The organism is Vreelandella songnenensis, from assembly GCF_003002925.1.
In the GTDB taxonomy this organism is placed as follows: domain Bacteria; phylum Pseudomonadota; class Gammaproteobacteria; order Pseudomonadales; family Halomonadaceae; genus Vreelandella; species Vreelandella songnenensis.
Genome location: NZ_PVTK01000002.1, coordinates 288,358 through 346,028 on the forward strand (window position 1 = coordinate 288,358; position 57,671 = coordinate 346,028).

Annotated in this window: 52 protein-coding genes, 1 tRNA gene, 1 other RNA gene and 1 pseudogene (2 of these 55 only partly in view); 29 read left to right on the top strand and 26 right to left on the bottom strand. The window is 56.6% G+C overall.

Going from position 1 to position 57,671, the window contains the following annotated elements:
• Positions 1–674: the 5' portion of a Na+/H+ antiporter family protein gene (locus tag B0H98_RS05890; RefSeq protein ID WP_106374132.1), read on the bottom strand. 673 nt of this gene lie to the left of the window's left edge; only the first 674 of its 1,347 coding nucleotides appear in the window; the start codon lies at positions 672–674; its stop codon lies off the left edge, out of view.
• Between the two features lie 322 nt (positions 675–996).
• Between B0H98_RS05890 and B0H98_RS05895 the strand changes: the two genes are divergently transcribed.
• From B0H98_RS05895 to B0H98_RS17310, 3 genes and pseudogenes are all read left to right on the top strand, one after another.
• On the top strand, positions 997–1,446 hold the full coding sequence (locus B0H98_RS05895) for a potassium channel family protein (RefSeq protein WP_106374133.1): 450 nt from the start codon (positions 997–999) through the stop codon (positions 1,444–1,446).
• 22 nt (positions 1,447–1,468) lie between these two features.
• Positions 1,469–2,476: pseudogene (locus B0H98_RS17305) on the top strand (cation:proton antiporter domain-containing protein); the annotation flags it as partial.
• A gap of 138 nt (positions 2,477–2,614) precedes the next feature.
• Entirely contained in the window at positions 2,615–3,022 is a 408-nt protein-coding gene (locus B0H98_RS17310) for an NAD-binding protein (protein ID WP_422822143.1), read from the top strand.
• On the opposite strand, the gene B0H98_RS05905 is transcribed toward B0H98_RS17310, so the two are convergent.
• Genes B0H98_RS05905 through B0H98_RS05915 form a run of 3 tightly spaced genes read right to left on the bottom strand, consistent with a single transcriptional unit; the run spans position 3,007 to position 5,707 of the window.
• Positions 3,007–3,939, bottom strand: coding sequence for a metal ABC transporter permease (locus B0H98_RS05905; RefSeq protein ID WP_106374135.1), 933 nt, complete (start codon positions 3,937–3,939; stop codon positions 3,007–3,009). The two genes, B0H98_RS17310 and B0H98_RS05905, sit on opposite strands and share 16 nt — an antisense overlap.
• 17 nt (positions 3,940–3,956) lie before the next feature.
• Positions 3,957–4,784 carry a metal ABC transporter ATP-binding protein gene (locus tag B0H98_RS05910; RefSeq protein WP_244182976.1) on the bottom strand — a complete coding sequence of 276 codons (828 nt, stop codon included), beginning with the start codon at positions 4,782–4,784 and terminating at the stop codon, positions 3,957–3,959.
• 5 nt (positions 4,785–4,789) lie between these two features.
• A complete protein-coding gene (locus B0H98_RS05915; RefSeq protein WP_106374136.1) occupies positions 4,790–5,707 on the bottom strand; it encodes a metal ABC transporter substrate-binding protein in 918 nt (305 codons plus the stop codon).
• Between the two features lie 149 nt (positions 5,708–5,856).
• Here B0H98_RS05915 and mntR point away from each other — a divergent pair, with 149 nt between their 5' ends.
• A complete protein-coding gene (gene mntR / locus B0H98_RS05920; RefSeq protein ID WP_106374137.1) occupies positions 5,857–6,345 on the top strand; it encodes a manganese-binding transcriptional regulator MntR in 489 nt (162 codons plus the stop codon).
• Between the two features lie 37 nt (positions 6,346–6,382).
• Here mntR and B0H98_RS05925 read toward each other — a convergent pair whose 3' ends face one another.
• The 11 genes from B0H98_RS05925 to B0H98_RS05975 form a co-directional block, all read right to left on the bottom strand.
• Complete coding sequence (locus tag B0H98_RS05925; RefSeq protein ID WP_106374138.1) at positions 6,383–7,078, bottom strand: RES family NAD+ phosphorylase; 696 nt, start codon at positions 7,076–7,078, stop codon at positions 6,383–6,385.
• Entirely contained in the window at positions 7,072–7,470 is a 399-nt protein-coding gene (locus tag B0H98_RS05930; protein WP_106374139.1) for an antitoxin Xre-like helix-turn-helix domain-containing protein, read from the bottom strand. The genes B0H98_RS05925 and B0H98_RS05930 overlap by 7 nt, the downstream gene beginning before the upstream one ends.
• 173 nt (positions 7,471–7,643) lie before the next feature.
• Positions 7,644–8,933, bottom strand: a complete 1,290-nt coding sequence (locus tag B0H98_RS05935) for a TRAP transporter large permease (protein ID WP_106374140.1) — start codon at positions 8,931–8,933, stop codon at positions 7,644–7,646.
• The gene (locus tag B0H98_RS05940; protein WP_106374141.1) at positions 8,930–9,436 is read right to left on the bottom strand and encodes a TRAP transporter small permease; all 507 of its coding nucleotides are present in this window, start codon (positions 9,434–9,436) and stop codon (positions 8,930–8,932) included. The genes B0H98_RS05935 and B0H98_RS05940 overlap by 4 nt, the downstream gene beginning before the upstream one ends.
• Positions 9,437–9,502: 66 nt before the next feature.
• Positions 9,503–10,489, bottom strand: coding sequence for a TRAP transporter substrate-binding protein (locus B0H98_RS05945; protein WP_244182977.1), 987 nt, complete (start codon positions 10,487–10,489; stop codon positions 9,503–9,505).
• Between the two features lie 44 nt (positions 10,490–10,533).
• Positions 10,534–11,112, bottom strand: a complete 579-nt coding sequence (locus B0H98_RS05950) for a peroxidase-related enzyme (protein WP_106374143.1) — start codon at positions 11,110–11,112, stop codon at positions 10,534–10,536.
• Positions 11,109–11,603 (bottom strand): CMD domain-containing protein, encoded by a 495-nt coding sequence (locus B0H98_RS05955; protein WP_106374144.1) that lies wholly within the window; start codon positions 11,601–11,603, stop codon positions 11,109–11,111. Before B0H98_RS05955 ends, B0H98_RS05950 begins: the two co-directional genes overlap by 4 nt.
• 31 nt (positions 11,604–11,634) lie before the next feature.
• Positions 11,635–13,104 (bottom strand): NAD(P)-binding domain-containing protein, encoded by a 1,470-nt coding sequence (locus B0H98_RS05960; protein WP_106374145.1) that lies wholly within the window; start codon positions 13,102–13,104, stop codon positions 11,635–11,637.
• The gene (locus B0H98_RS05965; RefSeq protein ID WP_106374146.1) at positions 13,104–14,807 is read right to left on the bottom strand and encodes an aminotransferase class V-fold PLP-dependent enzyme; all 1,704 of its coding nucleotides are present in this window, start codon (positions 14,805–14,807) and stop codon (positions 13,104–13,106) included. The genes B0H98_RS05960 and B0H98_RS05965 overlap by 1 nt, the downstream gene beginning before the upstream one ends.
• On the bottom strand, positions 14,737–15,204 hold the full coding sequence (locus B0H98_RS05970) for an Lrp/AsnC family transcriptional regulator (protein WP_208623583.1): 468 nt from the start codon (positions 15,202–15,204) through the stop codon (positions 14,737–14,739). Before B0H98_RS05970 ends, B0H98_RS05965 begins: the two co-directional genes overlap by 71 nt.
• A 229-nt stretch (positions 15,205–15,433) precedes the next feature.
• On the bottom strand, positions 15,434–15,868 hold the full coding sequence (locus B0H98_RS05975; protein ID WP_106374147.1) for a DUF488 domain-containing protein: 435 nt from the start codon (positions 15,866–15,868) through the stop codon (positions 15,434–15,436).
• 224 nt (positions 15,869–16,092) lie between these two features.
• Here B0H98_RS05975 and B0H98_RS05980 point away from each other — a divergent pair, with 224 nt between their 5' ends.
• Positions 16,093–16,539, top strand: a complete 447-nt coding sequence (locus B0H98_RS05980; RefSeq protein ID WP_106374148.1) for an Rrf2 family transcriptional regulator — start codon at positions 16,093–16,095, stop codon at positions 16,537–16,539.
• A gap of 146 nt (positions 16,540–16,685) precedes the next feature.
• Positions 16,686–17,429, top strand: coding sequence for a Crp/Fnr family transcriptional regulator (locus B0H98_RS05985; protein WP_106374149.1), 744 nt, complete (start codon positions 16,686–16,688; stop codon positions 17,427–17,429).
• 76 nt (positions 17,430–17,505) lie between these two features.
• Here B0H98_RS05985 and B0H98_RS05990 read toward each other — a convergent pair whose 3' ends face one another.
• A complete protein-coding gene (locus tag B0H98_RS05990) occupies positions 17,506–17,982 on the bottom strand; it encodes a LabA-like NYN domain-containing protein (protein WP_106374247.1) in 477 nt (158 codons plus the stop codon).
• Positions 17,983–19,180: 1,198 nt separating this feature from the next.
• On the opposite strand from B0H98_RS05990, the gene B0H98_RS05995 reads away from it, so the two are divergent.
• The 7 genes from B0H98_RS05995 (at position 19,181) to B0H98_RS06025 (ending at position 29,703) form a co-directional block, all read left to right on the top strand.
• Positions 19,181–20,527 carry a UDP-glucose dehydrogenase family protein gene (locus B0H98_RS05995; protein ID WP_106374150.1) on the top strand — a complete coding sequence of 449 codons (1,347 nt, stop codon included), beginning with the start codon at positions 19,181–19,183 and terminating at the stop codon, positions 20,525–20,527.
• Between the two features lie 9 nt (positions 20,528–20,536).
• Entirely contained in the window at positions 20,537–22,339 is a 1,803-nt protein-coding gene (locus B0H98_RS06000; protein ID WP_106374151.1) for a glycosyltransferase, read from the top strand.
• 19 nt (positions 22,340–22,358) lie between these two features.
• A complete protein-coding gene (locus B0H98_RS06005; RefSeq protein ID WP_106374152.1) occupies positions 22,359–23,939 on the top strand; it encodes a PilZ domain-containing protein in 1,581 nt (526 codons plus the stop codon).
• Positions 23,929–24,813: a polysaccharide lyase gene (locus B0H98_RS06010; RefSeq protein WP_106374153.1), complete on the top strand. Its 885-nt coding sequence runs from the start codon at positions 23,929–23,931 to the stop codon at positions 24,811–24,813. Before B0H98_RS06005 ends, B0H98_RS06010 begins: the two co-directional genes overlap by 11 nt.
• A 35-nt stretch (positions 24,814–24,848) precedes the next feature.
• The gene (locus tag B0H98_RS06015; protein ID WP_106374154.1) at positions 24,849–26,108 is read left to right on the top strand and encodes an alginate lyase family protein; all 1,260 of its coding nucleotides are present in this window, start codon (positions 24,849–24,851) and stop codon (positions 26,106–26,108) included.
• 36 nt (positions 26,109–26,144) lie between these two features.
• Positions 26,145–28,799: a tetratricopeptide repeat protein gene (locus B0H98_RS06020; protein WP_106374155.1), complete on the top strand. Its 2,655-nt coding sequence runs from the start codon at positions 26,145–26,147 to the stop codon at positions 28,797–28,799.
• A 184-nt stretch (positions 28,800–28,983) separates the two neighbouring features.
• Entirely contained in the window at positions 28,984–29,703 is a 720-nt protein-coding gene (locus B0H98_RS06025) for a Crp/Fnr family transcriptional regulator (RefSeq protein ID WP_106374156.1), read from the top strand.
• Between the two features lie 103 nt (positions 29,704–29,806).
• Here the strand turns inward: B0H98_RS06025 and ffs are convergent.
• From ffs to B0H98_RS06040, 3 genes are all read right to left on the bottom strand, one after another.
• Positions 29,807–29,903, bottom strand: an RNA gene (ffs, locus tag B0H98_RS06030) — signal recognition particle sRNA small type.
• 52 nt (positions 29,904–29,955) lie between these two features.
• Positions 29,956–30,032: transfer RNA gene (locus B0H98_RS06035), tRNA-Met, on the bottom strand.
• A 92-nt stretch (positions 30,033–30,124) separates the two neighbouring features.
• On the bottom strand, positions 30,125–31,057 hold the full coding sequence (locus B0H98_RS06040; RefSeq protein ID WP_422822140.1) for a choline ABC transporter substrate-binding protein: 933 nt from the start codon (positions 31,055–31,057) through the stop codon (positions 30,125–30,127).
• 185 nt (positions 31,058–31,242) lie between these two features.
• Between B0H98_RS06040 and betI the strand changes: the two genes are divergently transcribed.
• The 11 genes from betI to B0H98_RS06095 all read left to right on the top strand — a co-directional run bounded on the left by betI (position 31,243) and on the right by B0H98_RS06095 (position 46,022).
• Positions 31,243–31,857: a transcriptional regulator BetI gene (betI, locus tag B0H98_RS06045; RefSeq protein ID WP_208623584.1), complete on the top strand. Its 615-nt coding sequence runs from the start codon at positions 31,243–31,245 to the stop codon at positions 31,855–31,857.
• A 12-nt stretch (positions 31,858–31,869) separates the two neighbouring features.
• Positions 31,870–33,336, top strand: a complete 1,467-nt coding sequence (gene betB / locus B0H98_RS06050) for a betaine-aldehyde dehydrogenase (RefSeq protein WP_106374159.1) — start codon at positions 31,870–31,872, stop codon at positions 33,334–33,336.
• 41 nt (positions 33,337–33,377) lie between these two features.
• Positions 33,378–35,051 carry a choline dehydrogenase gene (betA, locus tag B0H98_RS06055; RefSeq protein ID WP_106374160.1) on the top strand — a complete coding sequence of 558 codons (1,674 nt, stop codon included), beginning with the start codon at positions 33,378–33,380 and terminating at the stop codon, positions 35,049–35,051.
• A gap of 287 nt (positions 35,052–35,338) precedes the next feature.
• Positions 35,339–37,828 carry an acyl-CoA dehydrogenase gene (locus tag B0H98_RS06060; protein ID WP_106374161.1) on the top strand — a complete coding sequence of 830 codons (2,490 nt, stop codon included), beginning with the start codon at positions 35,339–35,341 and terminating at the stop codon, positions 37,826–37,828.
• Between the two features lie 240 nt (positions 37,829–38,068).
• Complete coding sequence (locus tag B0H98_RS06065; RefSeq protein ID WP_106374162.1) at positions 38,069–39,163, top strand: ABC transporter ATP-binding protein; 1,095 nt, start codon at positions 38,069–38,071, stop codon at positions 39,161–39,163.
• Entirely contained in the window at positions 39,156–40,256 is a 1,101-nt protein-coding gene (locus tag B0H98_RS06070) for an ABC transporter ATP-binding protein (protein ID WP_106374163.1), read from the top strand. The genes B0H98_RS06065 and B0H98_RS06070 overlap by 8 nt, the downstream gene beginning before the upstream one ends.
• A complete protein-coding gene (locus B0H98_RS06075; RefSeq protein ID WP_106374164.1) occupies positions 40,249–41,136 on the top strand; it encodes a carbohydrate ABC transporter permease in 888 nt (295 codons plus the stop codon). Before B0H98_RS06070 ends, B0H98_RS06075 begins: the two co-directional genes overlap by 8 nt.
• A 1-nt stretch (position 41,137) precedes the next feature.
• On the top strand, positions 41,138–42,034 hold the full coding sequence (locus tag B0H98_RS06080) for a carbohydrate ABC transporter permease (RefSeq protein ID WP_106374165.1): 897 nt from the start codon (positions 41,138–41,140) through the stop codon (positions 42,032–42,034).
• Positions 42,035–42,049: 15 nt separating this feature from the next.
• Complete coding sequence (locus B0H98_RS06085) at positions 42,050–42,322, top strand: DUF2160 domain-containing protein (RefSeq protein ID WP_106374248.1); 273 nt, start codon at positions 42,050–42,052, stop codon at positions 42,320–42,322.
• A gap of 69 nt (positions 42,323–42,391) precedes the next feature.
• The gene (locus B0H98_RS06090; protein ID WP_106374166.1) at positions 42,392–44,143 is read left to right on the top strand and encodes an ABC transporter substrate-binding protein; all 1,752 of its coding nucleotides are present in this window, start codon (positions 42,392–42,394) and stop codon (positions 44,141–44,143) included.
• A gap of 235 nt (positions 44,144–44,378) precedes the next feature.
• Positions 44,379–46,022, top strand: coding sequence for a glycerol-3-phosphate dehydrogenase/oxidase (locus tag B0H98_RS06095; protein WP_106374167.1), 1,644 nt, complete (start codon positions 44,379–44,381; stop codon positions 46,020–46,022).
• A gap of 50 nt (positions 46,023–46,072) precedes the next feature.
• On the opposite strand, the gene B0H98_RS06100 is transcribed toward B0H98_RS06095, so the two are convergent.
• From B0H98_RS06100 to B0H98_RS06115, 4 genes are all read right to left on the bottom strand, one after another.
• The gene (locus B0H98_RS06100; RefSeq protein WP_106374168.1) at positions 46,073–46,297 is read right to left on the bottom strand and encodes a hypothetical protein; all 225 of its coding nucleotides are present in this window, start codon (positions 46,295–46,297) and stop codon (positions 46,073–46,075) included.
• Positions 46,298–46,735: 438 nt separating this feature from the next.
• Complete coding sequence (gene glpK / locus B0H98_RS06105; protein WP_106374169.1) at positions 46,736–48,220, bottom strand: glycerol kinase GlpK; 1,485 nt, start codon at positions 48,218–48,220, stop codon at positions 46,736–46,738.
• Between the two features lie 105 nt (positions 48,221–48,325).
• Positions 48,326–49,084, bottom strand: a complete 759-nt coding sequence (locus B0H98_RS06110) for a DeoR/GlpR family transcriptional regulator (protein WP_106374170.1) — start codon at positions 49,082–49,084, stop codon at positions 48,326–48,328.
• Positions 49,085–49,200: 116 nt separating this feature from the next.
• On the bottom strand, positions 49,201–51,057 hold the full coding sequence (locus tag B0H98_RS06115; protein ID WP_106374171.1) for an SLC13 family permease: 1,857 nt from the start codon (positions 51,055–51,057) through the stop codon (positions 49,201–49,203).
• A gap of 281 nt (positions 51,058–51,338) precedes the next feature.
• On the opposite strand from B0H98_RS06115, the gene B0H98_RS06120 reads away from it, so the two are divergent.
• On the top strand, positions 51,339–51,983 hold the full coding sequence (locus B0H98_RS06120; RefSeq protein WP_106374172.1) for a TenA family protein: 645 nt from the start codon (positions 51,339–51,341) through the stop codon (positions 51,981–51,983).
• A gap of 90 nt (positions 51,984–52,073) precedes the next feature.
• Here B0H98_RS06120 and B0H98_RS06125 read toward each other — a convergent pair whose 3' ends face one another.
• A complete protein-coding gene (locus tag B0H98_RS06125) occupies positions 52,074–53,051 on the bottom strand; it encodes an NADPH:quinone reductase (protein ID WP_106374173.1) in 978 nt (325 codons plus the stop codon).
• Between the two features lie 174 nt (positions 53,052–53,225).
• On the opposite strand from B0H98_RS06125, the gene B0H98_RS06130 reads away from it, so the two are divergent.
• Together B0H98_RS06130 and nfo are read left to right on the top strand one after the other, a co-directional pair.
• Positions 53,226–53,996, top strand: a complete 771-nt coding sequence (locus B0H98_RS06130; protein WP_106374174.1) for a glycerophosphoryl diester phosphodiesterase — start codon at positions 53,226–53,228, stop codon at positions 53,994–53,996.
• A gap of 9 nt (positions 53,997–54,005) precedes the next feature.
• Positions 54,006–54,866 (top strand): deoxyribonuclease IV, encoded by an 861-nt coding sequence (gene nfo / locus B0H98_RS06135; RefSeq protein WP_106374175.1) that lies wholly within the window; start codon positions 54,006–54,008, stop codon positions 54,864–54,866.
• On the opposite strand, the gene B0H98_RS06140 is transcribed toward nfo, so the two are convergent.
• Positions 54,836–55,423 (bottom strand): helix-turn-helix domain-containing protein, encoded by a 588-nt coding sequence (locus B0H98_RS06140; RefSeq protein ID WP_106374176.1) that lies wholly within the window; start codon positions 55,421–55,423, stop codon positions 54,836–54,838. The two genes, nfo and B0H98_RS06140, sit on opposite strands and share 31 nt — an antisense overlap.
• A 146-nt stretch (positions 55,424–55,569) precedes the next feature.
• Here B0H98_RS06140 and B0H98_RS06145 point away from each other — a divergent pair, with 146 nt between their 5' ends.
• On the top strand, positions 55,570–56,763 hold the full coding sequence (locus B0H98_RS06145) for a benzoate/H(+) symporter BenE family transporter (RefSeq protein WP_106374177.1): 1,194 nt from the start codon (positions 55,570–55,572) through the stop codon (positions 56,761–56,763).
• A 72-nt stretch (positions 56,764–56,835) separates the two neighbouring features.
• Here the strand turns inward: B0H98_RS06145 and B0H98_RS06150 are convergent, their stop codons facing one another.
• Complete coding sequence (locus B0H98_RS06150) at positions 56,836–57,270, bottom strand: hypothetical protein (protein ID WP_106374178.1); 435 nt, start codon at positions 57,268–57,270, stop codon at positions 56,836–56,838.
• A gap of 221 nt (positions 57,271–57,491) precedes the next feature.
• On the opposite strand from B0H98_RS06150, the gene B0H98_RS06155 reads away from it, so the two are divergent.
• Positions 57,492–57,671, top strand: partial view of a proline--tRNA ligase gene (locus B0H98_RS06155; RefSeq protein WP_106374179.1) — the start only. It continues 1,539 nt past the right edge of the window; the window shows 180 of its 1,719 coding nt (coding positions 1–180); it begins with the start codon at positions 57,492–57,494; its stop codon lies off the right edge, out of view.

Consider the following 57,671-nt stretch of genomic DNA (forward strand, 5'->3'; position numbering starts at 1 on the left):
GCGTACTCGCGCCGCCCGCGATAGCTGAAAAACAGCGCCACGATAAGCCCCACCGCCATGCCACCTACCGGAATCGCCATGCCCATGGGCACCATGCTACGGGTAATCTCGAGCCCCAGCGGCTGGCCTGCGCTATTGAGGTTGGCCAGCAGAATATCGTTCAGAAAGATCGCTCCAAACCCGACAGGGAGCAGCATGTAGGGTGCCGTCAAGCCAAACGTCAGCGCGCAGGCCACCGCCCGGCGATCCAGCTGCAGCCGATTCATTACGGTCAGCAGTGGCGGAATCAACACGGGGATGAACGCAATATGCACCGGAATCGCGTTTTGTGAAGAAATGGCCACCAGCAGCACAGCGCCCAGCAGGAGCATCTTGACCCGCGCCTGATGCGTCTCGGTGGCTTCCTTTCCCAACAGGGTGATCAACCGGTTCGCCAGCATGTCCGGCAACCCGGAACGCGATATCGCCACGGCGAAAGCCCCAAGCGTTGCGTACGCCAGCGCTACTTGGGCACCGCCACCAACGCCGCTGTTGAAGGCATCCAGAGTCTGATCAAGCGACAACCCGCCTACCAGCCCACCCACCAGGGCACCTACCACCAGCGCAAAGACGACAGACACGCGTAAAAGTGACAGCACTACCATTACGAGCACTGCAAGAATGACTGCATTCATGAAGATCCCTAACTATTGAGAGGTCATTGACGGCGAAGGGGGCGGATTTTAACAGATTGAAAGTACAAACCTGAAATTACCCAGAAGCAGTGAGTCATATTGCTCTTCTACTGACAGCTTCTAAAAACGCGGAACGCATGCGATAGTGAATATGCATTCATGACATGCAAAAAATGATGCGCTGAAAACCAACGTACAAAAAAGACAGGTTGTCTCCCCACTTCCACAAGACTGAAGAAACCGAGCCAGCATGACGCTTATCTATCGTTAACCAGCTGATTCATGTCATTTATCAATATTTATGCAGTAAATAACCGCTAAGATGACTATTCCTTACCCCGAGCATATCGCCATGGTGGTAACGACTTTCTTCACCGTCGTCATTGCCGTCATGCTTCATTATGAAGCCTTGTGGCTCATATCACGTCAGATAGACAAGTCTCGTAGACCCCACCGTCAGCGCATTCTGGGCATGGCGTTTGGCGTTCTGATGACACACATTGTCGAAATCTGGCTGTTTGGAATCACTGGCTGGTGTCTTACTGATCAACTGGGCATAGGCGCCCTATACGGCTATGAGAGTTTCAATGTACTCGACTTCATCTTCTTTTCAGCGGTGACCTATACCACGGTAGGCTATGGCGATATCTATGCCGTAGGCCCTGTTCGCTTCTTGTACGGAACGCTGGCACTCACCGGTTTTGTGCTGATTACCTGGTCGGCATCGTTCACCTTTATAGAAATGCAAAAGCACTGGCGGGTCGGAAGATAACCAGCGCGACAAGGGAATTGGCATGTTTGAAGTGGTTATTCTATCGATAGCATTTATTTTCGGCATCGCAGCCCGCCAGCTTAGCCTACCGCCACTGGTCGGTTTTCTAGCCGCCGGGTTCGCACTCAATGCTATTGGTCCGGCTATCGGCCTCCCTGCCAATGCAGGGCCCCTGCTTGAACACCTGGCTCACCTGGGCGTATTGCTGCTGCTGTTTACCATTGGCCTGAAACTCAATATACGCAGCTTGGCAGAGCCGGTTGTGCTGGGCAGCGCCTTCATCCATCTGGCGATTACCTGCCTGCTGTTTACAGCGGGTTTTAGCATCTTTCTTTCACTGCCTCTTGATAAGGCAATACTTCTCTCTGTTGCCCTCTCCTTCTCGAGCACAGTGCTGGCCGCCAAGGTACTGGAGGGCAAGCGTGAACTGCGCGCTCTGCATGGTCGAATTGCGATTGGAATATTGATCATTCAGGACCTGGTAGCGCTGGCGGTGCTTAGTGCCTACAGCGGTATTTCGCCAAGTCCCTGGGCGCTGCTGGTTTTCCTGCTGCCACTGACAAGACCGCTTCTCTATTGGCTGATGAGCGCTGCCCAGCATGACGAGCTACTTGTGCTATTCGGTGCCGTGCTGGCTATCGCAGTAGGCGGCATGGGCTTCGAGGCGATAGGTTTGAGCTCAGAAGTCGGTGCCTTGGTCATGGGCCTGCTGCTTGCCAGGCATCCGCGCGCGCAAGAATTATCCAAGGCACTCTGGGGGCTCAAGGAAGTGCTGCTGATAAGCTTTTTCCTGCAGATCGGCATGGCAGGCCTGCCTGACAAGGAGGCGCTTGTGTTTGCGGTAGCGCTGGCGTTGCTGCTTCCATTGAAAGGTGCTCTGTTTTTCGGGCTACTTATCGCCTTTCGCATCCGCGCACGCAACGCTTTTCTGGGTGGATTGAGCCTGGCGGCCTATAGCGAGTTTGGTCTGATTGTAGCGGCCAGCATCTTACCGGATTGGCTGGTTCCGCTGGCCATTACCGTTGCCCTCTCTTTTGTGATCGCCGCGCCCCTTAACCGTATTGCCCACCGTCTTTTTGATCGCTGGGAGCCGGTTCTACTGAAGTTCGAGCGTCAGGCAAGTCACCTGGATGAGCAGCCTGTGGCATTGGGCGCTGCCGCTGTACTGGTGCTGGGCATGGGACGCACCGGCAATGCTGCCTACGACTTTTTCGCCGGCAAGGGATTGGCTGTTGCAGGGATTGATTCAGACCCCAACAAGACCGATGCCCAGAGGCAGGTATTCTATGGCGATATTGAAGACGTAGGCTTCTGGCACCACCTGGACATCTCAGACCTTGTCGCCGTGACGTTGGCAACTCCGGAGCTTGAAAGCAAGCTGATCGCTACCCGCGAATTGCGTAAGGCGGGCTTCAAGGGGCATATCATTGCCGGCATTCATTTCAATGATGAAGCCGCCCCGCTTCACGACGCCGGTGTCGATCAAACGTATCTGCTGATGGCCGGCGCCGGTATCGGGATTGCTGAAAAGACCTGGGAAAGCCTGCAGCAGACAACGCTTCAAATACGACGGTGACCGGTTCGGTGGCGTAACGAGCGCATGAGAACACCTTGCTTGGGAGAAAACAGCAGGGCCATGATAAAGAACCCGAACGCCACCAGCACAATGGCCCCGCCGGACGCCACGTTGAACACCACTGACAGCCAAAGGCCAATTACCGCCGAGCACACCCCGATAGAGACCGAGATCGACAGCATGATCTTGAAACGGTCAGTGAGCAGATGTGCGGTCGCCCCCGGTGTGATCAGCATGGCCACGACCAGAATGATACCGACGGTTTCCAGGCTGGCAACAATCGTCAAGGTCAGCAGAAGAATCAGACCGTAATGGATGATCTGAGTGTTGAAGCCGAGCGCCTGGGCCTGCTGGGGGTCGAAGGCGTAGAGCAGCAGCGGCCGGTAAGCCAGCCATACCGTAAGAATGGCGATGACGCTGGCCACGAACGTCAGCATCAAGGCGGAATGCTTGACGCCCAGCACGTTGCCAAACAGGATATGCATCAAGTGAGTGCTTGACGCGAGCTTGCTGATAATCACCACGCCAAGTGCAAAGGATGCGGTAAACATCAACCCCATGGCGGCATCCGCCTTGATGCGCGTATTGCGCTCGATCGCCCCGATACCCACCGAGGTCAGCGCACCGGTAATGAACGCCCCCACAAAAAACGGCCAGCCGAGCAGGTAGGCAATCGCCACGCCCGGCAGCACGGCGTGAGAGATCGCATCGCCCAGAAGCGACCAGCGCTTGAGCACTACATAGCACGAGAGCATGCCGCAAATGGCACCTACCAATACCGAGGTGAGCAGCGCACGCTGCATGAAGGCGTATTGAAAGGCATCGGATACGCTGTCAGGCAGCAGGTTAACCACTGCCATCAGTGCTGCGATCAATCCACTCACCAGCGCATCGCTGAACGCTTCAATTATCAACATACTTTCCGCCACGTTGGTTACCCCTGCGCCGGGCTATAAGAAGCGGCCGGCACCGTTTGGCGATCTGTCGCAGTCTGCTCGATTGAACTGACGGCAAGTTCAGCCAGTTTTGCTTCACTCAGCATTTCCTCCGGCGTACCGGTACCGCGTATGAACCGGTTGATCAGCACCACGTGGTCCACGTAAAGGCGTGCCCCTGGCATATCATGGGTGACCATGATCACCGTCTTGCCCGCTTCCCGCTCACGGCGAAGCACTGCCAGAATCAGTTTCTCGCTAGGTGGATCGACACCGGCCAGCGGCTCGTCCAGCAGCAGGATGCTGGCCTGCTGCGCCAGCGCACGGGCCAGCAGTACCCGTTTTTTCTGGCCGCCAGAAAGTGCTCCAATCGGCCGCGCGGCATGCTCACGCATGTCCACCGCCACCAGTGCGTCATGTACCGCTTCGGCATGTCTAACATGGTGCCAACGTGACGGCAGCAGCCGGCGCCAAAGCGCATCCTTACGCATGTGTCCATAGCGCCCGCCCATGACGGTATCCCACACGGAAACGGGAAAATCCCATTCGATCGCTTCACGCTGGGCCATATAGGCGATCTGCCCTGCCCGGCGATGCTTGCCAATCGGCTCGCCAAAGGCATTCACCCGGCCTTCAAGCGCTTTCATGCTACCCGTCAGCACGTGAAACAGCGTCGATTTACCCGCACCATTCGGGCCTACAATTGCGGTCCACTTGCCCGTGGGAAAGACAAGATTGATATTTTCCAGCACGGTCTGGCGCTGATAGGCCGCATAGAGCCCCTGCACTTCAATAGCGGCCACCGGATGGGGCATCTCGTTTTTCATCGTTACTACTCGCCCTTCAAGGAGCGATGCAGCAGCTCGGCATTATGGCGCTGCATCGCGAAATAGTCGCCCGCCTCGCCATCGGGTTCACTCAGGGAATCCACGTAGAGCGGGCCTGCCACCGGGATACCGGTATCTTCAGCGAGACTCGATACATAGCGATCAGACGTCGTGCTCTCCCAGAACATCGCCGCAGGCTGACGCTCGTTGATCATGTCGATAACGCGCATCAGTTGGCGCGGCGATCCTTCTGTTTCAGCGTTATTGCCCCAGATGCCGTCGTGCTCGAAGCCGTAGGCATCTGAAAAGTAGAGAAAGGCCGCCTCGCTGGTAAGCAGTACCCGGCGTGATTCGGGAATATCGGCAAGTGTCTTCTGAAGTTCTTCATGAAGTGCCTCGAGCTCCGCCTCAACCTCACCGGCACGGGCCTGGATAGCGTCCGCCTGCTCGGGTAGTAGCGTTTCAAGCTCGTCGGCAATGACCTTTACATAGGCGATGGCGGCACGTGGGTCGGTCCACATATGGGGGTCCACATCGCCCTTGAGCTCACCAATCGCAATATGCTGGGTGGGATAACCGGAGTCTTCAGCTACCGGTATGATAGGCGTGCTTTCCTGAATGGTGGCTTCTAGCTGACGCATCCACTGCTCGAGCTGGTAGCCGTTGTAGAACACGATATCGGCATCTTCAAGGGCAGCAAAATTATCCGGCGTCAGCTCCCACTCATGAACTTCGGCATTAACCGGTGTCAATACAGAGACATGAGCATCGTCACCGGCAACCCGCGCGACCAGATCGCCCAGTACAGAGAACGTGGCGACCACGTTGACAGGTGGCGAAAGTGGCTCGGCATACGCCGTGGTCATGCCGCTCACGGCGGCCATCAGCACGCCCATTTTTAACCATGCCCTGCGCTGGCTCATGCCTTTACTCCGTAATGTGTCGCTTTGAATGTAACTTTAGCTCAACAAAAAAGCTTTGTGCAAATAGTTTAGCCTTGGCTAACAATGATACGCAAAAATGCGCTACTATCGCCCATTAGGGTTTCCATTCACCTTGATATAGTTTGCTAATGAGTGATCACGACCAGTCGCCCCATCTCACTGCCTCAAGCAGCAACAGTAATAGCGGCGATGCTTTACCGCCGGTTGGCGAGCATGCTCGGCAGTATGAAACCGTGCGCAACGCGCACGAAACCGAACTGATTGAAGATTATGTCGAGCTGATTGGCGACCTGATCCAGCATCGCGGCGAAGCGCGCGCGGCGGACATTGCCACCCGCATGGGTGTCAGCCAGGCGACGGTGTCCAAGATGATCCGTCGCCTGAACGAGCTTGGTCTGGTCACCAGCAAGCCCTACCGCTCGCTGTTTCTGACCGAGGAAGGCCAGAAGATGGCCGAAACCTCGCGCGCCCGGCACGATATCGTGCTGCATTTCCTGCGCGCTCTCGGGGTAAACGACCACACCGCACGTATCGATGCTGAAGGCATGGAACACCATGTCAGCAATGAAACCCTCTCCATCATGCAGCGCTTCATCGACGAACAGACAAGACGTTGAGACGATATCTCAGCCAAGCAGTAGTATGTGCCTGGGCTCAATGATAGGCGTTAAGCCGATTCACCTGGGTGATACTGCCGTTCCAGATCATTTCCAGATGCGTTGTCTGAATGATATCGCGCACGTGCAAGGGCGTCATGAGCGCCCAGCAAGTAGCGCCCGGCTCGCGTACCGAGCGATAGCGCAGCCCCGCTGAGCGCGCTTTCCTGACCGACCAGCCAAGTGCTCTGCCACAGCTATAGTCATCGGGTGTATAAACGGGGTGCGAATAATCAAGCGCCATTGCATCCCGACAACCGCGCTCATCGAACACGCACTTAAGTCCGCGAAACACAAAGCGTTCAAAATGTAGGCCCGCCACGTTTTGCCAATACGCCTGCTGATGATATTTCACCTCGGCAATCGCGGTTGCCAGGGCGTCCGCCACGTACAGCACTCCGAAACTGCCGTCGCTGAAGCGCGAGCCTTGCGGGTTTACATGGGTGAATGGTCCAACGGCGTAAGAGCAGCCTCGAATACCAAAGGGGATTTCCCGGGCGGGTAGCAGCGCCAGATTACCGACTTCGTTCTGAAGCCGGGGATTGGTCAGGGTTTGCAGAGCATGCAGCGCGGCGAATTCATTTTCATCGGCCACATCATCAAACAGGTCAATGGGCGGAAACTTGCTGTTGATCAGCCGGTAGCCCGTAACGATTTGCGCTGGACGCTCGGGTAGTGCTTCAGGCGTTACCATTGCCCGCCCCGCAGGCTATCAATACGCTTGAAGGTTTCATAAAGCGCGGCGAAATCGCCGCTGCTCATCACCTCAAGCGGCGTACGGCCATTGAAATAGGGATTGTGGTTTGCCATGGAAACAAACCCGTACAGATTGTCCGGGTTTTCAAACAGCATACGCAGCGCCGCATGAATATTGAGCAGGTAGCTGATACGCGTCAACTGATCGCTATCCAGCTTTATTTCGCCGATATCGCCTCGGCGCGCCCGGGCATAGGTACTGTGAGAGACGCGCAATATGGCTTCGCCCTGCTCTCCACTGGCATTCCACTTATCCAGCAGGCGAACGGCAGCCTTCAAGCCGATGGCAGCGGCAATCTTACTCTGGGCAATGCTACTTGCAGCTTGCATGGCAACTCCTATAACTATATCTGCAAATACTATATCAATAATTAAGTATCTGCAAATACACTCTCTTCAGGACTATTGGCAATATTGAAAGTACCTGGCCAAATTTCGAACCCACTCAAAAAAGCCCCGCACTGTTAAACAGGTACGGGGCTCAGTGCTGCCTGCATCAGGCGTTAAAACGCCTTGGGAAACATCAGTTGAGGCAAGTACAGAAATACCCCGGGCAGCAGAATCAAGGCCAGTATCACCAGCATGATCAGCCCGACCAACGGTAACACCGCCATGAACGCCCGCGGCATGGAGACTTCACCAATCTGCGTCGCGATCAGCAGGCAGATACCGTAAGGCGGCGTAATCAGCCCCAGTGTCAGCGAGAGAATCACTACCAGCGCCATATGGATCTGGTTGATATCCGCCGCGACACAGATACCCTGGATAATCGGCAGAAAGATGATAACTGCCGTCACCGGGCTGAGCACCGTGCCAATCACCAGCATGAAGAACATCACCATCAGCATGATGCCTACCCGGTGATCAGTCACCGAAAGGATGAAGCTGGCCACCTCTTGGGCAATTCCCAGATAGGAGATCAGCCACCCCATGATGCCCGCCGACGCTACCGCAAACATGGGCAGTGAAAAGGACACTACGGATTCCGCCAGAATGGACGGCAGCTTGCGAAAACGAATGGCCCGATAAAATACGAACGCCAGCAGCATGCCAACCAGTACCGCCACGGAGGCGGCTTCGGTCGCAGTAAATACACCCGTGGTAATACCACCAAGCACCACCAGCGGCAGCAGCATGGGCGGCGCGGCCACTACCGCGGTACGCCCCATCTGCTTGAACGAGAACTTGCCCGTGGCCTTGATGTTTTCCCGCTTGGCGATGTAGTAGACATACACCATCTGCATCAGACCCACCAGAATGCCCGGAAGCACCCCGCCCAGAAACAGCGCACCCACGGATACATTGCCGAAGGCACCGTAAATGACCATCAGAATGGAAGGCGGAATAATGCCGCCCAAAACCGAGGAGGCCGCGGTCAAAGCGACGGCAAACGGCGCCGGATAGCCCGATTTTTTCATTGCCGGAATCAGCACCGCCCCGACACTTGCCGTATCCGCCGCCGCTGAGCCGGAAAGGCTTGCGAACATCATCGATACCATCACGTTGATATGACCAAGGCCACCGCGAATATGCCCCACCGAACTATCGGCAAATTTCAGCAGGCGGTCGGTAATACCGCCATCATTCATCAGCCTTCCCAGCAGCAGGAAAAACGGCACGGCCAAGAGCGGAAACGAGTTGATGCTGGCAAACATCTGGTTGGCCACCGAGGTCAGTGACAGCCCCATCTCAAGAATCGTCAGGATGGATGCCAGACCAATGGCGAAGGCAATGGGTACACTCAGGGCGATAAAGAGCAGAAAACTGCCGATCAGGATAAACAGTGGACTCATGAACCGTTCGCCTCTTTCGTGGACTTGGCCGGGTGGCGATTGAGAAGTGCTGAAATATCGTCGTAAAGGGTCTCGATGGAAAAAAGCACCATTGCAACCCCGGCCACAGGCAGTGCGGCAAACAGGTAGGCCATAGGCGTACCCAGCGCGACTGAGCGACGGTTCCAGCCCATATCCACCAGCACATGGCCGTGAACGATCAGTACGTAGATCAGCGGCAGGCAGGCCAGGCTGCCAAACAGGCGCAGCACACGCTGGGTAACCACGAACTGCGGGGGGAAAATATCGATGACGTAGTGCTTGCGATTACGCAGGGCAACCGCCGCGCCAATGAAAACCGACCAGATGAAACAGGCCATGGCCACTTCATCGGTCCAGGAAACGGAAATTTTCAGGTAGTTGCGCGCAACGACTTGATACAGAACGGTAAGGATAAAGGCAGCAAACAGAGAGCCTGCCAACATCAGCAGGATCTTTTCGATGAGGTCGTTTATTTTCCGCATTCGTCTGTCCTTTCATGGGCATGCACCACCCCACGTCACGCAAGGAGCGGTGCATCACCCGCGCCGTTATAGGTTGCGGATAGTGTCCAGCAGGTCGGTCAAACCACGCTCTTCGGCAAATTCGTCGTGGAGCGGAACCATCTGATCGATAAAGGCCTGTTTATCAACCTCGGTCACGGTGACGCCCAGGTCCTCGAACTGCTGAATGAACTCGGCATCGTACTCGACACCTTTCTCGGTGCCGTACTCACCCGCGTGGCGCGCAGCCTCCAGGATGATGGCCTGGTCGTCCTCGGAGAACCGGTTAAAGCGATTCTCGCTGATCGAGATATGGCTCATCATGATCTGATGTTCGGTCTTGGCGTGATATGGCGCCACTTCGTACAGTCGGCTTGAAAAATAGCCGCTGATGGTACTTTCAAACGCCCCCACTACGCCGGTCTGCAGACCGGTATAGATTTCGGTCCAAGGAAGCGAAGTGGTCAATGCACCAACCGTCTGCCACATCTCGGCATCCAGGCGTGACCCGGTTACCCGCATCTTGACCCCATCAAGGTCCGAGGGCTCGGTCACCGGTCCCGTATTGGAACTCAGATTGCGGGTACCGCCCCCGGTCAGGCTCAACAGCTTCAAACCAACGCCGGCGTCCTTCATGGCGTCATCAAAGTAGCTGAAAACCGCCGAGTCAGGAGCGGTAGCGACGCGAAACTCGTCCATGTCCTCAAACAGATAGTTCAGACTGAAGATTTCGAAATCCGGTACGTAGGGGGAAACGTTCATTACCCCACCAATGATCATGTCGGTGGTACCGATACGAATCTCATCCACCATGGTCTGATCGTTACCCAACTGGCCGCCCGGGAAGATTTGCACGGTGATGCGATTATCAGTGGCCTCTTCCACTTCCGTCTTGAACGCTTCAGCCGCGTCAATCCATGGGTGCGGTGCGCTGACCACGGTACCCAGGCGCAGCGTTTCAGCCAGGGCGGGCGTTGCCATCAGCAGGGAAACAGCACTGGCCAGCGCAAGACGGGGAAATAGTATTTTGGTCATGGGGAGTCCTTTGGTATGTGCCAACATTTTTCTAGTTTTTGGTGCTAGGTATTGGAAACCGGTTCGCCCAGGGTGTGCATCAACCGGTTTGCCCAACCAAACAGGGTAGTGGAAAGCGTCAGGTCGAGGATTTCCTGATCATCAAGCCCCACCTCACGCAAACCTTGAATATCGCTTTGCGTCACATTGGGCGGGCACTCGGAAAGGCGCATCGCGAACTTCAGAATAGCGCGAACGCGAGGCACCAGATCTGCCTCCTTGCCGCGCAGGAAAATATCCTGCATCACCTTTTCATCACCCACGATATGGTTGTAGCGCTGGGCATGAACGGCGGCGCAGTAGATGCAGCGATTGACTACCGAGGCGGCTACCGCTCCGAGTTCGCGCTCATCGCGGGAAAGCCCGCCCTTGTCGTACATGATGCCGTTAAACAACGAGGTACGGATACGCAGCGACTCAGGGTCATGGGCCAGCACCAGCACGTAATCGGAAATCTTGGTATTGGAAGGCGTCTCTTTGAGCGCTTCTTGCTGGGCAGGCGTGGCGTTATCCAGATCAATCGGCGTAATGTGCGGGCGCCAGGTGGGCACGCGAGTAGTGAACTTGTGAATGACGCGGCTCATGAAGTCTCTCCCATGACGCTAAGAACGGCGGTAACACGCAGCTGGTAGTTGACGAAGGCTACCAGCCCGGCCAGGCGCACGATGTCCGCCTCCTCGATACCCGCTTGCATCAGCGCCTGAATGTCCTCCTTGGTTGCATCACGCGGGCTCTGCGTGACCAGATCGACATAGGCCACCATGGCGCCAAGGCGTTTGTCTGACTCGGGCGGCTTGGTGCCCGGCTCGGCAAGCTGGTAAGGGTCGGCATCGCTGCCATAACCTTGCAGGAGATCAGCGTAATGCCGGCTCAAGCCCGCCTGCTGACAGATGCGCGCCATTCGGCATGCCAAAGCAGCCCTGACAATGGCCGGTACCTGGCCTTCATCACCGGGCAGCAGCGCGGCTTCATAAGATGCCTGGGTCAGGTCCATCAACTTGCCGCGCATCGCCAGCGCATCCGCCAGCGGCCCGGTCGCGGGCACATTGGCCGCCTTTTCTATTACATGCGTCATCATTGTTCCCTTGCTTTTTCAATACGCCGCGTCAGGCGTTGGCCGTTTGGTCGGGAAGCGGCGAGGCTGCCCACTCATCGCCCAGCAGTTCAGGCGTGTCGTACTGCTCAAGACGCTGCCAGTGCAGTTCGGCATCTTCGCGGTACAGGTTGGATGCAATGGCCCCTGCCAGCCAGCTCGCCCCTTCGCTGATACCGGGAATGTCCCCACTGACCTTGCCCAGGCTGACGGTGGCGCCGTAGTTGAAGCAGTGAATATTGCCAAGCCACGGCGCCGAACCCGGCTCGCGCTCCTGAAAGGCAAAATCGCGGCCCACATAGGGAAACTTGCCAAGCTCTTCATTCTCGAGCTCCGCCGGCGGCTGGTAACGGTCACGCCATAGCAGGATGCGATCGGCGTAGCCGGCAAGCTCGGTACGTGCCAACGGGTCGATTTCAAAACCGGTTCCCAGAATCAGATAGTCGCAGCGCACTGCCCCCTGCTGGGTATCGATGACAATCTCCTCGCCTTCCATGCGCACGCTTTTGACACCACAGCCAAAGTGAAAATGAGCGTTGGCATGACGGCTGACGCGCAGTGTGGAGCCTCTGGGCGGCGGCGTCTGGGTAGCAAACGAATAGTGCATGATGCGCCAGCGCCATGCATCGGGTAAGCCGGCGTAGCCGTGAGTAAAGCCGAACGAGCCGATACCCATCATTTTATTGATCAACGGCATCTGCTGGCGACGAATCAGAAAGCGCACTTCGCCGGCGCCGTGCTCGAGCGCCTCGGCGGCGTTATCCACCGCGGAAGCACCCACACCAATCACGACCACCCGCTTGCCCTTCAGGCGTGCAAAGTCGATCTCGTCGGCCGAGTGAGCCCAGGTATTGGCCGGCAGATTTTCGACAAAGCCGGGGATCTTGGGCGCTCCGGTGCCTTCGCGGCCGGTGGCCATTATCAGCTTGCGGGTAAGCACTGTCTGGGCAGGCGCGCCTTCACCTGAAAGCTCAAGCCTTAAAAGATCGCCCTCTGGTGTGACATGCTCCACTTTCACGTCGTTCTCGACCGGAAGCTTCAACACTTGGCGGTACCAGTTCAGGTAAGCCATCCAGGTCGGACGCGGAATCTTGTCCAGCGCTTCCCACGCCTGAGTGCCGAACTGTGCTTCATACCAGGCGCGAAACGTCAGCGATGCAAACCCATAGCTTGGCCCCGGCAGCGTCTTGGGCGAGCGCAGGGTTTCCATACGGGCGTAGTTGAGCCAGGGGCCTTCAAGTCCCGCCGGGTTGCGGTCGAAGATACGGATATTACGAATACCGCCTGACAGCAGCGCAAAGGCCGCCACCAGGCCACACTGCCCGCCGCCGATAATCACGACATCGTGCACGGACTGGCCATCATCGGCGGTGCGCTCGGGCACCCAGCTGGTCGGTGGAATATTCAGACACGCCAGGTCGTATTGAACGCGAGTGTTCAGCGCATCAAGACCGGCGCCAGCCAGTGAAGGAGTCATCGTCATTACGTTTTCTCGATTTGTGCCTGGAGAGCCTGCTCCGCTTCGTGCGGCCACCAGAACCAACGAACGGGTACTTCCGCATGCACGTCATCGGCCAATGGCATTGCCCTGGCCTGCTCTACAAGCTCATGGGCCTTGGCAAAATAGTCATCGGCCTGCTCCAGCACCGCCTGCTCTTGCGGTATCTCCTGGAACAGCAGCGTATCCAGAAGGTCGACAGGTGCCGGGGATGCATCTTGGGAGCGTACATGCCATACACCGCTATGTTCATCCACGGAGTACAGCTTCATTAGCACCGGGGCATACCGCGCAATAAATTCGACAGCCGATATTACATAGTTAGCCGCCTCATTGCTAAAAAAGAAATTAAAACCGACTCTTACCCAACCTGGACGGTATAAGCTTCTTCCCGTTTGGACTAAATCCTCGTGCTCAGCGGCAGTTTTTTCATCGATCGAAAGCAACTCATGCCCATAGGGACCAGCGCAGGAACAGCCGCCCCGGGCCTGAATGCCAAACAGGTCGTTAAGCATCGCCACGATCAGGTTATGGTGAATCTCGCGCCCGCCAGCGCTGACGTTAAACGAGAAAATGGCCAGCCGAGAGGCGCTCAATGAGCCCAACAGGTGGATATTGCTGACCGCGTTCCAGCGGGTCATGGCCATCTCTACAAGTTCGCTTTCGCGGGCTTCTATTGCATGGACACCCACCAGGTCCTTGATACGAAACGCAAGCCCTGCACGAATATCGCCCAGAATGCCCGGTGTACCCGCCTCTTCACGACGCTGAATGCTGCTGACGTAACGGTGCTGGTGGGCAGTGACGTAGGACACCGTTCCCCCACCGGCCACCGAGGGCTTGGCGTTACGGCACAGCGCCTTGCGCATCACCAGCACGCCGGAGCTACCCGGCCCACCGACAAACTTGTGCGGCGACAGAAAGATGGCGTCCAGATGATCACCGGTGCCCGTGCCAGCCACGTTGATGTCGACGTAGGGACCGCTTGCCGCGTAATCAACCAGTACGATGCCATCATGCTGATGAACCAGCCGCGCCAGCGCCGCCACGTCGGTCTTGATCCCGGTCACATTGGAGGCCGCCGAGAATGCCACGATCCTGGTATCGCGTTCGGCGTAGGCTTCAAGCTCGCGGGCCAGAGTATCAAGGCAGGGAACACCGCGGCTGCAAAGCGGAATACGTACCAGATCCACATCGCATTCACGCCAGACAAGATCATTGGAGTGATGCTCGAAAGGGCCGATGAAGACCACGGGCCTAGCCTCTGCCGAAGCCGCCGGACAGTTGTGGAGCTCCAGAATCTGGCTGCAGCGATTGATGGCGGAAGTTGCCCCGGCGCCTGCAAAGATGATTGCGTAATCGTCGTTGGCACCGACCGAGCGGCTTACCGCGTGACGTGCGGCTTCACGGTAATAGGTCGTGGTTTTACCGGTATAAGAGGTTTCAGTATGGGTATTGGCGTAGAACGGCAGTACCTTGAAACGCAGAGCGTCTTCGACCACGCCCAGCGCACGGCCTGAGGCAGTATAATCCGCGTAGAGCAGCGGCCGCGCGCCAAAAGGTCCGGTGATCGCCGCCCCTTCGCCAATCACTTCCTCACGAATATAACTGATCCAGTCAGAGGACGTTCCCGAGTGGAAGCTCGGTGGTTTTTTTGACTTGTTCCATTGAGAAGCATGATGTGACATTACTGAGCTCTATTTTTGCGATGAGCCTTTTGTAAAAGGCATCAAACGACTGGTTATCGCGCGTAATGACCTTGAGCAAGTAATCAAACTCCCCTGCCAGCCGATTGACTTCCATGACTTCGGGGAACGACTGGACAGCCTCCTTGAAGGCATCCAGCCAGGCCTGGTTATGTTTATCGGTCTTGATCATCACGAAAACAGTCAGGCCGAGATTGAGCTTTTCAGGGTTTAAGACGGCGATTCTCTTTTCAATCACTCCTTCCTTTTCAAGACGCTGAATGCGCCGCCAGCAGGGAGTCACCGAAAGCCCGATACCTTCTGCAAGCTGGGCTATCGAAAGGTTATCATTACGCTGAAGCTGTTCAATAATTTTCAAATCAAAGCGATCAATAAGCAATTTATTTCCTCCAACCAGGCAATGTAGGAATATATTTTCACAATCACCAAAAATCCTCTAGTGAGAAGAATATTTTTTCGCTTTAATTTCGCCCCTTTATAAAGCACACCGCTTATTACACGGCACAAAAAAAGTGCAAGCTGGCATCAGCTTGCACTCCGGTGATAATCGATTAATAAAAGGTTTAAATTAATAACCTATTAAATCAACATGCTCTCTATAACCCACTTCAAGGTTGAGTACCTTGAGGGAAATCCCCAAGATAACAGGGTGACGAAGCCAGCTCCTGGTCACTCTGGTCTTCTTCATCAAGCGCGTGAATCAAGGCCTCGCGCAGCAGCGGAAGATGTGAATCAGGAAGCGAGCGCGTTGCCGTCAATAGCGTCAGTTTTCCCTGCCGGGCGTAGCGCATCAGCGGAATAAGCGCATCGGCAGACTCCTTGAGTTCCAGCCGGTAGCGGGTCTGAAACGAGGCTTCGCTGATCTTGCCTTGATGGTAGTCACGCCGCAGCGACGACGACGGCGCCGCATCACGGTACCACTCGGTCAATGAAAGCGAGCCACGCTCCTTGCCACGCGGCCATAATCGGTCGACCAGAATGCGCGCACCGTCATCTTCTTCAGCAGCGAAATAGACTCGCTTGAGGGCTATTTCATAGCGCATACGACCTCCCTGAAACAGTTTTACATGCACTGACATATTCAAGCACTCTATAGCCTTTGTGCATGCTAAACCCACCGTCAGGCAATTTATCTACCTTGGGTTAATGAATGTATACGCTGATCAGGCGCGCCGATATATGACAAACCGCATGGCAGGCGGTAAGCGCATTTCCCACGCTGATTAAACGCCGTACAATACCTTTTTGACTCCTCCCCCGGCAGCCCATGCATTTAACCCGCTTTACCGATTATTCGATTCGCGTTCTGCTGTACCTGGCGACCAAGGGTGACGAGCGCGCCACTATCACGGAAATTGCCGAGGCGTTCTCGATCTCGCGCAATCACCTGATGAAAATTGTCCAGGAATTACATCAAAAAGAGTACCTTAAAGCAATTCGCGGCAAGCATGGCGGGTTGTGGCTCAATCGAGCAGCTGGCGATATCCGCCTGGGCGCCCTGGTGCGCGACACCGAGCAGGAAATGGCATTAGTCGAGTGTTTTCGTGACGACAATGCCTGCGTGATTACGCCATCATGTCGCCTAAAGCCGATACTCAACGATGCGCTTGAAGCATTCCTGAGCGTGCTGGATGACTACACCCTGGCAGACTTACTCGAAGGACGGCATACCCGACTGGCCTCGCTGATGAAAATCCCCGCCGAGCAGCTCTAGCGGTTCAAATCTTGAGATCTGGGGGCAATAAGCAGCCTACTTTTGATACAGGTGAAATGCGTTAGACTCTTGCACACTGCCAGCTATATTCATGGGCTTAACCCATGAGGGTTTATCCAGATATTTCGCAAGCTATGGAACCAGACATGATGACAGCTCCCCACTCCCCCAACGATATGATGATTCGTAAGCTGGAAAGCATCTTCAAGCTGACGAGCGAGGAAGAGCAGGCGCTTCAGGAACTATCGATCCAGACCAGGGACATCGGCACGAATCAGGATATCGTCAGAGTCGGCGATCAACCCAGCCAGTGCTTTCTGATCGTTGAGGGCTTTACCTGCGTTCATAAGGTTTCCGCCGAGGGAAAACGTCAGATAATTGCGATTCACGTTCCTGGCGACGTTCCTGACCTGCAAAGCCTGCATCTACAGGTGCTGGATATCAATATTTCATCGATCACACCCTGCAAGCTTGGCTTTATCAAGCATACGGACCTGTATCAGCTGTGTGAGCGCTACCCTCGCCTGGCCGCTGCTTTATGGCGGGAAACGCTGGTGCATTCGTCCATCTTTCGCGAGTGGTTGTTGAACATTGGACAGCGAGACGCCTATTCACGCGTCGCGCATCTTATTTGCGAAATCATGCTGCGCCTCAAAGCGGTGGGATTGGCCGATGGGCAAAGCTTCGAGATGCCCGTTACCCAGGCAGAGCTTGCCGATGCCACCGGCATTACTCCAGTACACGCCAACCGAGTTCTGCAGGCGCTGCGCAGCGATGGCTTGATAAGCACTCATAAACATCAGGTCACCCTTCCTGACTGGGAAAAAATTCAGCAGGCTGGCGAATTCGATCCGCTTTATCTGCATATCAAGCAGGAAGTGCCCGCCTGAAATTTGACAAAGAAAGCGCCGGCCACGACCGACGCTTTCTGCTGCCTGGACCGGCTCGTTGCTCTCGTGTAGCCGTTCAACGCAGTAAAAGCGTCTGATCGATAGGCTGAAACGTGCTGGCGGCATTAATTAGCGAAGCCGCTGTTAGTGCAGGTACGCCATACACCTCTACAAGACGGCCATGCACTTCTCGAATCTTGTTCGCCAGAAGGTCGAAATCGCCATCACCGGACACCAGCACGATGACGTCCGCCTTTTGAGCATACTCGATGGCGTCCAAGGTGATCCCCACATCCCAATCCCCTTTTGCCGACCCATCCGCACGCTGGATAAACGGTTTTAACTTAACCTCAAAGCCGATAGTCCGGAGAATGCGCTGAAATTCGCGCTGCTTCTGGTCGCCTCGGTCAATCGCGTACGCAAATGCCTTCACCACCTCTCTACCGGCGGTTACCTGCGCCCAGAAACGGTTGTAATCAAAATGCTTGCCGTACGCGTCACGCACCGTGTAATAGACGTTCTGTACATCAACAAATATGGCTACTTTTTCCATGAGCAGGATCGTTTTCATAGGGAGCAGCCGAATACCTTAACACTGGCTCTACCGTGGCAACATATTTTGTCAGCACGAACCGCTAAGCAAATCAGCAAACCATTTCCTTGAAGTAAAGCACAGAGGCGAACGCAAGATATAAAACATTACTATTCGACAAGGCTACTCGAATAGTCTACACAAAAGTGTTATTTAAAAAAGCCCTATTTCAAAAGCACTGCGCAAAAATAGCATGACAAGTTAGTAGCGGACTAAGCAATGCAGGAACAATAGCACGGTAGAGTTAATCCAGATTTTGCTTCAAATAAATTTGACAAGGACTACAAATAAAACTACATACTCCAATACAAACCACCCTTTTAATATGACATTAGCGTTTCAATTCTTGATAATATTAATTAAAAAATCTACCTATGCCTTTACCTATACCGAACGAAAATTAAAGCGCTTGATTATAAAAAATAACATAAGTAAAGAAAATAAATTTGACAAGACCAATACAATGTAGACGGTAAAAAAATCCTGTTTATCGTTAGCCTTGCGAGCAGCGCCTAGCTCCGGCTCAATATCAGGTTCTTCCAGAAAGCCACGTTATCCATGCTCCTTACTGCCACAGGGCAGACAGAAAATATTGTAATAACAATCTTCTACAAGCCTTTCGGACCACCTGAATTGATGACCAAAGAGATCGTTGATGTTCTTATTAATCGGACATGGGTCGTTCAATGACTCGTAATTAATCCTTCAGCATGATGTGTAGCTAGGTCAATTTCACCTACTCTCAAAATTACCTATGACGATCAAACCCGCTATCATTAGAGCAATTTTCAGCTCACATAAAACTTAATAGATTTTTTTACCAAGCTTATTTCAGGCCTAAATTTTCAAAAAATCAACACCCTGTACTAATCAAATTTTGTCTGATTAAATTCTATGTTCGCTAGCGCACAGAGAGGCAAATCAGCATCATTTAAGCTGATCGTGTATTTATCTCAACAAGACGTCATGAGCGCTTAAAAAAGACTAAAAAGCACCATTCACGAACTTTCTACCAACATCTTAAGCGCAAGAATCGTTGGTTAAGCTAGATTAGAATGCTGATATCTATGTCATAGGTCTTTACCGTCAGGGCATGAAGCATCTACTGACGAAAAAACATGGAATGTCGTTTTAATAAAGACATGAGGGAGCAGGGAAGATGAAAATTAGTATTTTTGGTTGTGGTTATGTAGGCCTTGTAACGGGAGCCTGTTTAGCCGACGTCGGCCACGAGGTTGTCTGCGTTGATGTTGACAAGGATAGAGTGTCCAGGCTGCAAGCTGGCGAAGTAATGATTTTTGAGCCAGGTTTGGAGCGTTTGATACGCGAAAATCAGGCCGCTGGTCGGTTGAATTTCACCTCTGATGCCGCAGAAGCCGTCAAATTCGGGTTGCTCCAGTTCATCGCCGTCGGCACCCCTTCCGACGAAGATGGCAGCGCCGATCTCAAGTACGTCCTTAAGGTTGGTGAGACAATCGGGCAGCACATGGATGATTACAAGATCATCGTTGATAAATCGACTGTGCCCGTAGGCACCGCTGGAAAAGTGGAGCGTGCAGTTGCTGTCGAGCTTGAGAAACGAGGGCTCGACCTTGAGTTCGACGTTTGTTCGAACCCAGAATTCCTCAAGGAGGGTGCGGCAATCGAGGACTTTTCGCGCGGCTCTCGAATTATTGTCGGCACCGAATCCGAGCGCGTTAAAGAAGCCATGCGAGCATGTTATGGCCCTTACAATCGCCAGCGCGACAAGCTGATGTTCATGGGTGTGCGCAGTGCCGAATTAACCAAGTACGCTGCAAATGCACTGCTTGCGACCAAAATAAGTTTTATCAACGAAGTCGCCAATCTTGCCGAGCATCTCGGCGCCGAGATCGAAGAAGTTCGCAATGGCATCGGGTCTGACCCGCGCATTGGTTACAGTTTCATCTACCCCGGCTGTGGCTATGGTGGTTCCTGCTTTCCCAAAGATGTAAGGGCCCTGGCCCATACCGCCGAAGAAATTGGCCAGCCCGCTCATATCATCAAGGCGGTGGAACAGGTCAATACTCAGCAGAAGAACAAGTTGTTTGAAAAACTCTTTCAAGCTTTCGATGGTCAATTGGCAGGCAAGACCATTGCCGTGTGGGGGCTCGCTTTTAAGCCTAACACCGATGATATGCGCGAGGCTCCCAGTAGAGCCCTGATAGAAGCCTTGTGGGACGCTGGCGCGCGAGTTCAGGCGTTTGATCCGGAGGCTAGCGACGAGTGTCGTCGCATCTACGGAGAGCGTGATGATTTGGTCCTTGCCGAGCAACGCGATGATACGCTTGAAGGCGCCCATGCACTGGTCATCTGCACCGAGTGGAAAGCCTTTCGCACCGTCGACTTCTCGCGACTAAGTAAGACGCTACTTGAGCCTGTTGTTGTCGATGGCCGTAATCTCTTCCATCCCGAGACCGTCAAGGCTGCAGGGCTTGCCTACTACGCCATCGGCCGGGGTGAATCCGTGCACTCCGCTCAGGCTTGAGGCATTCCAATGTCTGCTACTCGCCGTAAGCACTCCACTGCCAGTCGCATTACGGAGCTGACCACTTTTGTGTTCGGTTTGACATTGCTGATTTTCGTCATCAGAGAGCTGCCTGCGGATGTATTCTCGCCCGGGTCACAGAGCTTCTTTTTTATCATTGGAGTGATCGCCATCTGGCGATACTCGTGGTGGGCGGTACAGGCCGTACGCTCGCTTTTATACAACCGGGTTGTATTTCCGAGCTTGCGTGCAGAGGCCGATGAAGCGGAACACCGGCCACCCGAATTATTTGTGCTTTGCACCTCTTATCGTATCGATGAGCGCGTCAACTTTCAGGTCTACGATGCCTTGATACGGGAAGCCCATCAATACGGTGTACCAACGACGATCTTCGCTTCTGTTTCGGACCGTACCGATGTGGATATCATTACTCACGTTCTGGATGCCAATGACTGGCCGAAGAATGTGAGCGTGCGCTACATGTTTCAGAAAGGAGACGGCAAGCGTTCGGCTATGGCCGAGGTGCTACGGGCGATCTCGAGAAGCCTGCCAGCGCCAGGATCGCTGCTCGTCTCAATGGACGGCGATATTCTCATTGAGCCCAACACCCTGTCTCGCACGCTTTCCTTCTTTATTGCCCAGGACGATCTGGGAGCGCTGACGACCAATAACAATGCCCAAGTGACTGGTAATGACGTCACCCGTGAATGGTACGACCTGCGCTATGCACAACGCCACCTAATGATGAGTTCGATGTCGCTATCGCGGCGTCTTTTAGTCCTCACAGGCCGTTACAGCGTTTTTCGTACCGACCTCGCCATTCAACCGGACTTCATTGAACTGATCGAGAGCGACCATATCGATCACTGGCGCTTCGGTAGTTTCAAGTTTCTGTCAGGTGATGATAAGTCTTCATGGTATTGGCTGCTGAAGAACGGCTGGTCAATGCTCTACGTTCCTGATGTCTTCGTGACGGGATTCGAAGAGCTGCCTGACCGGCATCGCTTCTTTGCTTCATCCACTGATTTGATGCGGCGCTGGTTTGGCAACATGCTACGCATAAGCAATCGCGCAATCGCGTTGGGCCCCCGCCCTATGGGCATGTTCGCCTGGTGGAGCCTGGTCGACCAGCGTATCTCCATGTGGACGACCCTGGTGGGACCCACTGTGGTTACCGTGGTAACGCTGTCCATAAGGCCTTCGTTTTTCTTCACCTACGTACTGTGGATCATGTTTACTCGCGGCCTTGCCGTGTCGATTCTGGCGTGGCAACGCGGGCGTTTCAGCCTGCTGTGGATTCCGCTGATTTATTACAATCAGGTTTGGGGCGCAATTCTCAAAACCTATGTCAGCTTTCGCTTCAATCGTCAGCAATGGTCGCGCCAGGGCATCTCTGCTGGCGAGCCAGACGACCCGATAGCGGTGCGCAGACAACGGCGCATTGGACATGTATTGCATGGTTTCGTCTATGGCGCTCTTCTATTCATCCTGGTTGTCTCGACCGGCAACACAATGCTTCCGGACCGGACCACCATGCATATCGTTATCGATCAAGTATTGGGGGGTGACCATGGTTCCCAACGTCTAGATCGTTCGCTCGACACAAATCATACCGACTCAGCCTGTGCTCCGGCTCAGTTGCCCCCAGACTATTTTCTTGTGGAAGGCGACCTGATAAAGGGCATGCAACACAGCTCCATCACGCAGACCAGTCAACAGGTCAAGTTAATAGTGTTATTGGATACCAAGTGCAATGAAAGGCTCTGGATCGAGCCTACGACTTCCCACAAGTTGTCTCCGACTCATCCCTGACGCAAGGAGCAATCTACGGATGAAAGACGATCATTTAAGAGCTGCCCACAGCCGGCATGAATCCACTCCCGACGAAAAGCAGCAACGGGCGAACAGTGGCGCATTTTCATCTTCGGAAAGCGTCGATCAAGAAAACGAGCGCATGACCCAGGATAGCCTACTCCAGCATGAGAAACGCGACGAAAGGGGCCATATCCGGGTTGCGACAATGTTTCGAGTGACCCTCGCCGATAACGATACCGAGCTGGACGGCAATGATGTCTCCCTTGGCGGATTTTCTGCCCAAAGTGAACGTGCTTTTGAACCTGGCGAGCGTGTTTCCGTTTCACTGATTATGGCGGCGGGCACCTTTGACGTCGTTGTAGCGGCCAAGGCCGAATGCGTTGACTCCGTTCCACGAGAGAACGGCAATGGCTATGACGTCCGATTCAAGTTCAGCGAGATGGCTCCACAACACCGTGAGTCGCTACGCCAAATCATTCTCAGCTGGTTGAGTGGACGTTCGCCCAATATTGAAGGCCAGATGGCCAGCGAAGATCCACAGACGCCCCGCAAGCGGCAGGCAACCCAGACAGCGCCCTCCAAGCGCCCCCCAAAGCCGATCGGACGCTACATTCTTTTATTCCTTGCAATCGGACTGTTGGTGTTGGTAGCTGCAGCGACGGCTTATCGCAACTTCGTCCTGATTGAGCCCCGCTTCGCCGCTGTGACGGCACCGCGTATCGATATCCGCGCCCCCAGCTCGGGAGTACTTGGCGAACACGGCTTCACGGTGGGTGATCTGATCGAGCGCGACCAGTTATTGACCAATGTGATCAATAGCGACCTTGAATCAGAGCTGATCCTGGCAGAAGCGGCACTCAGCTATAACAACCAACTGGTTGAGAATCTACGTGGCTATCTTGAAGATGATACCCAAGAGATCAGCTTAGCCAACTCCGCACGGCCAGCTGGCGGCGACACTACTACCTTCGAGACAGTCTCGCCGGATATCGCTCGGGCACGTATCGAACAGTTCGAGCAAGTGCGCGATTTCGAGAACTCGCGTCTTGCCGCCCTTAAAGCAATGCAGGCCAGTAACGAAATATACAGCCCCTGTGACTGCCGCGTGGCCTGGGCGCTGAGTAGTGCCTCCGGGGTCTATATCGACAAGAGCGAACGGATCATGACCCTGATTCGTACCGAGGAAGATGACGTGATGGTCGAGGCACTGGTGCACATGAATGACATTAGCCGCATCCGGCCCAATCACCAGGCCTACGTCACACTGCCCAATGCCACTCAACCGATTCGCGCCCAAGTGCGTAATGTCGCCCTTGATATTGAATCTCAGCCCCGTGCCGGTTTCCCGAGCTGGGTACGCCAGCAGCAGAACGTGGCCAGTGTACTGCTCCTTCCAGAGGAACCCCTGCCTCCAGAGAGCGTCGGCCAGCCAATAGACGTTCGCTTTAGCGAAACACAGCTGCTGAGTATCGTCTCCGAAAAAATATGGCAAGGCGTGAATTGGATTACCCAGTCCAGTAATAACCTCTTTGGCATGGATCGGGATGGAGCCAACGAATACGGGAGTGATACCGATGGAGCCAACGATGAAGGGTAAATACCCACACCCATTTATCGCGTTACGGCACAAGAATCTGCTATTGAGCGTGCTAACGCTGCTGCCGTTCGCGGTCGGCAATGCCGATGAAGCAGAGTTTGCCGTCGTGAGCACCCCTCAAGTGGAACCTTGCTCTCAGCGTTATGCCCTGGCTGAAGCCCCGAGCCTCGCGCCCACCGAAGACGCTCATAACGCCATTCGCCAGACGTTTAATACCACCCGGGACTGGGGGACCAAAGAGAACGTAGAACGCTTGACTGCTCAAGATACCGGCATCAATGAAGCTGGCCTGCGCGTCCACTATCCTGCAGGGAGCTCTTCACCAGGTGAGGAGCCTCTCGGCGGGGCCGGTTTCTACAGCGATCCTTTTTCCTTCCAGGACGCTGAGCGTGCCTGCCTGAGCTATAAGGTGCGCTTCCCTTCCGACTTCGACTTCGTGAAAGGAGGCAAGCTGCCAGGGTTATACGGAGGTGAAGCCCCCTCTGGCGGCGAGAGCGTCGATGGCGAGAACGGTTTCTCCATGCGCTTGATGTGGCGCGAGGATGGTGAAGGTGAGCTCTACCCTTACGTGGTCGACTTCGAAGGAGAATCAGTAGGTCGTGGCTTTTGGCGCTACCCGGCCGGCTCATGGATCACCATCGAACAGGAAATTCTGCTTAACGACCCTCACCAGGAGAACGGTGTCGCTCGGGTCTGGATCGACGGCCAACCTGTGCTGGAGCAGTCGAATATTGTCTTTCGTACTACATCAGACATCACTATTGAAGGCTTGATGTTCTCCACTTTCTTTGGCGGAACCGGAGAAGGCTGGCGCACTCCACGCGACCAGCACGTTGATTTTGCTAGCTTTCGCTTTTATACCTCAAGATCTTGAGCGCAAGTACTAGCGCTGTTGGAGTAATAACGATCATGCCTCTTGCCTTAGCAAAAGGGCTTTCCGCACGATTTCTTTTTGCATTGCCTGTTGCCTTGATGGCAATGGGCAGTGCCGACCTGTCAGCCAATATAAACCTGGATGACACCCTCTCGAGAGAAGCGCGGCTAAGCATTGACCTTTCCGAATATCGCGTCACTGATACGAATGCCAGCTATTTTGACGTAAAAGCGCGTATGGCGCTGCTTGAGCAAACCGATAGCACGATTTTGCTGCAGTTGAGAGACCAGCTCTCGATAGGCCCCAGTTGTCGTCAAAAAATCAACGCGGAGCCCATCACTACGCGGGGAGCGATACCCGGTTTCTATCCCAGTCCCAGAGAATGGGAGCTAGCTACCCGGCCATTATTCGCTTTCGAGGATAGCGTATCGAACCTGGCTGGCGCTTTCGTGGCAAGTGGAGACATTTACTATGCCGAATGCCTGGTGCATTACTTGCATCATTGGGCCGAGGCCGAAGCCATGACTGACTTTGTCTATGAACCGGCGCAACCGCAAGCCTGGTTTGCCTCTGAGTCGATGTTGTTCGCGGCGGCCATGGCTTACTCAATTGTACGCCCTTACATCGATGGTCTTGAAGAAGAACGGTCCGACATCGAACTGTGGTTGCAACGTCTGGCCCGGGAGCATTCGGCAGTGCCAGGCATTGCGCAGCAGAGTTGCTGTAATAACCATTTATATCGTCGCGCGTTGTACGCCACCATGATTGGCGTGCTGGCCGAAGACAACGACCTGTTCCGTTTTGGTGTTAGCGCTATTTACTCGGCCCTGCACGACATGACCGAGGACGGCGCTCTTCCCCTTGAGGTGAATCGCGGACGACGCGCTATTCATTACCAGAACTATGCACTCAGTTATCTCATCCCCAATATGCAGATCATTCATCGCCAGGGCTACGACATCTTCAATCTGGAAGTCGAGGACAGCAACATTCATGAAGGCGTCGGCTACCTGTTCCAGATCCTTGATGATCCAGAAGCGTTAGGCGATTACGCGCCACGTGAACAGTACACAGACTTCCTGAGTGACCCACAGTACTTCACCTGGATGGAGATTTACCTTTCGCACTTCGAGCACGAAGGTATGGCCAGCCTCATTACCCGGGCACGACCCACCTATAGCCGCAGTGCGGGAGGCCCCGTCACTTTTTACTTCATGGATCCCGGCGCCCAGGAGCACATTCGCATGGACGAACAGCGTCAGGAGACTGAAGTCTTTCAGGGCTTGGACAACTGAACAGGCACCGCGCCACATAAGAACAGCAGGGAGCATATGAAGCGGACAACGATCAAGACTCAATACACGCCTACGCTGCGGCTGACCGCAGCCTTAACCTTGTCAGCATGGCTTGCTGGCTGTGCCATGACCTCTGAAAGACCGCCTGTAGGAGAACATGCAGGCCCTGTTCCCGCACAACATGCTGACTGGTTCTCCCGTGGCCCTGAGGCCAGTATAGATGGAACAGACTGGCAGACAATCAATCTCTCCCAGGAACGCATCAACGAGGGCCGCTTCAATGAAGCCGTCGCGTACCTCCATCCCTTGATGGACCGCTATGTGCCACCTGCCTTTTATGAAATGGCCAAGCTATATGAACAAGGACTCGGGGTCGAACAGGACTTCACAGAGGCAGCGCGGTTGTATGGCGAAGCTATCAATAAGCCTTCCTCGACACGCGGCCATGCCTCGCTCAACCTTGCAAAGCTCTATCTAGAAGGTCGCGGCGTAAAACGTAATGACGTGCTCGCCTACCACCTACTTTGGCAGGCCAAAGAGGCCAACCTTGATCGGACAGCAGAAATCGATCTTGCCAACCTGCTGTCTGAAGGCGGCGAAGGTGTAGAGGCGGACCCTATGCTTGCCCGACAGCTTTATGAACAAGCGGCCTCCCAGAACAAGGAGCAGGCTCTGCAGGCCCTGGCTAAAGCGTATGCACCCGGCGGCTGGCTGGAAGAAAATCCCACGCAGTCGATCGCTTATGCGCGGCGTTACGCCAGACAGCTTGAGGCCAACGCGAGCCAGGGCGATGTCAGCGCCATGTTTCAGTTGGCATCGCTCTACTCTCCTGACGGACTGCTCAATGACCAACCCAATCAGCATATTCAGTGGTTGCAGCAAGCCGCCCAGGTAGGCGACCAGGACGCCCAAACCCGGGCTGGGCAAGAGATAATCAATGCCGGCGAGTACCGGCTAGGTATCTCTCTACTGGCAGAGCCCGCACGGCAGGGGAACGTTGAGGCGATGACCTACCTCGGCCAAGCACTATTAACGTCCGAGTACGATGGTCAACAGGAGGCGCCAAGCCGCGCTGAACAGTGGCTGAGCAAGGCAATTGAGTCAGGTTCGAACGATGCTCGGTTAATTCTCGGGCGCGCCCTTGTCGAAGAGCAGACAGCCCTTGATGACCTACCTCGCGGCATTAATCTGCTCGAACAAGCGGCAAAGAGTGACGCCCCCCTGGCGTTGGCACAGCTTGGTGCGCTATTCATGGATGACGAGAGGATCGAAAGTCAGCCTGCCATCGCCGCCGACTATCTGGAGCGCGGCCATGAACTGGGGCATCCATGGGCTACCCAGCAACTCGGTGCCGCTTATCTATATGGCCGGGGCGTGATGAAGAACCCCGAACGGGGTCAGGAACTACTCCAAAATGCTGCCGCTCAAGGTCAGACCGGAGCAATGCGTCTTCTCGGCGAGGCCTACCTGACCGGCGATGTCTTGCCATTACGGCCTGATCGCGGCAGGGAATGGCTGACACAAGCGGCTCAAGCCGGCGACACCACCGCCATGACCACCCTAGGTGAAGCCTATCTGGAAGGCTCATTGGAGGGCGATTCTTCTCAAGGCATTCGGCTAATAACCCAAGCTGCCGAACAAGATAATGAATATGCCATGATCTTGCTGGGTCGCGCCTATCGGGAGGGCAGCAGCGTCAAGCGCGACCTCTATAAGGCCAGGCAGTGGCTGACCCAGGCTCAAGAAGCAGGACACGCCTCCGCCACCGATGCGCTCATCTACGTGCAGCGCGACCTGGGTGCTGAAGGCGATATTGATGCGCTTATCGCCGCAGCAAGAAGTGGCCATCCGGGCGCCATGGCCGATCTTGCTCAAGCCTATCTCGATGGCGAGGGGGTTGGTCGTGACCAGGAGCAGGCCGAGAGTTGGCTGGAGCAGGCACATCAGGCAGGACATGCCGGTGCCGGAGCAGCCCTTGGCCGCATGTATATCGATCAGGGTGAAAGTGAGCGCGGTATTGACTACCTGAAAACCGCCGCGTCCAGAGGACATGCTGGTGCTCGCCAGGACTTGGGTGAAGCCTACTTGACCGGCGAACACGCCGAACAAGATGTGGCACGCGGCCTCGAACTGCTAAGCACTGCGGCCGCAGCAGGAGACCCACATGCCGCCTACGTTCTGGGCGATGCCTATCAGCACGGTAAAGGGGTCGAACAAGATGCCGAACTAGCCGAGCGCTGGTATCAGCAGTCTAGTGATGCTGGCGCCATCTATGCGCGTACCGAGCTAGGTATTGCCCTCATACGCGGTCAAGGTGCTATTGCGCAGGATGTACAGCGTGGCTACGAGTTACTCATGGATGCAGCCCGCCGGGGCCACTCTGGGGCTCAGGCGTCCCTCGGCCGTGAATACCTCAACGGGTTTAACATTGAAAAGGATGTCGGCCGCGGTGCGGGCTACCTTTATAAGGCAGCAAGCCAAGGACACCGCAGTGCCCGCCTCGCTTTGGCCAGGGCCTATCTATTGGCTCGTGGCTTTGAGAACCCCAATCAACAGCAGGCGTTATTATGGCTCAATGATCTGATGGAGAGAGAGGGTCAGCTTGCCATCGAAACGCTACGCCACCTGCTAATTGATGAGGACGCTTTCGCCGACATCGATATTGAACTGGAAACATTCTCTGGAGAATGATCCGGTGACGTGCTGACCGGGTCGTCAGAAATGGCGCAGCGCCTTGATTTTTCGACCTCAATGAACAACCTTGAGTGCGATAGCGTACTGGGTTCACCCGATAACGCTTAACTTTTAATCAAGGTAGCCCTGGCAAAGAAGATCATGTTCAAACTGCGCTACTGACATTATAAAAGAGATAAGAATGCAAAAACGCCATGAGTGTCGGCAAAATACGTTGCTTGGCTTATTGCCTGAAGAAGAATTGAATCGACTGCTGCCTAATCTAGAAGAGGTAACATTGACGCCCCGGCAATCACTGTGTGAACCGGGACAGCTAATGGAGTACGCCTACTTTCCGCTAGACGCTATCGTCTCGCTGCTCGGTATGATCAATAATGGCTCCTCGACAGAAACTGCCGTGGTTGGCAATACTGGGGTGGTGGGCGTTTCGCTGTTTATGAGCGATGAGAGTCCCACTAGCCGAGCGCTTGTGCAGAGAGGCGGCCAGGCACTACGTATCAAGGGACACCTGCTCAAAGAGGAATTTTTCCGCGCAGGCCCTATGCAGCAACTACTCCTGCGTTATACGCAAGCCTTACTGGCACAAGTGGCGCAAACAGCGATATGCAATCGTCATCATAACCTCGACCAGCAGCTATGCCGCTGGCTACTGCTCCATATTGGCCGATGGCCAAACAACGAATTAGCCATGACTCAAGAGTTAATTGCCAATATGCTGGGGGTGCGTCGTGAGGGAATTACCGAGACGGCGTGCAAGCTTCAGAAGGCTGGCCTGATTTCCTACTACCGTGGTCATATCAAGATCATTGACCGACAGGGGTTGGAAGAACGCGTTTGCGAGTGCTATGCAATGGTCGAGGAAACCTATGACCGCCTGCTCAATCCACGCCAACTGATTTAGAGCCTAAGCACCGCTGGGACGGGCTTTACAACGAGTATTGGGTACAGACGTAAAAGGCGTAAAAGCCATAACAGATTGGAAGTGCAAACAAAAATGGAGGCGGCCCCAAAAGCCACATCCCGGCACACGCATCCACCACTACCGTTGCTCCCTTCCGGGCCTGGCGGGGTTTGCAGTTTCGCGTTGCGGGAGGACCTAAGGGGCCACCATAGTGATACAGACACTAGAAAACCGGCTGTATCGTGCGTGATGTGGTGGCTACGCCCTGATTTGAACAGGGGACCCCATCATTATGAGTGATGTGCTCTAACCAGCTGAGCTACGTAGCCTTTCCGACATCAGCGGGTGCAGAGTATGCCTATTCTCGGTGCAAAAGGCAAGCCGCAAATCGGCCTGCCTTTTCAATCTGTTAGCAAAGCGCCTATAGCGCAGCCCGAACAGCTGGCAAGGCAGGCTCGCCCGCCTTGGTGGTCACGCCTTCAAGCCACGCCTGCAGAACATCGTCGTGATCCTTCAGGTAGGCATTGGCTGCTGCTCGGGGGTCCTCGCCATCGTCCATGATCTCTCCCATCAGCTGGTTTTCCATCTCCAGTGTAAAGGTCATGTTGCTCAGCAGTGTGCCTATGTTGGGACACTGCTCGACAAAGCCGGCCCGCGTATTGGTATGCACGGTGGCACCGCCCAGGTCAGGGCCGAAGTAGTCGTCGGCACCGGACAGGTAGGCCATGTCGAAATTGGTGTTCATGGGGTGCGGCTCCCACCCCAGGAAGACCATCCACTCCTGGTTGGGGATACGCGTGGTCAGCTCAGAAAGCATGCCCGCTTCACTCGAGTCCACCACCTGCCAATCGCCAAGTCCGTAAGCATTGTCGTCGATCATCTGCTCGATAAGCTCGTTGCCGTCATTACCTGCTTCAATGCCGTGCAATCGCTGCTCGAACCGCTCGGCGTGTTCTGCCAGATCATTCACGGAAGTGACGCCGGCATCATATACATACTGCGGAACCGCCAAGGTGTATTTAGCGCCTTCCAGGTTGACCGCCAGGCGCTCGACATCGCCGCGCTCGACATAGGGGTCGCTGATAGACGCCATCGAAGGCATCCAGTTACCCAGAAAAACGTCAAAATCGTTGTTGCGCATTCCCGCATAGGCAATCGGAACCGATACGGTATCGATCCGCGTTTCATAGCCCAATGCTTCCAGCACTTCGCTGGCAAGCGCAGTGGTTGCGGTAATATCGGTCCAGCCTACCTCGGCAAAGCGTACGCTGGCACACTCATCGGCCAACACAGTGGAAGGCAATAGCGCGCTTGCCAGAATTCCGCCCAACCCGTAAGTACAGATACGTTTCATCATCGCTCCCCTTCTTGTATTTGAAAGAACTCTTCGTGTACGTATTCGCGTCTGCGCCGATAGCTTTACACAAAACGCGAACCTTTCATTAATTGAACGTTCAATAAAAAAATGCCAACCTATACAGGTAACCATGCAAGGCCGCGTGTTTCAAGGCAGACTTTCAACGTGATGGGGAGACCGTCGTGCCCAAGGTAGGAATGGAACCAATTCGTCGCCAACAGCTGATCGACGCCACCATGGCGGCTATCGATGAGGTGGGTCTTGGCGAAGCCACGATTATGCGTATTGCGCGCCACGCAGGGGTTTCGGCGGGGATCATCAGCCACTATTTCGGCGGCAAGGATGGGCTGCTTGAAGCCACCATGCGCCAGATCCTGACAGATCTATCCAACGCAGTCGCCGCACGCCGCAGGGCGTTAAAGGATGACTCTCCCCGCGCGCATATTGGCGCCATCATTGAAGGTAACTTCGACCGTAGCCAGGTCACAGGCCCTGCCGCCAAGACCTGGCTTGCCTTCTGGGCCAGCAGCATGCACAAGCCGACACTGCAGCGGCTGCAGTACGTCAATGACCGGCGCCTTTACGCCAATCTGAGCTATCAGTTCCGGCGCATTCTACCCCGCGATGAAGCGCGTAATGCTGCTCAAGGCCTTGCCGCCATGATCGATGGCCTGTGGCTGCGCGGTGCCCTGGCGCCAGACGCATTTGACGCCGAAGCCGCGCGCTACCTGGCACGCAGTTACTGTGACCAGTTACTTGCACATCACGGCTACACATCCACCACGCCTCACGCCTGACAGGAGAACCGCATGGCCACTCAAGACATTTCGCTTTATATCAACGGCCGCCGGGTCGCGGCTACGTCCGGCGATACCTTTACCGTTACTAACCCGTTTGATGGCAGCCTGCTGGCAACCGTCGGCCAGGCAAGCCAGGCCGATGTAGACGACGCCGTCAATGCAGCCACGCGCGGTCAGCGCCATTGGGCCGCCATGACCGGGATGGAGCGCTCGCGCATCATGCACCGTGCAGTAGCCCTGCTTCGCGAACGCAACGATGAGCTGGCCGCGCTTGAAACCCAGAATACCGGCAAGCCGATCAGTGAAACGGCAAGCGTTGATATCGTCACCGGCGCGGATGCTCTCGAGTACTACGCAGGCCTGGCACCGGCCATCGAAGGTAGCCAGATTCCACTGCGGGAGAGTTCGTTTATCTACACCCGGCGCGAGCCGCTGGGCGTGATTGGCGCCATTGGCGCCTGGAACTACCCTATCCAGATTGCCTGCTGGAAAGCCGCCCCGGCACTGGCGGCAGGTAATGCCATTGTCTTCAAACCCAGCGAAGTAACACCGCTGACGGCCATCAAGCTGGCAGAAATATTCACCGAAGCCGGTCTACCCGATGGCGTATTCAACGTGGTACAGGGTGACGGCCGCGTTGGCGCCATGCTGACCGAACATGAAGGTATCGCCAAGGTATCGTTCACCGGCGAGGTAGGCACCGGCAAGAAGGTGATGGCCGCCGCCGGTGGTTCGACGCTGAAAGACGTCACCATGGAACTGGGCGGCAAGTCGCCGCTGATCGTGTTTGCTGATGCGGATCTCGACCGCGCCGCCGACGCGGCGATGATGGCCAACTTCTACTCCAGCGGCCAGATTTGCACCAACGGCACCCGCGTGTTTATCGAACGCAGCGTCAAGGACGCCTTTGAAGCCAAGCTGGTGGAGCGCGTCACGCGCATCAAGGCCGGCGATCCGATGGATGCCAGCGTCAATTTCGGCCCACTGGTCAGCTTTGAGCATCAGGAGAAAGTACTTTCCTATATCGCGCTGGGTAAAGAGCAAGGTGCACGCGTGCTCGTGGGTGGCGACGCCTGGGACAGCGGCCACTGGGCCGATGGTGCCTGGGCCGCGCCTACCGTGTTCACTGATTGCACCGATGATATGCGTATCGTCAAAGAAGAGATCTTCGGCCCGGTAATGTCGGTACTCGCCTTTGATGATGAAGCAGACGTCATCAAACGCGCCAACGACACGCCGTTCGGCCTGGCCGCTGGGGTCTTCAGCGAGAGCCTGAACCGTGCCCACCGTGTGATTCATCAGCTGGAAGCGGGTATCTGCTGGATCAATACCTGGGGCGAGTCGCCTTCTGAAATGCCGGTAGGCGGCTATAAAGCATCAGGTATCGGCCGCGAAAACGGCGTCGAAACGCTTAGTCATTACACCCAGACCAAATCTGTCCAGATCGAGATGGGCGCGTTTGAGTCGGTGTTTTAACCAAGACGTCCGCACATTAGCTTTCTGGATGGGAGAAATCGATGGCTCAACCACGCGAATTTGATTACATCATTATCGGCGCAGGCTCGGCCGGCAATGTGCTCGCCACTCGCCTGACGGAAGACAGCGATGTCAGCGTACTGCTGCTGGAAGCGGGCGGGCCGGACTATCGCCTGGATTTTCGCACCCAGATGCCGGCGGCCCTGGCCTACCCACTGCAGGGCAAGCGCTATAACTGGGCGTTTGAAACCGACCCTGAACCGCATATGGATAACCGCCGTATGGAGTGTGGCCGCGGCAAGGGATTGGGCGGCTCCTCACTGATCAACGGCATGTGCTATATCCGCGGGAACGCTCTGGATTACGATAACTGGGCAAGCAACCCAGGTCTTGAAGAGTGGGACTACCTCAGTTGCCTCCCCTACTTCAAAAAGTGTGAAACCCGTGATATTGGCCCCGACCCCTATCACGGTGGCGATGGGCCGGTCAGCGTGACCACGCCCAAGGGTAACAACAACCCGCTTTACCGCACGTTTATCGAGGCTGGAAAACAGGCAGGCTACCCGGAAACCCAAGATGTCAACGGGTACCAGCAGGAAGGCTTTGGCCCCATGGACCGCTTCGTGACGCCCAAGGGCCGGCGCTCATCTACCGCACGCGGCTACCTGGATATCGCCCGAAAGCGCGCCAATCTCACGATTGAAACCCACGCGCTAACCGACGTGATCGAGTTTGACGGCAAGCGGGCCATCGGTGTGCGCTTTGAGCAGAAAGGTAGAACTCGACAGGCGAGCGCGCGTCGTGAAGTTCTGCTATGCGGCGGCGCCATTGCCTCGCCGCAGATTCTGCAGCGCTCAGGCGTTGGCAATCCTGAACTTCTGGCATCGCTTGATATTGAGACGGTTCATGCGCTGCCCGGGGTAGGCGAAAACCTGCAGGACCACCTGGAAATGTACATCCAGTACGAGTGCAAGGAGCCTATCTCGCTCTACCCGGCGCTCAAATGGTACAACCAGCCCAAGATCGGTGCCGAGTGGCTGTTCAAGGGTACCGGCGTTGGCGCCAGCAACCAGTTTGAATCCTGCGCTTTCATTCGCAGCCGTGATGAAGAAGAGTGGCCCAACCTGCAGTATCATTTTCTGCCTATTGCCATCAGTTATAACGGCAAGAGTGCGGTACAGGCCCACGGCTTTCAGGCCCACGTGGGTTCCATGCGCTCGGAAAGTCGCGGCCGTATTCAGTTGAGGTCCAAGGATCCGCACGCTGCTCCCAGTATCCTGTTCAATTACATGTCCAAGGAGAAGGACTGGCAGGAGTTTCGCGACGCCATTCGCCTGACCCGCGAGATCATCGCCCAACCCGCCTTTGACCAGTATCGTGGCCGCGAAATTGCGCCGGGGCCAGACGTCACTTCCGACGCTGAACTGGATGCGTTCGTCAGGCAGCATGCTGAAACCGCTTACCACCCTTGCGGCAGCTGCCGTATGGGCAGCGATGAGCTGGCAGTAACCGATGGCCAGGGCCGCGTACACGGTCTGGAAGGCCTGCGCGTGGTCGACGCTTCGCTGTTTCCGCTGATTCCTACCGGCAATCTCAATGCGCCCACCATCATGCTGGCCGAGAAGATTGCGGACCATATTCGCGGCATCGAACCGCTGCCTCGCGCCCAGGTGGATTATTATATCGCCAACGGCGCAGCCGCCAGGCAGGTGTAATCGTTACCTGGCGCCACTGACCGCCATCCTCCGACTCTCTCTTCCATCTCCCCCTCTCCTCCACGCTACGGCCAGCCGCCGTGGCGTTTTTTCGTCAGGCTGACTAGATAAAACATCCTAGCAACTTGCGCTGAATGGCGTAGGTCTGCCAATATTCAAACATCTGTTCGAATAGTGCTGACATGAATGATGTTTATCGATTCATCCAGCCCCGGGACCACCGTTTTCACGCTAGACTGAACGCAGACCGTTATCGGACAGCGCCAAACAATACATGGAGACGTTCTATGCTCACCCTACTACTGATCATACTTGCCGTGGTCGGACTGTTGATTATCATGCGCCGCGAAGCTGGCGCCGCTGCGGCATTGACGCTGCTGGGCGTACTGGGACTCGTGGGTCTGCTGCTTGATGCCGCCTTTATTGGCGTGATACTGCTGATCGGAGCTATCGCTGTAGCAGCGGCAGGGCTTACCGCCTTGCGCCGCCAATGGCTGACGCCGCGTATCTTCAATATCTTCAAGAAAGTGGCGCCCAAGGTTTCCGCGACCGAGCGCACCGCCCTGGAAGCCGGCAGCGTTTCCTGGGATGGCGAGCTGTTTTCCGGCAAGCCGCAGTGGAACGCGCTGCTGAACTACAAGGATGAGGGTCTGCGTGAAGACGAGCAGGCCTTCCTGGATAACCAGTGCGCCACGGCCGCCGGTATGTGCAACGCCTGGGATATTACCATCGAGCGCGCCGACCTGCCCCAGCAGTTGTGGGACTTCCTGAAGAAGGAAGGCTTCTTCGGGATGATCATTCCCAAGGAGTATGGCGGCCTGGGCTTTTCGGCCAAGGCACAGTCCATGGTGCTGCAGAAACTCTCTGCCAACGAGACACTGATGGTGACCGTCGGCGTGCCCAACTCTCTCGGCCCGGGCGAGCTGCTGCTGAAGTACGGCACCGAAGAGCAGAAAAATCACTATCTGCCCCGCTTGGCTGATGGCCGCGAGATTCCCTGCTTTGGTTTGACAGGCCCGCGCGCCGGCTCCGATGCCACGTCGCTTCCTGATGTTGGCGTTGTCTGCAAGGAAGTCATCGATGGCAAGGAAGTACTTGGCCTTCGTCTGACCTTCGAGAAACGCTGGATCACCCTGGCCCCCATTGCCACCGTAGTGGGCCTTGCCTTCCGTCTGTTCGACCCGGAAAAATTGCTGGGTGACGAGGAAGACCGCGGTATTACCCTGGCGCTGATTCCCCGCGACACCCAGGGCATGGAAATTGGCCGCCGCCACCATCCGATCGGCAGCCCCTTCATGAACGGCCCGATCAAGGGCGTGGATGTCTTCGTTCCGCTGGATACCATCATCGGTGGACAGGACATGATTGGCCAAGGCTGGCGCATGCTGGTCGAGTGTCTCTCCATCGGGCGCTGCATCACCCTGCCCTCCGGTGCCACCGGCACCGCCCGCTACGCGCTGGGATGGAGCGGCGGCTTCACCCGCGTTCGTCGTCAGTTCAACGTGCCGGTTGCGGAAATGGAAGGCGTGCAGGAGCCGCTGGCCCGTATGGCCGCCATGGGCTACATCGCCCAGGCCACGGTTTACCAGACAGCCAATTTGATCGATCACGGTGAGAAACCCGCGGTACCGTCGGCGATCCTGAAAAGCCAGCTGACCGAATTCCAGCGCGTCATCCTGAGCGATGCCATGGACGTACATGGCGGCAAGGCCGTGACGATTGGCCCGCGCAACTATCTGGGCATCGGTTACAGTGCCAATCCGGTCGCCATTACGGTGGAAGGCGCGAACATCATGACGCGTAACCTGATGATCTTTGGTCAGGGCGCGATTCGCTGTCACCCTTACGTGCTGGATGAGCTGGCTGCCAAGGATGCCAACGACATCAACGCGTTCGACAAGGCGTTCTTCGGCCACGCCGGGCTTATCTTCGGCAACGCGGCGCGTGCCTTTACCATGGGCCTGGGCTTTGGCAAGCCAGGCGTGCCCTTCGACGCCCCGGCCGCCGCCTATGCACAGGATATCGCCCGCCTTTCAGCAGCCTTTGGCCTGTGTGCCGACGCCGCCATGGCAAGCCTGGGCTCGGCGCTGAAAAAACGCGAAATGCTCTCGGCGCGGCTCGGGGACGTGCTTTCCAACCTGTACCTGGCCTCCATGGTGCTCAAACAGTGGCAAGCTGGCGACAAGGTGGAAGGCGAAGACGCCCTGCTCCACTACAGCTGCCGCTTCCTCCTGCATCGTGCCGAGCAGGCCTTCGTGGAAATCTTCGATAACCTGCCTAACCGCGCCTTGGGTAAAGTACTCAACGCCGTAGCGATGCCCACCGGCCGCCGCTGGGATAAACCCCATGATGACCTGGCACGAGATATCGCCAAGCGGGTTTCCACCCACAGCGCCCTGCGCACCAAGCTTCTGGCCAACACCTGGGATACCGATGACGGCGAACAGCCCAATCCGCTGGCCCGCTACAACGCGTTGCTGGTCGATTATGACCGCGCCGAAGCGATCTACCGTACGGTGAACAAGGCCTATGCCAAGGGAGAGCTGCCGCAGACGGCGCTACACCCGGAAGCACGTGTCGAAGTCGCCTTCGAGAAGGGGTTGATCAGCGAAGAAGAAACGCTCTTCATGCGCGAATTTGAAACCCAAGTGCTGGAGATGCTCACGGTAGACGACTTCGCCTATGATGCGTTTGCCAACAACAAGGATACCCTTATCGATCATAACGCCAAGAAGGCAGCCCCCGTTCAGCAGGAGCAGACTTCAAGCGTAAAATAGGCCTTGATTCTGAAGTAGCGGTAATCAACCGGCTCCATGAAGGAGCCGGTTTTTTTGTGCCATCGGATACGCCTAAAAGCGTAGACCACACGCCTAAAAACGCGTTGCAAGTTCACAAATGGTCAATTAGCCTTTCTAAAACGAAAAATAAAAACCCTATAACCCACACCGTATAATCGATTTTCAACAGCACGCGCGATCAAACGATCACTCCAAAACAATGACGCATGCGAGATCGGTATGTCCTTACATTTGCAAAAGATCGATCACACCGTTAACGGTGTGGCGCATATCAGTGAGATCGACCTGACCCTGGAACCGGGCTCCTTCAACGTGCTGCTGGGTCGGACCCTTGCCGGCAAGACTACCCTGATGCGACTGATGGCCGGGCTTGAGCCGCCGACCAGGGGCAAGATCATCATGGACGGCAAGGACGTCACCAACGTGTCGGTGCGCAAGCGCAATGTCTCCATGGTGTATCAGCAGTTCATCAACTACCCAAGCTTCACCGTTTACGACAACATTGCGTCGCCGTTGAAACTGGCCGGACACCCTAAACGCGAAATCGACCGGCAGGTGAGCGAAATCGCCGAAATGCTGCATATCGAGCACCTGCTTGGCCGCTACCCTCAAGAGCTTTCCGGCGGCCAGCAGCAGCGCACCGCCATGGGGCGCGCGCTGGTCAAGGACGCCGACCTGATCCTGTTCGACGAGCCGCTGGTCAACCTGGATTACAAGCTGCGCGAGGAGCTTCGCGACGAGCTGCGCGAGCTGTTCAAGGCGCGCAACTGCATCGCGGTATACGCCACCACCGAACCTAACGAGGCATTGGCACTGGGTGGCAACACGGCGGTACTGCACGAAGGCAGGCTGCTTCAGTACGGCCCGACCGAGCAGGTCTACCGCGAACCCAACGGCCGCTTCAGTGCCGAGATGTTCTCAGAACCCCCCATCAACATCGTGCCCGGCCAATTGACCGATAACGATATTACCTTTGATCAAACGCTTCACTTCCCCTGCGACGACCACTTGAAACGCCTCGCTCCGGGCGATTACGACTTTGGCGTGCGTGCCTCGCACCTGACGCTGCAGCCAAGGCGCGCCGATGACTTGGCGCTGGATGTGCAGGTGGATGTAGCTGAAATCAGCGGCTCCGAAACCTTTCTGCACGTTCATCACGAGCATTTCCCCCTGGTGCTGCATCTGACGGGGATCCACCAGTTCAGCGTCAACGAGCCGTTGAAGGTCTACTTCCCTACTCACCAGCTTTACGTTTTCGACAAGCAGGGCCATACCGTTCATACGCCGGCGCAGCGAGGAGCACTTCATGGCTGAGATTACCTTGAAAGGCCTGGCACACTCCTACGCAAAAACGCCTTCGGGTGCGGCGGACTACGCCATCCGGCAGATGGATCACATATGGCATCAGGGCGGTGCCTACGCGCTGCTGGGGCCATCGGGGTGTGGCAAGTCAACGCTGCTCAACATCATTTCCGGGCTGCTCGAACCTTCACAGGGCGATGTGCTGTTTGACGGGCAGCGAGTCAACGAGCTGCCTCCTGAAGAGCGCAACATCGCTCAGGTATTTCAGTTCCCGGTGATCTACGACACCATGACGGTGTTCGACAACCTCGCCTTTCCCTTGCGCAACATGAACACTCCCGAATACCGGGTAAAGCCCAAGGTACTCGAAGTGGCCGATATTCTGGATCTCACGCCGCTGCTGGGCCGCAAGGCCAAGAATCTGACCGCCGACGAAAAGCAGAAAGTCTCCATGGGACGCGGGCTGGTACGCGATGACGTCACGGCGATATTGTTCGATGAGCCGCTGACCGTCATCGACCCGCAGTTGAAGTGGAAACTGCGCCGCAAGCTCAAGGAGATTCACGAGCGCTTCAATATCACCATGATCTACGTAACCCACGATCAGCTGGAAGCCTCGACCTTTGCAGACCGGATTGCCGTGATGTACGAAGGCCAGGTGGTACAGTTCGGTACACCGCGCGAGCTGTTCGAGCGGCCGGCGCACACTTTCGTGGGCTACTTCATCGGCAGCCCCGGCATGAACTTCATGGCCGTCGAGTATCGAGATGATCAGGTCATGTTCGGTGTGCAGCCGTTGCCGGTGAGCCCAGCACTCAGGCACGCTGTCGCTAACGCGAATGCCACCAACATCAAGCTGGGTATTCGTCCCGAATTCATCACCATCTCCACCCACCACACCGATGAGAGCGTACCGGTTGAAGTGGCCAACGTGCAGGATCTGGGCACCTACTCACTGCTGACCTTTATCCTCAACGGGCAAACCTTCAAGGCACGCCTGCCCGAAGGCCATCCACCGGTCGGCAAGGCGGCGTTCGCCCGCTTCGATGATGCCCACGTTGCGCTATATATCGATGAATTCAGAGTGGAGACTGGCCATGAATAACAAGGTATCCAATAACCGCGCCTGGCTGCTGGTGCTTCCCATGCTGGTGCTGGTGGCGTTCTCCGCCATCATCCCGCTGATGACCGTGGTCAACTACTCGGTACAGGACGTGCTCGGCCCGAACGCAAGCTTTTTCACCGGCACCGAATGGTTTAAAAGCATGCTCAACGACAGCGCCCTGCAGGCGGCGTTTGTACGCCAGATTGCCTTCTCGCTGGTGATTCTCGCCATTCAGATTCCGCTGGGCATCGGTATTGCACTGATCATGCCCAAACGCGGCTGGCAGGCCTCTGCGGTGCTGATCCTGATTACCCTGCCACTGCTCATTCCCTGGAACGTGGTAGGCAGTATCTGGCAGATCTTTACCCGTGGTGATATCGGCCTGATGGGCTGGGGCCTGCGCGAGCTGGGTATTGATTACAACATCACCCGCCATTCTGGCGATGCCTGGGTGACGATCGTTCTGATGGACGTATGGCACTGGACGCCGCTGGTCGCGATGCTCTGCTATAGCGGCCTGCGCTCGATTCCCGAAGCCTACTACCAGGCAGCGCGTATCGATCGCGCCTCCAAATGGGCGGTGTTTCGCTATATCCAACTGCCCAAGCTGACCAACGTGCTGGTGATTGCCGTTCTGCTGCGCTTCATGCACTCGTTCATGATCTACGCTGAGCCCTTCGTACTCACCGGCGGCGGGCCGGGCAGCAGCACGACCTTCTTGAGTCAGGCGCTGACCACCATGGCGGTGGGCCAGCAGGATCTCGGGCCGTCGGCGGCGTTCTCGCTGATCTATTTCCTGGTCATTCTGCTGGTGAGCTGGGTGTTCTACACCACCATCATGCACATGCAGAAAGACAAGCCCCCGCAGGGAGGTGCCTAGCATGAGCTATCGACTCGAAAACACCCAGCAGGGTGAAAAGTACACCACGATTTTCAGCAGAATAACGCCTGCACAGCGGCGTCACCGCAGCGCCCGTTCGCGCTGGCGGGCCAACTGCCTGCTTGGCGTCTACCTGATATTGATGATTCTGCCCATCTACTGGCTGATCAACATGTCGCTGCAGACCAACAGCGAAATTCTCGGCTCAATGACGCTGTGGCCGCAAAACCTCACCTTCGATAACTATATCCGCATCTTCACCAATTCAAGCTGGTACATGGGCTACGTCAACTCGATGCTCTACGTGGCGATGAACATGCTCATCACTATCTGCGTGGCGCTGCCGGCGGCTTACGCCTTTAGCCGTTTCACCTTCATTGGCGACAAGCACCTGTTCTTCTGGCTGCTGACCAATCTGATGGCGCCGCCGGCGGTGTTTCTGCTGCCCTACTTTCAGCTCTACTATTCAGTCGGCCTGTTCGACACCCATATCGCCGTGGCCCTTGCCCACTGCCTGTTCAATATACCGCTTGCGATCTGGATCCTTGAAGGCTTCATGAGCAGTGTGCCCAGGGAAATAGACGAAACAGCGTATATCGACGGCTACAGCTTTCCACGCTTTTTCGTCAAGATCTTCATCCCCATGATCCGCTCGGGTATCGGCGTCACGCTTTTCTTCCTGTTCATGTTCTCCTGGGTGGAATTGCTGCTGGCACGCACGCTGACCGCCACCAACGCCCAGCCGATCGGCATGATCATGACGCGCACCTCGACCGCCTCTGGCATCGACTGGGGCACCCTGGCCGCCGCCGGCGTGCTCACCATCATCCCCGGCATTCTGGTGGTCTACTTCGTCCGTAACCATATCGCCAAGGGCTTTGCCCTGGGCCGTACCTGAGGAGCGCACGCCATGATGTCCTGGATGGTATGGACCCTGCCCACCGCCCTGTTCTTTTCCTCGATTGCGGCCATGCTCGCGGGCATGACGGTATGGGAAATCGTGTCGCCCACCATCGAGCGCAAGGGGTTCTTGCCCATTGCCACCACGCGCGGGGATCGGCTGTTTATCGGCCTGCTCTCGGCGGCATTCATTCACCTGGGAGTGATCGGCTTTACCTCGCTCTCCATCTGGATTGCACTTGCGGTATCAGCCGTATGGCTGCTGGTTTTAATGCGCTGGGGTTAGCCGCCGGCGTTTTTTCCGTATCAGGGACGGCCAAGCCATCAGGGAAGAACACAACAAGACGAGGTCAACATGCATAAGCACTACAACAAGTTCAGACTGACAACCCTGGCCGCCAGCCTGCTGCTCGCATCGGGCACGCTGTCAGCCCAGGAGAACGAAGCCCGCGCCATTGCCGAACGCCTGGTCGATGAACATTTTCAGAATTCGACCCTCAGCCGTGAAGAACAGATCGAAGAGCTCTTGTGGTTTGCCAACGCTGCGGAGCCCTTTCGTGGTCTGGATATTCAGACCGTGGCCGAAGGCCTCACTACCCACGTCTATGAAAGCGAGGTGCTGGCGGAAGCTTTCAGCGAGCTGACCGGTATCAATGTCACCCATAACATCATCGGCGAAGGTGATGTGGTGGACACCATGCAGAATCAGATGCAGTCGGGTAACAGCATCTACGACGGTTTCGTAAACGACACCGACTCCATCGGCACGCATATCCGCTACGGCACCACCATCAACCTGACACAGGCAATGGAAAACGAGTGGGCCGACTACACGCTGCCTACGCTCGACCTGGACGACTTTATCGGCCTGCAGTACGGCACCGGTCCGGACGGCAGCCTGTTCCAGCTGCCCACCCAGCAATTCGCCAACCTCTACTGGTTCCGCCATGACTGGTTCCAGCGCGAAGATCTGCAGGAACAGTTCAAGGAAATTTATGGCTATGACCTGGGCGTACCCACCAACTGGACAGCCTACGAAGACATCGCCGAGTTCTTTTCCGAACACGTTGGTGAAATCGATGGCGTCAAGGTATACGGCCACATGGACTACGGCCGCCGCGACCCGTCTCTGGGCTGGCGCTTCCACGACTCCTGGCTCTCCATGGCAGGCATGGGTAGTCCCGGTATCCCTTCCGGCAATCCGGTGGACGACTGGGGTATACGCGTCAATGAAGATAGCCAGCCGGTAGGCGCCAGCGTCAGCCGCGGCGGAGCGACCAACTCGCCGGCATCGGTATTTGCGATGCAGAAGGCCGTCGACTGGCTGCGTGACTTCGCGCCTCCCGAAGCCCAGGGCATGACCTTTGGCGAAGCCGGGCCAGTACCCGCTCAGGGGCACATCGCTCAGCAGATATTCTGGTACACCACCTTTACCGCCGACATGGTCGACCCGGCGGTGGCAGTCACCGATGACGAGGGCAATCCGCTCTGGCGCATGGCACCGTCGCCTACCGGTCCCTACTGGGAAGAGGGCATGAAGGTGGGTTATCAGGACGTGGGCGCCTGGACCTTCTTCGACTCGACCCCGGAAGATCGCCGCACCGCGGCATGGCTCTTTGCCCAGTTTACTGTGGCAAAAACGGTATCACTTGAAAAGCTCATGCATGGCTTAACGCCTATTCGCGAGTCTGACATCTTCTCCGAACAGATGACCGAAATGGCACCCAAGCTGGGCGGCCTGGTGGAATTCTACCGCAGCCCCAACGAGTCCAACTGGACACCCACAGGTACCAACGTGCCGGACTACCCGCGCATGGCGCCGCTATGGTGGCAGAATCTGGCACCGGTAATGAGCGGTGAAGTCTCGCCCCAGGAGGGCCTGGACAAGCTGGCGGCGGATATGGACAACACCATGAATCGCCTGGCCCGCGCCAACGTCTTCGACAGCTACGCACCGGTGCTCAACGAAGAGGAAGACCCCCAGGTGTGGCTTGACCGGGAAGGCGCCCCGAAACCCAAGCTGGATAACGAAATGCCCCAAGGCACAACCGTGCCCTACGAAGAAATGATGGAAGCCTGGATGGCGGCGGGTTCGCGCCAGGAGTAACCCCGACGCTAGCTGCAGGGCGGCCCACCGCCCTGCAATCGCCGTCAATCACCAGATAAGCACTGCGTGTAAAGCAGCTTTCGTCAACCGGCTTCATCATGGAGCCGTTTTTCGCCCATCAAATGTTCGATTTCAACCTTGAAAGATCAAAAACGATCACATATTCTTTCACAAATGAAAATAACCGCCGTTTAGATGGCAAATCCTGCTTATCCGCTTATTTGAAGAGGCCACCATGACGCTGCGCGAACAGAACGTGAGTCAATTGACCAGCACCACCTTTGACGCGCTGGTGATTGGTGGTGGTATCAACGGCGCCGCAAGCGCCGCTGCCTTGGCAGGCAAAGGTGCCAAGGTCGCCCTGATCGATCGAGGAGACTTTGCTGGCAGTACCAGCATGCACTCTTCCAATCTGGTATGGGGAGGCATCAAGTACATGGAAAGCAATGATTTTGGCTTGGTGCGCAAGCTGTGCAAAAGCCGCAATCACTTGATCAAGAGCTACCCCTCTACCGTTCAGGAGATCCGTTTCCTGACCACCATTACCCGAGGATTTCGCCACTCGCCACGCTACCTCTGGGCGGGCACCTGGCTCTACTGGTTGATGGGCAACGGGTTTACCAAACGCCCGCGCCTGCTTTCGCCAAAGAACATCAAGCAGGAAGAGTCCATCATCAACGTTGGCGACTCGGTAGGCGGCTTCGAGTATTCAGATGCCTACCTGCACGATAACGACGCGCGGTTCGTGTTCAACTTTATCCGCCATGCGCTTGATTACGGCGCCACCGCCGCCAACTATGTCGAATCCCTGGGCGCCGTGCGCCAGGATGGCGTATGGGTGACCCGAGCGCGGGACACCACCGATGGCAGCACCTTCGAGATACGCGCCAAGGTACTGATCAATGCTGCAGGCCCGTGGGTCGACCAGCACAACACATTGACCGGCGAACAGACGTCGCATCAGCACCTCTACTCCAAGGGGATTCACCTGATCGTGCCGCAGCTCACCGCGTCACAACGGGTGCTGGCGTTCTTTGCCGACGATGGTCGGCTGTTCTTCGTCATCCCCATGGGCAACCGCACCTGCATCGGCACTACCGATACCCATATGGAGCATCCTGACGCCGTAGTGACCGATGAAGATATCCGCTTTGTGCTGGATAACATCAACGCGCGCCTGACCCTTGAAAAACCGCTGACCCCTGCCGACATCATTTCCACGCGTTGTGGTGTACGTCCGCTCGCCGTAGAGGCAGATCAGGGTAGTGATCGCGACTTTTTCCAGATGTCTCGCAAGCACGTGGTGGACACCAACCGCGAAACCGCGCATATCAGCATCTTTGGCGGCAAGTTGACCGACTGCGTCAATGTGGGTAATGAAATTGCCGACGCCCTGAGCGACCTGGGTGTCACGCTGCCCAAGGCGGACTTTCACTGGTACGGCGAACCCGCCGAAAGTGTCAAACAGGCCTTCTTGGCTCAAGCAAGGCAAATGAAGCTGGATGCATTAACGCCTGAAACGTCTTCCGAGGTGCTTTCCACACGCCTATGGCGGCGCTATGCAAACAAGGCGTTTGCCATGCTGGAGCAGATCGCAGCTGACCCGCGCCAGGCCGAGCTGCTGATTGAAGGCACCGAGTACATCCGTGTTGAGCTTGAGCACGCCCGCGATCACGAGATGATCACCGAGCTCGAGGATTTTCTGCGCCGCCGGGCAAAGATTTCGCTGGTCGTGCATCACGAGCAGCTGCGCCAGTCAGAAGGGTTGAAAGAGGCCTGCCGTGTGCTGTTTGGTGATGACGCCCAGGCGCGACTCGATCACTATTTCAAGAAAACGTCGGATACTGCCCCACAGCCAGCACTTCAAGCGGACGCTTGAGTACGCATAAAAAAGCCCCTCGTAGAGGGGCTTTCATCTAACGTGTTGGCCTACTCTTCATTGACGACCTGAAGCTGCGAGTCACCGGCCAGCACTTCATCCCAGGCTTCCTCCAGCGTGCATCCGCTGCGGCTGCCGAGAGTATCAATCACCTCTACGGCGTGCTGGAGCGATTCACGGTTGCTTTTCAGTGCGAGCACCAGCTTGGCCAGGTCCTGCTTGCTGAACGTACTGGCAATCTGGTCGGCTTGTTGGCTGAGTTCGATGCAGTTCATTGGTAGTACCTCATGGTATGGTCATCCGCTGCCAGCTGAACCCGCTTGCCGACAGGCGTTCAATGGTGACGTTGCTACGCATGCCGGGCCGGATAAGTGCCCAGTTCGGTAACTGCGAAACGGTCACAAGCGTTACAAGACCTTCGCCTCTAGCGCATGGGTAATCCTGAAGCGCTAAGCTGTGTAGCAGGGATCAGATGAATGGCTCGGGGTAGCAAGCCATTGTCTGATCCATGCATTGACTATGCTTCACTGCAGCAAACGCCACAATGCATCATTGGCAGCACATCAGGTTGTAACCTGACTACACCGCTGCTGGAAAAGCGCTATCGGTGTTAAAGGCCTACAGATCGGCACCGGAAGGCATGGGTGTGAAAGGCAAGGCAAAAAAAAAGCGTAGCCACCAGGGCGGCGGCTACGCTTTTTATTGAGTCTTATCTAGTGCGAGCGCACGCGAGATACCGCGTCCAGCCAGCCCTGATAAAGCGACTCGCGGGTGGCGCTATCCATGCTTGGCAGAAAGCTCTTTTCACAGCGCCAGAGCTGCTCGATCTCCTCCAGGGAGTCGTACCAACCCAGGCGCAGGCCCGCCAGATAGGCCGCACCCAAGGCAGTGGTTTCCAGAATGGTAGGCCGATCGACCTCGATGTCCAGCATGTCGGCCAGAAACTGCATCAGCCAGCTGTTTTTCACCATGCCGCCATCCACGCGCAGTTTGCTCGGGGTGGCGTCCATGTCATCGTTCATGCAGTGCTGAAGGTCGCGGGTCTGATAGCACACTGCCTGCAAGCCAGCGGCCACAATCTCGGCAATGCCGGTATCCCGGGTCAAGCCAAAGATCGCGCCGCGCGCCTTGGGATCCCAGTACGGCGCGCCCAATCCTGTAAAGGCGGGCACCAGATAGACGCTGTGCCCATAGCGTGTCTCCTTGGCCAGCGCTTCCGTTTCTGCGGCATCGGCAAACAGGTTAAGCCCATCGCGCAGCCACTGCACGGTCGCCCCGGCCACGAAGATACTGCCTTCCATGGCGTAGGTGGGCTTGCCGTTGAGCCGGTAGCCTACCGTGGTCAACAGGCGATTTTGCGAAAGTGACGGCGTATCACCGGTATTCACGATCATGAAGCAGCCGGTGCCGTAGGTGCTTTTGCCCATGCCCGGCTTGAAGCACGCCTGCCCTACCAGCGCCGCCTGCTGGTCGCCTGCCACGCCGGCAATGGGTAGCTCGGCACCCAGCAAGTCCGCTTCCACCATGCCAAAGTCATCGCTTGAATCCTTCACTTCCGGCAGCAGGCTTGCAGGAATGTTGAAAAGCGTCAGAAGCTCTTCATCCCACTGCTGGGTATGAATATTGAACAGCGCCGTGCGCGAAGCATTGGTAGCATCGGTCACGTGCTGCTTGCCACCGGTCAGCCGCCAGATCAAGAAGCTGTCCACGGTACCGAAGGCAAGCTCACCACGCTCGGCGCGCTCACGCGCGCCCTCGACGTTATCCAGCAGCCAGGCAAGCTTGGTCGCTGAAAAGTAAGGGTCGATCAAAAGCCCCGTCTTGGCCTGAACGGTCTCGGTATGGCCCTGATCACGCAGCAACTGGCACTGCTCCGAAGTGCGCCGGTCCTGCCAGACAATGGCGTTATACAGCGGTTTGCCCGTACTGCGATCCCACAGCAGCGTGGTTTCGCGCTGGTTGGTGATTCCTACTCCCGCTACGTCGCTGGCTTTCGTCTGCGCTTTTTCCAGCACCTGGCGGCAAGTCGCCACCACCGACTCCCAGAGGTCGTCCGGGTCATGCTCGATCCAGCCATCACTGGGGAAATGCTGGGTGAACTCCTGTTGCGCAATCGCGGCTATCTGGCCCTCTCGATTGAACAGGATAGCGCGTGAGCTGGTAGTGCCTTGATCGATGGCAAGTAGATAGCTGGACATGGCATGTTCGCTTTGAGTTAAGATTTTCGTTTTATTATTAGCAGAGGCTACGCTAAGCCCTGAAAATGCTCAAGTTCGAAAATAGTCTTATGAATAAACGCATACTCATGCGACATGCAGCGCTACATCATGCTGTAACAGCAGCTGCTGGATGGCTTCCGGCGGCTTGCGGTCGGTGAACAGCGCATCGAGTTGAGACAGATTGCCCTGGCGAACCACCGGGTTACGATGAAACTTCGAGTAATCCGCCGCCAGATAGACTCGGCGCGAATTGGCAATGATGGCCTGAGCCACGCGGACTTCCTGATAATCGAATTCCAGCAGTGAGCCGTCTTCGTCAATACCGCTGATACCAATGATGCCGTAGTCGACCTTGAACTGATTGATGAAATCGATCGTGGCCTCACCAATGATACCGCCATCGCGCGAGCGCACCTGCCCGCCGGCGATAATCACGTTGAAATCTTCCTTGTGCTGCAAGATAGCGGCAACGTTCAGGTTATTGGTGATGATTTCCAACCCCTGATGCTCAAGCAGCGCCTGCGCAATCACCTCGTTGCTGGTACCGATGTTGATGAACAGCGAGGAGTGGTCGGGGATCTGCTGGGCCAGGCAGCGGGCAATGCGCTCCTTTTCTTCCAGATGAAGCGTCTTGCGAGTGCTGTAAGCAGTGTTGACAGTACTGGATTCAATTCCCACACCGCCATGCACGCGCCGCACCCGGCCATCATCGGCCAGGGTATTCAGATCGCGCCGGATGGTTTGTGGCGTAACGGCAAAATGTTCGGTCAGCTGTTCGATACTCATGTAACCGTGCTGGCGTACCAGCTCGACAATCGCATCCTGACGAAATTGCTGATTCATGGGCCCGACCTGTTCACTTTTGTTTAGCGATAGCGTAACAGGGTATCAAGATTTTCGAAATCTGATAGTTCCGAGCCCATTACAGACTGTTCAGCACATCCAGCGTGCAAGCATCCTTACAGCGGCCATGCCCACAGGATCGCCGGCAAAGCGACAACCAGCACCACGATGGAAAGCGGCAAACCCAGTTTCCAGTAATCACCGAAGCTGTAACCTCCGGGGCCGAGTACCAGGGTGTTGGACTGATGACCGATGGGGGTCAAGAACGCACAAGAGGCACTGACCGCCACAATCATCAGAAACGGATCGAGCGAGACGTCGAAACCCTGGGCAAGGCTTGCCGCGATGGGCGCCATCAGCAGTGCCGCCGCTGCGTTGTTGACCACGTTGGAAAGCAGCATGGTCAGTACAAAAAGCCCGACCAGAGACACATAGATCGGCCAATCGACGCCAAAGGTAAGCAGCGAATTGGCGATGATCTCCGCGCCGCCGCTGGTTTCCAGTGCCTCGCCGACCGGCAGCATGGCGGCCAGCAGCACGATCACCGGGCCATCGATGGCTTGGTACCCGTCACGCAGAGGCAGTACACCAATCAGCAAGGAAACCAGGGCCGCCGTACTCATGGCCACCGCCGCCGGCAGCAGATCGAACAGCATGGCCACGATGGCCAAAGCAAAGATACCTATCGAAATGGCCAGCTTACGTGGTTGGCCAAGGTGCAACTCACGGTTGGCCAGCGGCAGACAGCCGAGCGTGGAAAGGCTGTCGCTTATCTCCTTTTCACTACCTTGCAACAGCAGCACATCGCCGGTCTGAAAACGGATATCGCGCAGGCGCTGCTTTAAACGGCTGCCATCGCGAGCGACCGCGACCAGATGTAGCCCGAACTGCTGGTTCAAACGCAGCTGCTTGACGCTACGATTGTTCATCATCGAGTCGTTACGCACGACGGCTTCGATCAGTTGAAGCCCTTCGGTATCGACGGGCTGGCGCTTGTCGTCGCCCTCTTTTTCGGCACCGCTATTTCCTGAAGCCTCGCCTTCACTTGGGTCATCTTCTGGTTCGGGCTCGGCAATCGCACTCAGCCCCACCTTGTCTTCCAGCAGCTTCAACTCGTCCGGCCCGGCTTCCAGCAGCAGAATGTCGCCTTCGCGCAGAATACCGTGAAACGAGTAGCCCGCCCGACGATTGTCATCACGCACCACCGCCAGCACCGGGATGGTCTCTTCAAGCTCGTCACGCAGTTGAGGAAGCGTTAGACCGTTGGCCTTGGAATCCTCGGTCACCTTGAGCTCGACCAGGTAGTTGGCGGTATCAAACATCTCTTCAGTCGATGCTTTTCCACTGCGCTTGGGTGTCAGGCGCCAGCCGATCAGTACGATAAAGGCAAGCCCTGCCCCCGCCACGGCAATGCCTACTGGCGAAAAGCTGAACATGCCGAAGTTTTCACCGGTGATGTTGCCCCGGTAGCTCGAAATAATGATATTGGGCGGCGTGCCGATCAGCGTAGTCAAGCCGCCCAGAAGCGACCCGAACGCCAAAGGCATCAACAGCAGCGAAGGCGAAGTGTTGTGCTCGCGCGCCATGCGCATGGCCACCGGTAGCAATAGCGCCAGCGCCCCTACGTTGTTCATGATGCCTGAGAGCACCACCACCGTGCCTACCAGCACAAGTAGCTGTAACAGCAGCCGCTCGCCGACCTTGAGCACCTGGTTGGCAATCACATCCACTACCCCCGAGCGCTCGAACCCGCGGCTTAATACCAGTACGGCGGCCACGGTAATGACCGCCGGGTGGCCAAATCCGGCAAACGCGGAATCGGCCGGCACAAGCCCCAGCATTACCGAGGCCAGCAGCGCCGTCAACGCAACCAGATCGTAACGGAAACGCCCCCAGATGAATGCCCCCAGGGTCAAGCCGAGTATGATAAATACCAGAGTGCTCGGGGCCAGGCCGATAGATTCTAACGCCATGCTACTGTGATCTCCTTTAGCCGCCTGAAAGTAGGATATCGGCGGACTTCAACCTATCGGTTTTAACCTTCGAGTCGCAACATAAGTTAACGCGCTTTTACCTCCACACATTAGACGATAACTATACAATCGTACAGGCCATGCAGACGTTATCGTTACACCGAAAAAATTCTGCGCGCACAGCCATTACGCACCACTACTGCCTAGCGCATCGTCTACTAACCCCGGCGCAAGGCATCGTTTACCATGGACTGCGTTATCGCTAACTTACAGGAGTGGGTATGGATTTATGTCATCGTCTGCGTGACGCGGCCAAGCCTTACTGGGACGCCTCCGTCAACCACCGCTTTGTGGACCAGCTGCTGGCAGGCGACATAGCCGACGAGGTGTTTGGCCGCTATCTGGTTCAGGACTTTCGCTTCTGCGACACCTTTGTACGCCTGCTCGGGGCAGCGGTGTGCGCCGCAGACGACCCCGAGGCGCGCCTGACCCACGCCCGGCAACTTTCCGTGCTGGCCGGTGGCGAGTATCGCTACTTTATTGATTCGTTTGAAGCGTTGAATATTCCGGAAAGCCAGTGGAAGAACCCGACGCTTTCCGAGCCTACCCAGGCATTTATTGCCCTCATGGAAAAGGCCTGCGACTCTCAGGATTACGCCTTGATGCTGGTGGTACTGGTGGTTGCCGAGTGGCTCTATCTTGAGTGGGCTCAGCGCGCCGGTAACACGCTCCCGCCCAGGCCCGAGCACCGCGACTGGATCGTGCTGCACAACGAGCCGGACTTTGTTCGCTGGGTGGGCTTCCTGTGCAATGAACTCAACCGCGTGGGCGCCGAGCGCGACTTTGAAACGCTGCGCGAGCCGTTTGTTGAAGCCTGCCAGATCGAGCAGCGGTTTTTCGATATGGCCTTTGACGGGATGCGCTAAGTCTTGCCCCTTTGCCTGCTTGCTCAAGCGCAAAAGCCGCCTTGGGGCGGCTTTTGCGTATAAACGGATGAGGCTTCGTGAAGATGGCGCTCAGGGAAGCAATACCGTCGAACCGGTAGTCTGGCGGTTCTGCAAGGCGTCCTGCGCCTTGCCAGCGTCTGCCAGCGGGTAACGATTGGTCACATCGATCTTGATCTTGCCGCTTTCAATCATGCCGAAGAAGTCTTCGCACATTATTTCCAGGCGCTCGCGAGTGTCGGCGTAGCCGTTGAGGCTGGGGCGCGTTACAAATAGCGAGCCCTTCTGGTTGAGAATGCCGATGTTCACGCCATCCACCGGGCCTGAGGCGTTGCCGAAGCTGACCATCAGCGCGCGGGGTTTCAGGCAGTTCAAGGAGACTTCCCAGGTATCCTTGCCCACGGAGTCGTATACCACGTCGCACATTTCGCCGCCGGTCAATTCGCGCACGCGCTCGACCACGTCCTCTTCGGTGTAGTTGATGGTCGCCCAGGCGCCATTTTGCATGGCTAGATCCGCCTTATCCCTGGAGCTGACCGTGCCGATCAGCTTCACACCCAAGGCCTTGGCCCACTGGCAGGCAATGGAACCCACGCCACCGGCAGCCGCGTGAAACAGAATGGTTTCGCCGCCCTTGAGCGCATAGGTCTGGCGCAAAAGGTACTGAACGGTCAGGCCTTTCAGCATGCTGGCGGCGGCGGTTTCGAAATCGATAAAGTCCGGCAGCTTGACCACTTTCGCTGCCGGCAGCGTATGGTGCTCTGCATAGGCGCCAAGCGGCCCTTGGGCGTAGGCCACACGATCGCCCACGCTTACATGGGTAACCCCTTCACCCACGGCATCCACCACACCGGCGCCCTCTGTACCAAGCCCTGAAGGCAGCGCCGGAGCCGGATAAAGCCCGGTACGAAAATAGATATCGATGAAGTTGAGCCCCACCGCCTTGTTGGCAATACGCACTTCCCCGGCCGCGGGTTCAGCGGGAGTAACGGTTGCCCGTTCAAGCACCTCTGAACCGCCGGTCTGGGCAAACTGGATACGCTGAGACATACACACTCCTTGTACGTTATTGATCTACTTTATTGGTTGACGTCACGCGTGCTATCCAACCGCGTCAGGGTAAAGAAATCAAGCAACTGATCGCCGTCGCGGCGTGACACGCTGGCGTCATGTACCCATGCTAAACTCAATCCCATTCAACCGGTGAAGCTTTCTGGAAGGCCCATGACCCACCCTGCGATTGCCCTACCCACCCTGATTGCCCATCGCGGCTACTCTGCCGCCGCCCCTGAAAACACCCTGGCCGCCGTGCGGGCCGCGCATGAAGCCGGCACCCAGTGGGTCGAACTGGATGTTCAACTGCTCGGCGATGGAACGCCGGTCATCTGGCACGACGCCGACGTGGCGCGCTGTTCGGACGGGCGCGGCAGCCTGGCAACGCTCAACTGGAAACAGGTGCAGGCGCTGGATGCGGGCAGTTGGTTCAGCGACCGCTTCGCCGGCGAGAAAATGCCCAGCCTGGAGGCCATGCTGGCGCTGCTCAACGAGCTTGACATGGGCGTCAACCTGGAAATCAAGGTAAACAAGGGCCGCGACCCCATCGCCCTGGTGGAGCGTGTCATGCCCGAGGTGCTCGCGGCGCTGCCGCCGGAGCGACTGATCGTCTCCTCCTTTGATGCTACCGCCCTGCGCCGCTGCCGCGAGCTCGCCCCAAAGGAGGAACTGGCGCTGGGCGTGCTGTTCGGCAGCACGCCCAAGGACTGGCGCGCCCAGTGCGAGGCGGTGGACGCCTTCAGCATTCATCCCCACTGGCCGCGCCTCAAGCGCGCTCAGGCCGATGCCATGATTGATGCCGGGTATCAGTTGCTCTGCTATACCGCCAATGACCCCGGCGCCTTCAACAGCCGCTGGGACTGGGGCATTGCCTGCGCGATTACCGATGAGCCTGCCATTTTCCAGCGTTTTCTGGATAATCAGCGCCTGGTCACACGTTAAGGGATAGTCATGAAGTATGTAGGAGCCCACGTCAGCGCAGCGGGCGGCGCGGATCAAGCGGTTCACCGCGCGGTCGAGATCGGCGCTGATGCGTTTGCACTGTTTACCAAGAACCAGCGCCAGTGGCAGGGCAAACCGCTGACCGAAGAGGCCATTGCCGCCTTCAAGGACGCCTGCCAAAAGCATGGCTTCACGCCGGAGCAGATTCTTCCCCACGACAGCTATTTGATCAATCTGGGGCATCCGGAGCCCGAGGGGCTTGCGAAATCCCGCGCCGCCTTCTTGGACGAAATGCAGCGCTGCGAGCAATTGGGGCTGACGCTACTCAACTTTCACCCCGGCAGCCACCTCAACAAGATAAGCGAAGCAGACTGTCTCAAGCGCATCGCCGAGTCGCTCAATGAGGCGCTGGCCCAGACCCGGGACGTTACCGCAGTGATCGAAAATACCGCCGGTCAAGGCACCAACCTGGGCTGGCGCTTTGAACACCTGGCGGAAATTATCCGCCACGTGGACGATAAATCCCGAGTAGGCGTATGTATCGATACCTGTCACGCCTTCGCCGCGGGCTATGACCTGCGCACTGCCGAGGCCACCCAGGCAACGCTGGATGAACTGGGTAGCGTGGTGGGGTTTGAGTACCTGCGCGGCATGCACTTGAACGACGCCAAAAGCGCCCACGCCAGCCGGGTCGACCGCCACCACAGCCTGGGTAAAGGCAATATCGGCCTGCCTGCGTTTACCACCATCATGCAGGATGCACGTATCAACGGCATTCCGCTGATTCTTGAAACGGTGGAGCCCGAGATCTGGCGCGATGAAATCAGCTGGTTGCGCGCTCAGGCCTTTGAGGCAGCACCGGGTAAATAGTGAATCACATCGTGAAAGCGTAGCCGCGTGGCGGTGTTATTGCGCATGGCGTGGGGCCGGTCAGCAAAAAAGCGCAGCCCTTCGCCAGCGCGCAGCGTCTGCCAGCGCTCATCGATGCGCAGCTCCATTTCCCCCTCCACCACCACGATATGCTCGACCACGCCCTCGGCGTGGGCCGATGATTCGCTGATCGCCCCGGGCGCAAGCTCGATCATGAACATTTCAAACCCCAGCAGCGGGTCATAGGGAAACAGCAGCCTGGCCTGCATACCGGCGCTGTCATCGCCCCACACGGATTCCCAGCTGTCGCGCTTGAGCTCGCCAAGTGCCGGCGTCTGGCTATCGAACAGCGTGGAAAACGATACCCGAAAACCGCTGGCAATCTTCCAGAGCGTGGACACCGTAGGGCTTGATTCACCGCGCTCGATCTGGCCCAGCATCGCCTTGCTCACCCCGGTCTCTGCGGCGGCCCGATCCAGGCTCCAGCGCTGCTCCTTGCGCAGGCGCTTGACGGTACTGGCCACGTGTTCGGCGATGGCTTGGGGCTGTGTAGGCATGAACTCCTCCTGAATTGCCTGACTATATTATCGGCACTGCATTTTTGCCAATTGTGCGCTATGACGCACGGTGATAATGTGCTTCTTTATGCGTTATAGCGCACAAATCAGCTCGCATGTTAAACCAGCAGGACACGGAGATTGCTATGCCGACCACTACTACGCCGCAGGCGCGCGTCTGGAAGGATATTTCGCTTTCCACCCTTACCGCCGGTTTTGTGGCAGTGACGATCGGCTATACCAGCTCTGCGGCCATCATTTTTCAGGCTGCCGCCGCCAGCGGCGCATCAGAAGCCCAGATCAGCTCCTGGCTATGGGCGCTGGGCATCGGCATGGGCATTACCTCGTTTGGGCTTTCGCTGCGCTATCGCATGCCGCTTCTCACCGCGTGGTCGACGCCCGGGGCAGCGTTTCTGGCGACCAGCCTGCCGGGTGTACCGCTTGAGGAAGCGATTGGCGCGTTTCTGTTCTCGGCGTTTCTAATCACTCTGTGCGGTATTACCGGGCTATTCGAGCGACTCATGCGCCATATTCCCGGCGCCATTGCCGCCGCCATGCTGGCCGGTATCCTGCTGCGCTTCGGGCTTGAACTGTTTGGTGCCATGCAAACCCAGTGGCTGATGCCGCTTGTCATGCTGGCCGCCTGGGTCATCGGCCGTCGCCTGTGGCCCACGCTGGCCGTACCCGGTGTGCTGCTGGCGGGGCTGGGCGTGGCCCTGTTTCAAGGACAGATCGATCTTCAGGGCATTCCGCTGGCGCCCACCACGCCAGTCTTCATGGCCCCGGCGTTCTCACTCTCCACGCTGATCGGGGTGGGCATCCCTCTATTTGTGATCACCATGGCTACGCAAAACCTGCCGGGCGTTGCCGTGCTGCGCGCCGCGGGTTATCAACCCAATAGCTCGCCGCTGATTGGCTGGACCGGTGGCGTCACTCTTATGCTTGCCCCTTTTGGCGGCTTTGCACTCAATATGGCGGCGATCAGCGCAGCTGTATGCCTGGGGCCAGACGCCCATGCCGACCCACGCCGACGCTACACCGCCGGCATGGCCGCCGGGGTCTTCTACCTCATCATGGGCGTTTTTGGTGCAACGGTCACCGGCGTATTCAGCGCGCTGCCCAGCGTACTGGTGATTGCCCTGGCCGGCATTGCCCTGCTGAGCACATTAGCTGGCGGGTTCGCCAGCGCCTTTGCACACCCCCAGCAGCGCGATGCGGCGATTGTCACCTTCCTGCTGACCGGTTCAGGCATCACGCTTCTGGGTATCGGCGGGCCATTCTGGGGGCTGGTCGCCGGCCTGATCACGCTTAAACTCACCGCGCCCAGGCAGGTTGCGTAATCTCAAACGATATGACCCCAGGCGGGGTTACCCGGCCTGGGGTCATATCAGTCATCAGAGCAACCTGACAGGTTACATGGTGGCCAAACGCTCTTCGTCGAGAACGCCGGACATACGCACCATGGCCAGCGCTTCTTCAAGGTTGGTCATCTCTTCGATCTTCACAAGCTCGCTTTCGAGACTGACCGGCTGGCCTGCCTTGTCTGACAACAGCTTTTCAAGTGACGCCACGTTCAGTTCACCGTCCAGATGCAGCACATCAATGGAGGCGCTGTTATTGCTGGGCAGATAGATAGTGCCATTTGAAAAGTCGACCGCGTAGGCAATCACGCCCGGTACGATGAAGAACAGAAGCCCCACGCCGTTGGCCACCGCTACTACTGGGTCAATCTGACCACTTAGCTGGCCTTTTCGCTCTGGATGAAACATGGTACCGCAACCACTCAGCGCAACGATGGAGACGCCAAGTACGGCCCCCGTTGCCCAACGGCGTACAGTTTGCTGCATGAAGGTTCCCTCAAGGATCATAAAAGCGCGGCGTCAGGGCGTTGATTGTTTGGCACCCGACTAGATCACCGCCTGCAAAAACCCGCCCATATTAGCACAAACGGCTTTCGGCACGGCCGCCAGTCCAAGCAGGATTTTGCCGCATTACCTGCTAAGTCGTACAATGCCCGCATTCAACGTTAAGCCAGCGGCTTTTTTACCATCAAGGAATTTTCTCGCCCATGCGCGCCAGCCAATTGCTCATTGCCACATTAAAAGAAACCCCGGCCGACGCCGAAGTCATTAGCCACCAGCTGATGCTGCGTGCAGGCATGATTCGGCGTCTTACGTCGGGCCTGTACACCTGGCTGCCCCTTGGCCTGCGTACGCTTCGCAAGGTAGAAGCCATTGTGCGCGAAGAG

Excerpts from the sequence above, each read along its gene's own strand:
- B0H98_RS05950 (WP_106374143.1), bottom strand. The coding sequence starts at position 11,112 with ATGAGCCGCGTCATTCACAAGTTCACTACTCGCGTGCCCACCTGGCGC.
- B0H98_RS05960 (WP_106374145.1), bottom strand. The coding sequence starts at position 13,104 with ATGACGATGACTCCTTCACTGGCTGGCGCCGGTCTTGATGCGCTGAAC.
- B0H98_RS05990 (WP_106374247.1), bottom strand. The coding sequence starts at position 17,982 with ATGGAAAAAGTAGCCATATTTGTTGATGTACAGAACGTCTATTACACG.
- B0H98_RS05895 (WP_106374133.1), top strand. The coding sequence starts at position 997 with ATGACTATTCCTTACCCCGAGCATATCGCCATGGTGGTAACGACTTTC.
- B0H98_RS06010 (WP_106374153.1), top strand. The coding sequence starts at position 23,929 with ATGAAGGGTAAATACCCACACCCATTTATCGCGTTACGGCACAAGAAT.
- B0H98_RS06060 (WP_106374161.1), top strand. The coding sequence starts at position 35,339 with ATGCTCACCCTACTACTGATCATACTTGCCGTGGTCGGACTGTTGATT.
- B0H98_RS05965 (WP_106374146.1), bottom strand. The coding sequence starts at position 14,807 with ATGTCACATCATGCTTCTCAATGGAACAAGTCAAAAAAACCACCGAGC.
- B0H98_RS06115 (WP_106374171.1), bottom strand. The coding sequence starts at position 51,057 with ATGGCGTTAGAATCTATCGGCCTGGCCCCGAGCACTCTGGTATTTATC.
- B0H98_RS06100 (WP_106374168.1), bottom strand. The coding sequence starts at position 46,297 with ATGAACTGCATCGAACTCAGCCAACAAGCCGACCAGATTGCCAGTACG.
- B0H98_RS06090 (WP_106374166.1), top strand. The coding sequence starts at position 42,392 with ATGCATAAGCACTACAACAAGTTCAGACTGACAACCCTGGCCGCCAGC.
- B0H98_RS05985 (WP_106374149.1), top strand. The coding sequence starts at position 16,686 with ATGATGACAGCTCCCCACTCCCCCAACGATATGATGATTCGTAAGCTG.
- B0H98_RS05910 (WP_244182976.1), bottom strand. The coding sequence starts at position 4,784 with ATGAAAAACGAGATGCCCCATCCGGTGGCCGCTATTGAAGTGCAGGGG.
- B0H98_RS06110 (WP_106374170.1), bottom strand. The coding sequence starts at position 49,084 with ATGAATCAGCAATTTCGTCAGGATGCGATTGTCGAGCTGGTACGCCAG.
- B0H98_RS06140 (WP_106374176.1), bottom strand. The coding sequence starts at position 55,423 with ATGCCTACACAGCCCCAAGCCATCGCCGAACACGTGGCCAGTACCGTC.
- B0H98_RS06080 (WP_106374165.1), top strand. The coding sequence starts at position 41,138 with ATGAGCTATCGACTCGAAAACACCCAGCAGGGTGAAAAGTACACCACG.
- B0H98_RS06150 (WP_106374178.1), bottom strand. The coding sequence starts at position 57,270 with ATGCAGCAAACTGTACGCCGTTGGGCAACGGGGGCCGTACTTGGCGTC.
- nfo (WP_106374175.1), top strand. The coding sequence starts at position 54,006 with ATGAAGTATGTAGGAGCCCACGTCAGCGCAGCGGGCGGCGCGGATCAA.
- B0H98_RS06025 (WP_106374156.1), top strand. The coding sequence starts at position 28,984 with ATGCAAAAACGCCATGAGTGTCGGCAAAATACGTTGCTTGGCTTATTG.
- B0H98_RS06020 (WP_106374155.1), top strand. The coding sequence starts at position 26,145 with ATGAAGCGGACAACGATCAAGACTCAATACACGCCTACGCTGCGGCTG.
- B0H98_RS05925 (WP_106374138.1), bottom strand. The coding sequence starts at position 7,078 with ATGGTAACGCCTGAAGCACTACCCGAGCGTCCAGCGCAAATCGTTACG.
- B0H98_RS06145 (WP_106374177.1), top strand. The coding sequence starts at position 55,570 with ATGCCGACCACTACTACGCCGCAGGCGCGCGTCTGGAAGGATATTTCG.
- B0H98_RS06000 (WP_106374151.1), top strand. The coding sequence starts at position 20,537 with ATGTCTGCTACTCGCCGTAAGCACTCCACTGCCAGTCGCATTACGGAG.
- B0H98_RS05940 (WP_106374141.1), bottom strand. The coding sequence starts at position 9,436 with ATGCGGAAAATAAACGACCTCATCGAAAAGATCCTGCTGATGTTGGCA.
- B0H98_RS05930 (WP_106374139.1), bottom strand. The coding sequence starts at position 7,470 with ATGCAAGCTGCAAGTAGCATTGCCCAGAGTAAGATTGCCGCTGCCATC.
- B0H98_RS05915 (WP_106374136.1), bottom strand. The coding sequence starts at position 5,707 with ATGAGCCAGCGCAGGGCATGGTTAAAAATGGGCGTGCTGATGGCCGCC.
- B0H98_RS05935 (WP_106374140.1), bottom strand. The coding sequence starts at position 8,933 with ATGAGTCCACTGTTTATCCTGATCGGCAGTTTTCTGCTCTTTATCGCC.
- betB (WP_106374159.1), top strand. The coding sequence starts at position 31,870 with ATGGCCACTCAAGACATTTCGCTTTATATCAACGGCCGCCGGGTCGCG.
- glpK (WP_106374169.1), bottom strand. The coding sequence starts at position 48,220 with ATGTCCAGCTATCTACTTGCCATCGATCAAGGCACTACCAGCTCACGC.
- B0H98_RS06015 (WP_106374154.1), top strand. The coding sequence starts at position 24,849 with ATGCCTCTTGCCTTAGCAAAAGGGCTTTCCGCACGATTTCTTTTTGCA.
- B0H98_RS05955 (WP_106374144.1), bottom strand. The coding sequence starts at position 11,603 with ATGACGCATGTAATAGAAAAGGCGGCCAATGTGCCCGCGACCGGGCCG.
- B0H98_RS06085 (WP_106374248.1), top strand. The coding sequence starts at position 42,050 with ATGTCCTGGATGGTATGGACCCTGCCCACCGCCCTGTTCTTTTCCTCG.
- B0H98_RS05980 (WP_106374148.1), top strand. The coding sequence starts at position 16,093 with ATGCATTTAACCCGCTTTACCGATTATTCGATTCGCGTTCTGCTGTAC.
- B0H98_RS05945 (WP_244182977.1), bottom strand. The coding sequence starts at position 10,489 with ATGACCAAAATACTATTTCCCCGTCTTGCGCTGGCCAGTGCTGTTTCC.
- B0H98_RS06005 (WP_106374152.1), top strand. The coding sequence starts at position 22,359 with ATGAAAGACGATCATTTAAGAGCTGCCCACAGCCGGCATGAATCCACT.
- B0H98_RS06130 (WP_106374174.1), top strand. The coding sequence starts at position 53,226 with ATGACCCACCCTGCGATTGCCCTACCCACCCTGATTGCCCATCGCGGC.
- B0H98_RS05905 (WP_106374135.1), bottom strand. The coding sequence starts at position 3,939 with ATGTTGATAATTGAAGCGTTCAGCGATGCGCTGGTGAGTGGATTGATC.
- mntR (WP_106374137.1), top strand. The coding sequence starts at position 5,857 with ATGAGTGATCACGACCAGTCGCCCCATCTCACTGCCTCAAGCAGCAAC.
- betA (WP_106374160.1), top strand. The coding sequence starts at position 33,378 with ATGGCTCAACCACGCGAATTTGATTACATCATTATCGGCGCAGGCTCG.
- B0H98_RS06125 (WP_106374173.1), bottom strand. The coding sequence starts at position 53,051 with ATGTCTCAGCGTATCCAGTTTGCCCAGACCGGCGGTTCAGAGGTGCTT.
- B0H98_RS06120 (WP_106374172.1), top strand. The coding sequence starts at position 51,339 with ATGGATTTATGTCATCGTCTGCGTGACGCGGCCAAGCCTTACTGGGAC.
- B0H98_RS06065 (WP_106374162.1), top strand. The coding sequence starts at position 38,069 with ATGTCCTTACATTTGCAAAAGATCGATCACACCGTTAACGGTGTGGCG.
- B0H98_RS05975 (WP_106374147.1), bottom strand. The coding sequence starts at position 15,868 with ATGCGCTATGAAATAGCCCTCAAGCGAGTCTATTTCGCTGCTGAAGAA.
- B0H98_RS05995 (WP_106374150.1), top strand. The coding sequence starts at position 19,181 with ATGAAAATTAGTATTTTTGGTTGTGGTTATGTAGGCCTTGTAACGGGA.
- B0H98_RS06095 (WP_106374167.1), top strand. The coding sequence starts at position 44,379 with ATGACGCTGCGCGAACAGAACGTGAGTCAATTGACCAGCACCACCTTT.
- B0H98_RS06070 (WP_106374163.1), top strand. The coding sequence starts at position 39,156 with ATGGCTGAGATTACCTTGAAAGGCCTGGCACACTCCTACGCAAAAACG.
- B0H98_RS06040 (WP_422822140.1), bottom strand. The coding sequence starts at position 31,057 with ATGAAACGTATCTGTACTTACGGGTTGGGCGGAATTCTGGCAAGCGCG.
- B0H98_RS06075 (WP_106374164.1), top strand. The coding sequence starts at position 40,249 with ATGAATAACAAGGTATCCAATAACCGCGCCTGGCTGCTGGTGCTTCCC.